This window comes from Streptomyces sp. NRRL F-4489, assembly GCF_001509485.1.
Classification (GTDB): Bacteria; Actinomycetota; Actinomycetes; order Streptomycetales; family Streptomycetaceae; genus Streptomyces.
Genome location: NZ_LLZI01000287.1, coordinates 1 through 57,671 on the forward strand (window position 1 = coordinate 1; position 57,671 = coordinate 57,671).

Below are 57,671 nucleotides of genomic sequence, written 5' to 3' on the forward strand. Positions count from 1 at the left end.
CGGCGGGGTTGGCGGGGGGTGTGGTGGTGAGGGTCTGGGTGGGGAAGCCGGTGGCGGGGGTGTAGCTGGTGGTCGTGGTGCGGCCGTCGGTGCGTTCGGTGCGGGTGGGGGCGCTGTCGCCGATGGCGGTGACGGTGGCCGTGAGGTCGGTGGCCTTCAGCGGCCGGCCGTAGCCGTCGTAGGCGGTGCCGGATTCGAGGTAGGTGGCGGTGGTGCCGTCGTGGCTCTTGAGCGTGGCGACGGCGGTGGGGTCGCCCTTGGCCGGCGCCGCGCCGTAGCCGCCGTTGTCGTAGGCGGTGCGGACGTCGGAGATGACGTCCTTGGCGCGGTCGGGGCTGGTGCCGCATTCGGCGGCGACGGTCTCGACGCGCGCGGGGAGGGTGAGGATGTTCTTGTCGGTGTTGGTGGCGTAGCTGGTGCGGGTGCACTGGTCGTCGTCGGTGGTGGCGTCGTCCCCGCGGTCGCTGACCTCGGTCACCCGGCCGGTGGCGGGGTCGTAGGTGGACGCGGTGGTGGTGGTGCGCCACTTGGCGCCGGCGCCGTCGTCGAGGGAGGTGAAGGTGCGGCTGCTCGCGGTGCCGGTGAAGTTGGCGGTGACGGTGCCCCAGTCGCGGACCTTCTTGGCCGTCTCGTGGTGCCAGGGGCGGCTGACGGTCTTGGCCAGCACCTTCCCGCCGGGCGCGGAGTAGGTGACGGTCTTGTACGGGAAGCCGGCCGCGGAGGCGTCGTCGGTCAGCGGCTCGCCCTCGCCCTCGGGCAGGGTGACGCTGACAGACTTCGTACCGCCGCTCGCGGCCTTGCGGTCGCCGTCCATACCGCGCAGGAAGTAGCTGTCCTCCTGCGTCTTCATGGTGTCGGCGGCGGTGCCCTGGCCGCCGGTCTGGACGCGGACCTGCCCGTAGCCGCGCCACTGCGACCAGGTCTTGAACTTCTCCTTGGTCAGGCCGTCGTCATCGTCGTAGTGCCAGGCGGCGTCACCGAGGTAGGTGTAGCGGGTGACCTGGTCCGGTGCGCCGCCGGTGCGGTCGGTGGTGGTGACGGAGGTGACCACGTACTTGTTGAACCACGACTGCTCCATGTCGTCGCTGGAGCTGCCGCCGATGAACTGCGGGAAGCAGCGGGTGGTGTTGGTCTCCGGCGTGGGGAGACCGGCGAACGAGCAGGCGGGCGCGGAGTAGTTGACGCTGGTCTGGCCGCCGTACTCGTCGGCGATGTCGGACAGGCGGTCCTTGACGTACGGGGCGTAGCCGTCGCCGGTCTTGTCCAGGCGGTTGGCGAGCTGGGTGTACGCGAAGGTGGTCTTCGGGAGGGTGATCGGGGTGGTGGCGGTGCGGCCGGTGTGCTGGATGGATTCCAGTTCCAGCTGGTAGTCGACGTCGGCCTTGCCCCAGCGGTGGGTCAGCGCCCAGGAGTCGACGGGGGTGAGCGCATCGCCCTTGAGGACCTCGGTCGACACGCCGGTCAGGCGCTTGCGGGTCCAGAAGGTGGGTGAGAAGCGGCCCTGGTCGCAGGCGGTGCCGGCCTTGCAGTTGAGGTCCCAGGGCGTGTCGTACCAGTAGAAGCTCTTGCTGTCGATGGTGTCTGCGGCGCAGGTCACGCCGGTTTCGGGCAGGCAGCGTTCGGCGCTGGTGAAGGAGACCTGGGCCAGCGGCTTGCCGGTGTAGAGGTCGCCGGCGGCGCGGCCGTATTCGATGCGCTTGAGGGCGCCGCCGCGGGTGTAGGGGGTGCCGCTGTCCTTGTCGAGGTCGCGGCCGTAGGTGTTGGTCTCCTTGTCGTAGTAGTAGGCGATGGCGTTGCCGTGCGGGTCGACGACGTAGTCGAGGTTCCAGCGCCATGCCTGCTGGCACCAGGAGTCCTTGAACGCGGACTTGTTGCACGGCTCACCGCTGTTGTTGCCGAAGACCGGGGCGGTCCAGGCGGAGTCGGTGGTCTCCTTGCCGGCGGCCCAGCCGGGCAACTTGTGGTAGCCGAAGTAGAAGCGCGTACCGGAGGGGTCGGTCAGCTCCCAGTACTCGTTGTCGTTGTCCCCGTTGTCGCGGTCGGCGGACGTCAGGCGCTTGATCCGGGTGCCGTCGTCGGTCTGGAGCTTCCACTGGTCCTTGCCGGCGGGAACGAGTTCGCCGGCGCTGCCGTTGAAGGAGAGGAAGGCGTTGTCGTACGCCCAGCACAGGTCGCCGGGCTTGTTGCCGTCGGCGTGCTTCTCGCCGTCCTCCGAGCAGGACTTGTAGCGGCGCTCGATGAAGCCCGGCCACAGGTCGAAGCCGTCGCCGGCCCAGGAACCCTGGTTGTTGGTGCCGCCGGTCCGCCCGTCGATGGCGCCCGACGAGTACGACAGGCCCACCTTCGGCTTCAGCCCGCCCGGGACGTCGGGGACCGGTATGTCGTAGGACCAGCTGAACGAGCCGGTGTTGAGGCTCGTACTCCAGGTGGCCGACGGGGACAGGCTGGTGGCCTTGTAGTCGCCCTTGACGCTCTTGTCGTCGGCGACCGCGGCGAGCACGGTGGGTGCCTGGGCGCTCAGCGCGACCGAACGGGCCGTGAGGGTCTGCTTCTCGGTGTCGTTCTCCGCGGCCAGCGGGGTGGCCTTGCGGCAGGCGTCCTTCTCGGGGGTGGTCGCCGCGCAGGCGGGCAGGGCCACCAGGCGCAGGCGCGAGGCGTAGGAGCCGCCGTGGGCGCCGGCGAAGGTGCGGTAATCGACCGTCACGTCGACCGGGCCCGGGCGCGCCCCCGCCGGCTGAGCGCCTTTCTCCGGCGCGAGCGTGAGCAGGAGTCCGTCAACCCCGGCCCGGACAGCCTGCTTCTGCTCCAGGACGCGGACGGTGACCGACCTGGGGACGGCGGACGGGGCGGCGCCCTCTGCCTTGGGGGTCTTCCGGGTACGCGCGGGCCGCCCGACCTTGACGGGAACGGCCCGCTCCCCCTCGGCCGTGGCCGCGATCCCAGGCGCCGCGGAAGCCGTACCGGAGCCGTCTCCGGTGAGGTCGAACGTCGCGGCGGCCGCTCCGGGCCAGGCGTGCGGCGGAGGAGTCCTGGGCGTGCGGGGCCCGTCGGGCAGTGTGCGCGGCTTGACGCGGATACCGCTGGTGCCGGCCACGGGCTTCCCGATGTCCGGGCCCTTCGGCGCGGCGGTAGCGGTCGCGGCCTGCGGCAGGGCCATGGCCGGAAGGAGCCCCGCGACCAGAGCCGCGGTGATCCCCACCGCGAGTCTCTGTCGGAGCCTTCCTCGTCCGGACAACCGGAGTCTGGCGTTCATTTCGTCCCACCCCTTGCTGTGCGACCGCAGGCGCCCACCAGGCGGCCGCGGTGCTCAACCGAGTTCGAAGTTCGGATCGTTGGGCGCCGTGGGGCTGAGTTCTGCCCCGCGGCGCTTCCGGTCAGGTCGCGTCCGGCACGTCGGGCACTGTGGTCGGCAGCTCGTTCCATTCACCGGCGAGGCGGGCGACCTGGTCGCCGCTGAGCGCGCCCTGGAAGGTCCAGACGTCGTCCAGGGCGCCGGCCCAGTACTGCTGGAAGAGGCCGTTGGCCTTCACGCGCCCCAAATGCAGGGCCTTCAGTGATTTGAAGGGCATGACGTTCTCGGCCCACGGCACCGCCTCCAGGCACTGGGGGTTGTCCGCCTGGCCGTCCCCGGTGCTGTCGAGACAGGTGGCTTCGCCGAGTTCCCCGTTGACGTAGAGACGCACTTGCCTGGCGAAGCCGTCGTATACGACGGCGATGTGGTTCCAGTCCGTAACGCCACTCATGGACTGGGCGTTTGCCGCTCCGTCTTCCGCCGTGTTGCCGCTGGTGTCCGATCGAGGCAGGGCCACCGCCCACGCCCCTTTACCGTTGGGGTACTTGGTGTTGGGTATGAAACCCATGCCGAAGCTGCTGGTGTTGGTCCCCTCGGCACTCACCGCGACCATCGGCCGCGTAGGCACCGCCGCCGCCTGCACCCACGCCGACACCGTGAAACTGGCGCTGGTGTCGATGGGGACGGCGCTGGACGCGTAGTCCTGCTGGGCGCCGGTGAGGACCAGGCCGCCCTCGCCCATGAAGCCCGCGCCCGGCAGCTGCTTGGCGCCGGTGCCCAGGGTCATCGCCGGGCCGCCGGTGACGGAGTTGGCGCCGGGGGCGTCGGCCTGGTCGAACTGCCAGCGGCTGGTGAGCACCGGGCGCTGGCGGATGATCTGCTGGATCTCGCCCTCGGCGACCGGCCGGTCGAAGAGCCGGACGTCGTCGATCTGCCCGGAGACGTAGTCCAGGTAGGACCCGCGGTACAGCGCGCGGCCGATCTGCAGCGGCCCCTGCGCCTCCCAGACCTCGGGCGCCGCGGCGGTGCCTTGCAGGACGCCGTTGACGTACAGGCTGACGGTGTGGTTGACGGTGTCGTGGACGGCGGCCAGATGGGTCCAGACACCGAGGTCGGCCTTCTGCTTGGAGACCACGCGCTGGATGCCGATTCCGCCTTCGGGGGCGTCCTGGGTCCCCAGGCGCACGCTCCAGACACCGGTCGCGTACTCGTAGGAGAGGTAGAAGGCGCTGAGGAAGCTGCCGGACTGGGCGACGACGGTCTGGTTGTGGGTGGAGTCGTTGACGCGGGCCCAGGCGGTGATCGCGTAGGAGCGGTCGGTGGGCAGGTGGGGGGCGTCGGCCGAGGCGTAGCCGTCCTTGCCGTCCAGGGTCAGGGCCCGGCCCGCGACGCCCGCCCGGCCCGGCTCGGCGCCGCCGTGCAGGACGGCGGGCAGGACGTCGCCGTGGCCGGTGATCTGCTTGGCGCCGGCCTCCTCGTCGAGCGGGAAGACCGCGCGGGCGGGCCGGCCCGGGCCGCGCAGGCGCTGCTTGCCGTACAGCTGGGTGACCTCGGCGGCGCTCAGCGGCCGGTCGAAGATCTGCAGCTCGTCCACGGTGCCGGGGAAGAAGGCGCCCGGGACGCCGTTGTACGAGCCCGCGCCCAGCTGGAGGCCGCGCCGGGCGTTCCAGGCCGTCGCGTACGGGGTCTCCCCCGCGAGTTTGCCGTTGACGTAGAGCCGCAGGACCTTCGCGGCGCCGTCGTACATGCCCACCAGGTGCGCCCACTGGTTGGCGCTGACGCCACCCGGTTGGGGCGCCATGGCGCGGGCGATGGAGGCGTCGGGGCTGTCGGCGGTGTACTGGTTGAACACCCACCGCTGGAGGTCCGCGGAGTAGTACAGCTCGAAGCCGGGGCGGCTGTTGCCCGGCTGGGTCGCGATGATCGCCGGATGGGTGGGGACCTCGCTGGGCCGGACCCAGGCGGAGACCGCGAAGCTGCGGGAGGTGTCCACGACGGGGATGTCGGTGACCGCGTAGCCGTCCGTGCCGTTGAACGACAGCGCCGAGCCCACGACCCCCTCGGTGCCCGGCGTGGCGCCGCCGTGCAGGGTGGCGGTGCGGGCCGGGGTGGTGCCCTTGGCCTCGGCGGCACCGGCCGGGTCGTCGAACTGCCAGGTGGCGCGGCCGGGTTGGCCGGCCTTGACCCGGAACTGGTAGGTGCGGACCTCGCTGCCGTTGCCCGCGGCGTCGAATGCCTGGGCGGTGACGAAGTTGACGCCCGGCTTCTCCGGCAGGACGTTCACGGACTTGGCGGCGCCGCCGCTGGTGGCCACCTCGTCGCGGGCGGTCGGGTCGTTGTTGATGCCGTAGCGGTAGCGGGTGACGTCCGTGGACGCGGACTTCAGGGCGAAGCTGCCGTACTGGCCCACGCCGTCGTACCAGGGGTCGTCGGGGTTCTCCGGGTCGGACGCGGGATAGGCGCCGGAGGAGATGGCGGGGGCGGCCGGGACGGAGGTGTCGTAGACGAAGTAGCAGCCTTGCGGATCCCCGGCGTACGACCACGGGGAGTACTGCGCGCCGTCGTAGACGCGCACGGCCCAGAAGACCGTCGTGTTCGCCGGGATACCGGTGGGGAGGGCGATGGAGAAGCCGGAGCCGGACTTCTTCGCCGTGGTCAGCGCGGGCGTCCACCGGGCGATCATGCCCTTGCCGTCGCCGGTGTCCCAGTTGGCCTGGAACTGCACCTGGACGTTGTCGCCGTCGGGGTCGGTGATGTTGTTGGCGTACAGCAGGCCGCGGGTGCGGATCCGCGCGGGCGAGGAGCCGGTGTGGCAGGTGCCGCCGTACTCCATCGTCAGCTGGGACGTCTTGACCTGCGGCGGCGGGCGGTTGTACGTCACCCGCAGGAACGCCTTGTCGGAGAAGCGCTTCCAGCCGTAGCGGTCGCTCTCGTCCCCGGCCCGCAGGCCGAAGGTGAGGCTCGGCCACTTGTTGTCCGCGGCCTCCTGGACGGCGGAGGTGATCTCGTACTCGGCGTCCTTGGCCGCGCAGCCCTCGTAGCCGTTGGCGAAACTGAGGGTGCGCAGGTGCTTCTGCCAGAAGCCGGCGGCGTTCTGCGAGTTCCAGGTGGTGGAGGCGTCGATGGGCTTGGTGCGCCACAGCTCGACCGGTCGGGCGCTGCAGGACGCGGACCAGGTGTTGCGGACGACGAACTCGGCCTTGAGGACCGACTTTCCGGCGAACGCGGAGGTCGGGATCTGGTAGAAGAGCCGCTTGGTGTCGTTGGGGTTGCAGTAGGACCAGTTGCAGTAGCCCAGTCCGGAGTCCGGGTCGCCGTTGAACTTCCACTGCGGGGACGAGGCCCAGTACTTCGACGCCATCGTCCAGGCGGTCGCGCGCGGCGTGGACCACTGGGGGTCGATGAAGACCGGGTAGACGGTGTCCTTGCCCTTGAGCACCTCGGCGTCCGGCTTGAGGACCACCTGGCCCTGGCCCGCCGGCACCTCCACCCCTACGGGCGCGAGCTTGCCGGACTCCCCCGCCGACGGCTCACCGGGGGCGGCGCCGTCACCCGGCGCGGAGTCGTCCGTCCCAGCGGCCTGCGCGGACGCCCGTGCCTGGGATGCCTGGGACGGCTGGGACGCCTTGGACGGCTGGGACTCCTTCACCGCGGGCGCGCCGGCCCCCGCCGGACTGGAATCCCACATCATCGGCGTGGGCGCCTCGAACACCGCGGCGTCCGCCCCGTGCTCGACGGCCTCCAGCCCGCCCGCCGAGGTCTTCCTGACGTCCATCCCCTCGCTCGCCAGCTTCAGCTTCAGCTGCGCCAGCTCCGAACTCGCCGCCGCCTGCGCCGACTTGACGACCAGCAGCTGGGTGAAGCCGTCCGCCTGGGCGCCCAGCCGCAGATCGACGTCCGGCAGCACATCGGGATAGGTCGCGACGGACCCGTCCATCACCGGCGCGGGCAGCTTCCCCGGCCACGACAGCGCCAGCTCACGTCCGGCCCGGCGCATCCGCACCAGAGGACCGTCCCCGCCACCCGAGAAGGCCAGCTGGACCGACGTGGCCTTCGGCGCCACCGTCCCGTCGTCCCGCTTGGCCAGATCCGTGTCGATGTCCTGCCAGCGGCCGCCGACCCGGGCTCGCACCGGGCGCAGGTACTGGCGTGCCTGGAGCTTCCCCTCGGCGGTGGCGACCACGTCCACCGACTCCCCGCGCAGGGACGCCACTTCGACGTCCTTGCCGGTCCGCTTGGCCAGCTCCAGCGCGGCGTCCTCGGTGGGCGCCTGCGAGGCGTCCGCGCCCGCGGTCTTCACAGCGGGCTTCGCCGCCCCTGGGCGAGCGCGGCGGAAGCCGCCGGACCGGTCAGCAGACCGGCCGTCAACCAGCCCGCCGCCCCGGCCGCCAACCACCGGTACGCGCGTCTTCGACCCGCCGAGACAGACGGCATGTTCTTCTTCCCCCGCCCACAAAGATGAAAGTTTTCTGAAGAAGTTGCGCGTCCGGGAACGTACGGCACCGCCGGCCCGTCTGAATAGCCCTGGCAAACGCCACTCACATCGCGAAACCGACGTTTCGGATCGTGGAGGCAGGGTGATCCGCATCACTGCCGCGAAGGTTGTACGCGTTCCAGCCGAACTCGCGCGGTGATCGCGCCATTGAGCCGCGCCCCCTTCGGTGTCTCACGGAGCGGGACAGCGGATCCCGGGCATTGACTGGTCACTGCAACGGCCATGAGAGTGCCGGTCGTGCACAGTGACGTGAGAGCAGGGAAGCCGGCGGGTGTGGCCGCCGAGGGGGCGGCGCGGGGGGAGAGTCTGCGGCGGGTGGCCGTGGCCTCGTTCATCGGGACCGCCATTGAGTTCTATGACTTCTATATCTATGGGACCGCGGCGGCGCTGGTGTTGAACCAGGCGTTCTTCCCGACCCTCGACCCGGTCAACGCCACCCTCGCGTCGTTCTCCACGTACGCGGTGGCGTTCGCGGCCCGGCCGCTCGGGTCGGTGGTGTTCGGGCACTTCGGCGACCGGGTCGGGCGCAAGTCGGTGCTGGTCGCGTCGCTGCTGATGATGGGGCTGTCGACGGCGTTCGTGGGGCTGCTGCCCGGGTACGGGACGCTGGGCGTGTGGGCGCCGCTGCTGCTGATCCTGCTGCGCTTCCTCCAGGGCATCGGGCTGGGCGGCGAGTGGGGCGGCGCGGCGCTGCTGGCCGTCGAGCACGCGCCGCGCGGCCGGCGGGGGATGTACGCGGCGTTCCCGCAACTGGGGCCGTCCGTGGGGTTCTTCGCGGCGACCGGGGTGTTCTGGCTGCTGTCCGACGTGATGAGCGACGCCGCGTTCCGCTCGTGGGGCTGGCGGGTGCCGTTCCTGCTGTCGTTCCTGCTGGTCGGGGTGGGGCTGTTCGTCCGGCTGAAGATCAGCGAGACGCCGGTCTTCGCGAAGGTGCTGGACGCCCAGGAGGCCAGCAAGGTCCCGGCGGTGGACGTCTTCCGGCGCCACCCGCGGGAACTGCTGCTGGGCGCCGGCGGCATGGTCATCGCGTACGGCCTCTTCTACACCGCGACCACGTACTGCCTGTCGTACGCCACCGGCACCCTGGGGGTGTCGCGGACGACGATGCTGGGGCTGTCGCTGGTGGCCTGCCTGTTCCTGGCGGCGGGCACCTGGCTGGCGGCGACCCGTTCGGACGGCCTGGGGCGGCGGAAGCTGGTGCTGGGCGGTGCCGGGCTCGCGGTGGTGTGGGGCCTGGCGCTCTTCCCGCTGCTGGACACCCGGCAGCCGGTGCTGATCGCACTCGGCGTGGGCGGCGCGCTGTTCTGCATGGGCCTGGTCTACGGGCCGATGGGCGCGTATCTGCCGGAGCTGTTCGGGACGACGGTGCGCTACTCGGGCGCCTCGCTCGCCTACAACCTCGGCGGGGTGCTGGGCGGGGCGGTGGCGCCGCTGGTCGCCACCCGGCTGCAGGCGGCGTTCGGTTCGGCGTCGGTGGGGTGGTACGTGAGCGCGATGGCGGTGGTGTCGCTGGTGTGCGTACTGGCGCTGCCGGAGACGCGGGAGCGGGAGTTGGCGGGGTGAGGGAGATGGCCCCCGTCCTGCGGTCGGCAGACCGGAGGGCGGGGCCCTCGTTCGCCCGGCCGACCGGGCGGCGGGCTGACGACCGCGCCGCCTACGGCCGGAGCCACCACCGTTCGCTCTCCCAGGAGAGGGCTTCCCAGAGGCGGTTGAGGGGGTGCTGGGGGCCGTAGGAGTCCCGTTCGCCGCGGCGGGTGAAGACGCCGACCAGGACCTCGGTGCGGGGGCCGACGTCCCCGGTGATCTCCAGGGTGCGCAGGCCGCCGGCCTCCGGGAGGCGGCCGTCCGCCGCCGCCTCGCCCAGGCCGCGGGTGACCAGCATCGCGCCGCTGACCACGCCCGAGCGGAGCAGTTCGAAGCCGTAGTGGGCGGCCTCTATCTCGGCGGCGACGGTCAGCTTCTGGCGGTAGTCGCTGCCGTACCAGGCGGTCAGGAAGCGGTCGATGAGGCTGCCGCCGGTGGAGACCACCAGCGGCAGCCGCGGCAGGTCCCGGGCGTGGAACGGGCCGCCGGGCAGCCGCTCCGGCGGCAGGTTGGTGAGCAGGGACAACCCGCTGCGCCGCCACTCCATGACCTCGTAGGGGGCGAGCAGGGCGGCCTCCTCGCCCTCGGTGACCACCACGCTGCCGCAGACCAGGTCGAGTTCTTTGGAGCGGAGCTTGGTGAACAGGTCGCGGGTGCGGACGTGGGTGACCTTCAGGTCGACGCCCTCGCGGTCGAAGTCCTCGCTGACGTACTCCACGGCGTCCAGGAGGAAGCCGAGGGTGTAGCGGGTGGTGCCGACGGAGAGGGTGCGGCCGAGGCGGCGGCGGGCGTCGTGGACGCCCTCGGACCAGTCGCCGAGGGTGCGGCGGGCCAGTTCGACGACGGCCTCGCCGGTGGCGGTGAACAGGGCGTCGCGGCCGCGGCCCTGCTTGAGGACCAACTCCTCGCCGCACAGCGCGGCGAAGGTGCGGTTCATGGTGTCGAGCTGCTTCTGGACGCTGGACTGCTCGCGGCCCAGGCGGCGGGCCGCGGCCAGCGCGGTGCCGGCCTCGTGGACCGTGATCAGCGTGCGCAGCTGGTCCATCGTGGTGTCGAGCAGCTCGGCCGGATACGGCTGCGGATTCTGCTTCGCCTGCGGACCTGACACGGCCATCTGCCCCTACTCGCTGACCCTTCCCCCGGTTTCAGGAGTGAGCAGCATAGCCCGTCCCCGTATTCCCGGCCGGAGTCCGATCGTTGGGGAAGTCGATACGGGGGCGGGCGGCGACGGGCCCCGGGGTGGTGATACCCCGGGGCCCGGTGCGGCCCGCGGCCGTCGGTGATGCGGGCCGCCGTCAGCAGCGGGCCGGTCCCCCGTCAGCGGCGATCCGGTCCCCCGCCGTCACCGGTGGCTCGGGAACTCCACCACCTGCTGGTACGTGGGCCGGTTCTGCCAGGTCATCGTGGTGTGCGTCAGGCCGCCCACCGCGCGGTGGACGATGGCGTCGGCGCACCACTGGTCGCCGGCCTTGCAGGTGTCGTCGCCCGGGTAGACCCGGTCCGGGGTCTGCGCGGCGGCCTGCTGGAGGGTGGCCAGCAGGGTGTCCCGGCAGGCGGAGAGGTCGCCGCCGCCGCAGTAGCGGACCGCGAGCGGGCCCTGGACGCGGTCGCCGAGGACGGCCCGCAGGTCCTTGTCGGCGTAGCTCCACCAGCCGTACTGGAAGGCCGAGCCGGCGTGCGCGCCGGTGGGGCCGTGGCCGGCCGACGGGGACTCGTCGGTGGTGAGGTTGGCGGTCAGCGCCTGGTAGAGGTCGGTGCCGAGGCCGGGCCGGAAGACCTGCTCAATCATTTTCGGCCACCAGGCGTCCATCAGCCGGACCGCGTCGGTGTGCGCGTAAGCGTGCGAGCCGGGCGTGGTCTCGCGGCGCTGGGCGCCGTCCCGGCGCCAGGCGTCGAGCTGCTGGACGGCGGTGCGCAGCGCGGGGTCGGTGACGGGTTTGCTGCCGATCACCCGCAGCAGGTCGGGCAGGACGTCCTCGCCGCGCAGGTCGGTGAGGGCGGCGTCGGCCATCGCGCGGGTCAGGGCGGCGCGGGTGACGCCGCCGTCCCGGACGAGGCGGCGGACCCGGTCGTCGAGGAGGTTGGCGCGGTGCACCGAGCCGTTGCCGAAGCCGGCCGAGTCGTAGTCCTTGGCCTGCTTGTTGTTCCAGGAGACGTAGTAGTCCTGGTCGATCGATTGCGGGTGCTGGGCGGGCGGGGTGTAGGCGGCGGTGTGAGTGGCGGGGTCGAAGTCCTTCCATTCGTAGGCCGGTTGGGCCTGCACGGGCAGGGCGGGGTCCACATCGGGGTTGCGGACGGGGTTGAGGCCGCTGTTGTAGTAGGCGATGTCGCGGGAGTCGGCGTAGAACCAGTTGAAGGCGTAGCCGATGTGCTGGGCGGCCTGCTGGAAGCTCTTGGCGTCGTGCACGGACGACGGGTCGTTGAGCATCTGGAAGCCGATGATGGAGTCGGCCTCGTGGCCGTAGGTGGTGCGCAGCGCGGTGTAGGCGACGGGCTTGCCGCCGGTGGTGGCGCGGTGGGTGACGATGCCGTACTTGGTGCGGAAGACCCGCATGCGGTACGAGCCGGCCGCGGTGGGGTCGGCGATGGTGGGCTTCCAGGAGTTGGTGCGCTCCAGCTTCTCCATGGGGAGGCACTGGCCGTGGTAGCGGTACGAGGTGGACTGCTCGGTGGGTTTCGAGCCGTCCGCGTTGCACAGGTCCACGGCGTAGGTGTCGGTGATGTCCTGGCCGGCGGAGGTGGCGCTCCAGGCGTAGTCCTGGCCGCGGCCGAGCTGGACGTACATCCCGACGCCGGCGAACGACGCGCCGCGGGCGCTGATGCCGGGCCCCTGGATCTCCTGGAGCATCAGCAGCTGGGGCGCGAAGTAGCCGGTCTGCGGGCCGAAGACGGCGACCGGGTGGCCGCTGGCGGTGTGCTTGCCGGAGACCAGCAGGGCGTTGGACATCCCGCGGTGCTGGGTGGGGTCGAAGCTCCCCTTGGGCAGCACGCCGTCCTTGAACATGCCCTCCAGCTCGCGGTACTTCTCCGGGGCCTTGACCGGGTCGCGGGGCGGGGTGGCGCTCTTGGAGGCGGCGGCGCCGGTGCGGTCGAAGACGAGTGGTTCGGGGGTGACGGACCCGGGGTCGGGGAGGGCGGTGCCCTTGGCCTTGGCCGGTTTGACGGCGTAGGGGAAACTCTGGCCGTCGTGCAGGGTCTTGACGGCCTCGGGGTCGTTGCGCTCCCGGAAGGACTCCCAGACCTTGGTGCCCTTCTCCAGGCCGTACTTCTGCTGGGCGGACAGCAGGGCGAGGGCGGAGGGGACCTCTCCGCCGCCGCCGTTGCCGAAGAGGCCGCCGACGACGGAGGCGAGGGCTATCAGGTCGGTGAGCTTGAACGGCTGGATCTCGCCGGCGTTGGTGATCGCGTTGACGTGGCCGGTGACGACGTACTCGCCGGGGAAGTAGCGGCCCTTCTTGGACTGCTCGCGGTAGGCGTTGATGCCGTCCACGTACGCCTGGGCGTCCGCCATGGCCTGTTCGCCGCGCGCGCCGTACTGGGTGCGGATGGCGTCGACCTGCGCCTGGAGGTCCGCCTCGGTGTACGGGGCGGAGGGCCAGAACTGCTGCTCCAGGCCCTGGTTGGCGGGGGCGCCGCCGGCGAACGAGGTCAGTTCGCCGCGCCCGATGTGGCGGAAGAGGTCCATCAGCCAGAGCCGGTCCTGGCCCGCGGCGTAGCCGGCGCCGTACTCGGTGCCGTAGCGGGTGGTGCCCTTGATGTGCGGGACGCCGGTCTTCTTGTCGCGGGTGATGGTGACGTCGGGGCGGGGGGTGCTGACCGAGCCGACCTGGTCCTTGGGGACGCCGAAGGAGGCGTCGTTGAAGAAGTCGGTGAGGGTGGCGTCGGTGAGCGAACGGTAGCCGCCGGCCAGCGCGTTGTAGGGGGCGATCTGGTCGGAGGTGTGCGGGGGGTGGGTGCCGAACAGCTTGTTGCCGAGGATCTGCATCAGGGTGGCGTTGCCGCTGGCGCCGGGCGGCAGGATGTCCCCGCACTGGCCCTGGCAGTAGTCGTCGCCGGCGGGCGGGGCGGCCGCGGCCGCGGTGGGGGGCGGTGCCAAGACCGCGGCACCCAGGGCGAACAGGGCCGCGGTGGCGGCGGCCCGGAGCCTTCCGGTGGTACGTCGTCGCATTCCTGCTCCTTCGGGGGACACCCTGTCCTTCACGTGCCCGGGCAGGGTCCGCCGGACGTTACCGTCGGTTACTCGCTACCGGAAGGTGAACAACAGTCACCTTTTCGAATTCCCCACAGCGGGCAGGCGGTACGGGCGGACACCCCGGCACATCGCCGCCCAAAACCGCAAAGGAATTCGATGGATCCGGGCGGCGGCCGGCTACGTCCATTCCCTGTCCAGTCGGGATCCTCCCCGGAGGTGGAGCACACCATGGCCGGTTTCAGAGCCCTCGCGGAACAGGTCCGCAACCCTCGTCTCGTCACCGCGCGGCGCCGCACCGCGCTGCGCAAATGCCTGGAGCGCTTCGCCCCTTACGGGCACCGCGCGACCTGGCACCACCTGTGCACCCGCGCCGGATTCGCCGTCCACGACCGCGAACCCGATCCGGCGCGGCTGGTGGCCGCCCTCGCCGAACTGGAGGAGGCACGCGCCCTCTGGCTCGCGTACGAGGAGGAGTTCGCGGCCCGGCGGCGCCGCGAGAAGCACGAGGGGATCCGCCAGCCCGGCGCCCTCGACGACTGGCACCGCCGCACCTGGGGCGGCTACGACATCGTGCCCTGCGTCTCCCCGCAGCGGCATCCGGCGGCCCGCCTCTGCGAGGTGCTGCGCCGCGTGATCGCGGCGATGGAGGCGGGCCGCCCGCGCCGCGACTGCCCGGTCTGCGGCTCCACCCGCTTCGTGTGGGTGCCGGGGCCGGAGGGCTGCCCGACCGCCGGACCGGCCTGCCGGGAGTGCGGGGTGGTGGCCCCGGTGGCGGTACTGGCCCCGGAGACGCTGCACGCGGCGGCGGCCGGGGCGTACGGGCGGGAGGCGTCGGCGGCGGCCTGAACCGCGCGCCGCCGGGCCGCCGGGCCGCCGGGCCGCTGGTCCGCTGGTCCCACGGGGGTGCCGGCGCCGCCGGGCGGCGGCGCGCCGCCCATGCCCTCCGGTCATCGGCCCGTCGCCGGATCCGTCCGCGAGCGGTGCGTTGTCAGACCCCCCTGTCATCATCGGAAGCATGTTGCGGATGCTTCAGGTCTGTCTCAACGGGCCGCGTACGGCGGCCGGTTCGGGGGCCGTGCCGATGACGCCGGCCGCGCTCGCCGAGGCCGCGCGCCGGGCGGTCGCGGCCGGTGCCCAGGACGTCCACCTCCACCCCAAGACCCCGTGCGGCCAGGACTCCCTCTCGCCGCGGGTGGTCGGTCCGGCCGTGGCGGCCGTCCGGGAGGCGGTGGACGTCCCGGTGGGGGTGACGACCGGCGCCTGGGCCGAGCCGGACGCCGCCCGCCGGGCGGAGCGGATAGCGTCCTGGACGGTCCTGCCCGACCACGCCTCGGTCAACTGGCACGAGCCGGGCGCCGATACGGTCGCCGCCGCGCTGCTGGCGCGCGGCGTCGGCGTCGAGGCCGGGATATGGGCCGGGACGGAGGCCGCCGCCCGGTTCGCCGCCTCGCCGCTCGCGCCGCGGGTGCTGCGGGTGCTGGCCGAGGTCATCGGCGACACCGACCCCGTCACGGCGCCCGCCACCGCCCGGGCGCTGCTGGCCGAGCTGGCGGCGATACCCCACGGCCGCCCGGTGCTGCTGCACGGCCACGACGGCGGCGCCTGGCCGGTGCTCCAGCTCGCCGGCGAGCTGGGGCTGGCCTCCCGGATAGGCATCGAGGACACCCTCGTCCTGCCCGACGGGACCCCGGCCGGCGGGAACGACGAACTCGTCGGCGAGGCGGTGTGGTTGACGGGCGGTCTCGCCGCCGGGTGAGCCGCCGCGCGGCCCGGGCGGCACTTCCCGGCCATTGTTGGCCGGACGTGCCGCCGCGCTCCCGGGGCCGTCGCAGTGGCCGGTTCGCCCCGGCCCGGGGCTGCTTGGGCCCGCCGTCCGGCCGGTCGCGGGCCGCCGCCGTACGGTCCGGGCCGCCGCCGCCCGGCCGCACGCGGCTGTCCCGTTCGCGTACGGCCCTTTACGCGGACGCCCGCGGACTGAAACAACTGTTCACGGGCTGATCACCGGCGGCCGCGCGCCCCGGCGCCGGCCCGTCCCGCCCGTACGGCAAACGGGGCCGTGCGGGCCCGAACGAGAGGGTGGACGTCCATGGCCGAACTGCACGACCTGACCGCGCTCGAACAGGCCGCGGAGATCCGGTCGGGGGAGCTGTCCCCGGTCGAGCTCACCGAGCACTACCTCGCGCGGATCGACCGGCTGGACGACTCCCTGGGCGCCTTCATCACCCGCACCCCCGAACTCGCCCGCAAGCAGGCCGCGGAGGCCGAGAGCGAGGCCGCCGCGGCCCGCCGCGAGGGCCGCGCGCTGCCGCCGCTGCACGGCGTCCCGGTGCCGGTGAAGGACCTCAACCACGTCGCCGGGGTGCGCTGCACGATGGGTTCGGCGGCACTCACCGACCACGTCCCGGACACCGACGACCATGTCGCCGCCGCGCTGCGCCGGGCCGGCACGATCATGCTGGGCAAGACCAACACCCCCGAATTCGGCCTCCCCTGCTACACCGAGAACAGGATCGCCCCGCCGTCCCGCACCCCCTGGGACCCGGCCCGCTCGGCGGGCGGCTCCAGCGGCGGGGCGGCCGCCGCGGTCGCCGGCGGTCTGGCCCCGGTCGCGCACGCCAGCGACGGCGGCGGCTCGATCCGCATCCCGGCGTCGGCGTGCGGCCTCTACGGCATCAAGCCCAGCCGCGGCCGGGTCAGCAGCGGCCCGCGGCTGCACGACGTGACGGGCCTGAGCACCTCGGGACCGCTGGCCCGCACGGTCGCCGACGCGGCCGCGCTGCTGGACGCCATGGCCGGTACGCAGCCCGGCGACCCGTACGCCGCGCCCGGTCTGCCGCCCGGCGAGACCTTCGCCGGACAGGTCCGCAAGGACCCCGGGCGGCTGCGGATCGCGGTGCTCACCCAGGCGCCGCTGCCGGACGCCGAGGTGCACCCCGACTGCCGTACCGCGGTCGCCGAGACCGCCGCGCTGCTCGGCACGCTCGGCCACGAGACCGAGGAGCTGGCCTTCCCGGCCGACGACCGGATCCTGCACGCCTTCACCCGGGTGTGGTCGGTGATGGCCGCCCGCCGCCCCGTCCCGGCGGACGGCGAGGAGCTGCTGATGCCGCTCACCCGCTATCTGCGCGCCCGCGGCCGGGAGGTGTCCGGCGAAGCCTTCGCCGAGGGGCTGTTCGCCTTCCGGGAGCTGGCGCAGGCCATCGCCGAGGGCCTGATGCCGCCCGGCACCGGCTACGACGTGATCCTCTCCCCCACCGTGGCCGCGCCGCCGCCGCTGGTCGGCGCGTTGCGCGACGACGCCGACCCGCGGGCGGAGTTCGCCGCGGTGGGCCGCTTCACGCCGTTCACCGCCTTCTACAACGCCACCGGCCAGCCCGCGGTCAGCGTCCCGCTGCACTGGAACGCCGAGGGCCTGCCGATCGGCGTCATGCTCGGCGGCCGCTACGGCGACGAGGCCACCCTGATCGCGCTCTCCGCCCAGCTGGAGGCGGCCCGCCCGTGGGCCCACCGCAAACCGCCGGTGTGGTGACCGGCCCGGACACCCCTAGCGCTCTTCCTTGACCCCGCACGCGGGCGCGGCCGGTGCGTCCGGGCCGGCCGGGTCGGCGGCCCGGCCCGCCGTGCCCCGGCCGCCCGCGCCCGTACGCGCTCCCACCCCCGGCTCCGGGTCCGTGGCGCGCCGGTCCACCCGGAGGCGGCGGGCGCCGGGGCCCTGGCCGCCGAGGTCGTCGTCGGGGTTGGAGAGCGCGCACCGCTCCAGCGAGAGGCAGCCGCAGCCGATGCAGTCGGTCAGCCGGTCCCGCAGCTCGACCAGCTGGCCGATCCGCTCGTCGAGTTCGGCGCGCCAGACCTCCGAGAGCCGGGCCCAGTCCTGGCGGTTGGGGGTGCGTTCGTCCGGCAGCTCGGCCAGCGCGTCGCGGATCACCGCGAGCGGGATGCCGACCCGCTGCGCGGCCCGTACGAAGGCGACCCGGCGCAGCGCGTCGCGGGTGTAGCGGCGCTGGTTGCCGGCCGTCCGGGTGCTGCTGATCAGGCCCTTGGACTCGTAGAAGTGCAGGGCGGAGACGGCCGCGCCGCTGCGGGCGGAGAGCTGGCCGACGGTGAGCTCGTGAACCTTGAACGGAATCTTGGGCACGCCGCCAACCCTAAAGGGCCTGCCGGCTGGCCCGGCCGGGCACCGGACACCGGCCGGGCACCAGACGCCGGGGCGTTGACAGGGGGCGTCCGCCCTCGCATGCTGAGCAAGCGCTTGGTCAACACGCTTGAGGAGGCGGACGGAGATGGCGGAGCCCCGGGTGTTCGGGTCGGTCGAGGAGCTGCGGGCGGCGGTCGGCGAGGAGCTGGGCCCCAGCGACTGGCTGGAGATCGACCAGCGGCGGATCGACCTGTTCGCGGAGGCCACCGGTGACCACCAGTGGATCCACGTGGACCCGGAGAAGGCGGCGGCCGGGCCGTTCGGCACCACCATCGCGCACGGCTATCTGACGCTGTCGCTGCTGCCGGCCCTGGTGCCGCGGCTGATGCGGGTGGAGAACGTCGCCATGGGCATCAACTACGGCACCAACAAGGTGCGTTTCCCGGCCCCCGTCCCGGTCGGCTCGCGGCTGCGGGCCCGCGCCCGGATCGCGGAGGTGGCCGAGGTCACCGGCGGGGTGCAGCTCACCACGGTGGTCACGGTCGAGCGGGAGGGCGGCGAGAAGCCGGTGTGCGTGGCGGAGTCGGTCAGCCGCTTCCACTGGTAGGCCGCGGGGCCCTAGGGGCGGGCGCCCACCATGCGCAGGACGAGGTCGGCGTAGAGGGTGCCGACCTCGTCGGGGGTGCGCGGGCCCTCGGCGGAGAACCACCGGGCCACGTCCACGCACAGCGAGAGCACGGCCAGCGTCGTACCCGGCACGTCGTCCACGGAGAACTCGCCGCTGTCCGTGCCGTCCTGGATGATCTGGCGCAGCAGCCGGTCGGTGCGGCGGCGCAGGCCGGCGATCTCGGCGTAGTGCTCGGCGCCGAGCGCCTGGAGCTCGTACTGGATGACCCGGGCGGTGGTGTGGTGCTCGGCGTGCCAGCGGGCGAAGGTCCGCACCGCGTCGCGGAGCCGGTCGGTGGGGCTGCCCGCGGCGCCGGCGGCGGCCGCCATGATGCGCAGCGCCTTCTCGTGGCCGATGCCGCTGATGCGGTAGAGCAGCTCTTCCTTGGTCTTGTAGTGGATGTAGAGGGCGGCCGGGCTCATCCCGGCGCGGCCGGCGATATCGCGGGTGGTGGTGGCGTGGTAGCCGCGCTCGGCGAACGCGCCGACGGCGGCGCTGACCAGCCGCCGCGCGGCGTCCGGGGTGACCCCGGCCCATTCGTCGCGCTCCTCCGCCGCCCGCTCGGCCGCACCCATCGCCGCTCCCGCTCTCGCTCCGCCAGGGGCCTTCCGCTGCCGGATCGAACACCATACCGTGCCGCTGAGCAAGCGCTTAGGTGATGTCCGGGAGGCGGACGGGCGGGGGCCGGGGCCCGGGCGGCGGGGGCCCGCCCGGCGGGTCAGAAGGCCGAGACCCCGGTCAGCGCGCGTCCGATGAGCAGCTTCTGGATCTGGCTGGTGCCCTCGTAGAGGGTCATCACCCGGGCGTCCCGGACCAGTTTGCCGACCGGGTACTCGTCGATGTAGCCGTAGCCGCCGAAGACCTGGAGGGCGTTGTTCGCGGCCCGCACCGCGGCCTCGGAGGCGAACAGCTTCGCCTTGGACGCCTCGGTGGCGAACGGCTTCCCGCGGTCGATCAGATCGGCCACCCGCCAGGTGAGCAGCCGGGCCGCGTCCACGTCCACCGCGATATCGCACAGGAGTTCCTGGACGAGCTGGCGCCCGGCGATCGGGGCGCCGAACTGCTCGCGCTGCCCGGCGTAGCCGAGGGCGGCGTCCAGGGCCGCCTGGGCGATGCCGACGCAGCCGGCCGCGACCGACATCCGGCCCTTGGCCAGCGCGGACATGGCGACCGAGAAGCCCTTGCCCTCGGGGCCCAGCAGGGCCGCGGCCGGCACCCGGACGCCCTCCAGGACCAGTTCGGCGGTGGCCTGGCCGCGCAGGCCGAGCTTGCCGTGGACCGGGCGGCGGGTCAGGCCCGGGGCGTCGGCGGGTACCAGGAAGGCGCTGATGCCCTGGTGGCCGGGGGCGCCGCCGGTGCGGGCGAAGAGCAGCACGACATCGGCCCAGGTGCCGTTGGTGATGAACATCTTGCTGCCGTCGATGACCCAGTCCCCGCCGTCGCGGACCGCGCGGGTGGTCAGGGACGCGGCGTCGGAGCCGGTGCCGGGCTCGGTCAGGCCGAAGCAGCCGAGCGCGGCGCCGGAGGCCAGCCGGGGCAGCCAGGTCCGCTTCTGCTCCTCGTCGCCCCAGGCGGCGATGGTCTTGGCGACCAGGCCGAGGGAGACCGAGACGATCCCGCGCACCGCGGAGTCGCCGCGGCCCAGTTCCTCGGTGACCAGGGCGTACGAGAGGTGGTCGCCGCCCGCGCCGCCGTACTCCTCGGGGAGGGTCAGGCCCAGGAAGCCGAGGTCGCCGAGCGCCCGGACGATGCCGGGATCGACCTGCTCGGCGCGGTCCCAGGCGGCGGCGTGCGGGGCGATCTCGCGGTCGGTGAAGTCCGCGGCGAGCCGGCGTACGGCGGTCTGCTCGGGTGTGAGCTCCAGATGCATCTCGGGCCCCTCGTCGGCGGGAACGGCTGCGGGAAGCCGTTAATTAGCGGCGCTAGTTTTCGGTGGGCAGCCCCTACTATGTGCGGCATGGCCCGACCCCGCAAGCCCCTGCTGAGCCGTGAGCGGATCGTCTCCACCGCGCTGGCGCTGATCGACGCGGAGGGGCTGGCGGCGCTCTCCACCCGGCGGCTGGCGGCCGAACTCGGCGTCAGCGGCCCCTCCCTCTACAACCACTTCCGGACCAAGGACGAGATCCTCGACGCGGTCGCCGACACGGTGATAGCGCAGGTGGACGTCTCGGTGCTGGCGGCCGGCAAGGACTGGCGGGCCGGACTGCTGGCCTGGGCCCGCTCCTACCGCGCGGCGCTCGCCGCCCATCCGCACATCGTGCCGTTCCTCGCCCAGGGCCCCGGGCGCCGGCCGGCCGGGCTGAAAATGGCCGATACGGCGTTCGGCGGGATGGTGGGGGCGGGCTGGCCGCCCGCGCTGGCGACCAAGGTGTGCGCGATGGTGCGGTACTTCGTCGCGGGCTCCGCGCTGGGCTCGTTCGCCCGCGGTTTCGTGGACGACCCCAGCGCCTACGATCCGGCGGCCTACCCGCACCTGGGCCAGGCGCACCGGCTGGCCGAGCACCAGCGGCGGGTCGACGAGGGCGCGTTCGAGGACGGACTGCTGGCTCTGGTCGACGGATTGACGCTGCATCACCCGGAACTGGCCCCTCCCGGGAGCGATTTCAGGCCACAGATGTAAAGTGCATCAGTCCCTGGCGGCCAGGGGCCCCTTGCGTCCTGCGGGAGGCGGTATGCACCAGCCGAGCACGGTCCAGGATGGGCCGGCTGCGAAGCGTTTCGATCTGTCGGCCACGGCCACCGGGCGGTTCGCCCTGGCGGTACTGCGCGGCCAGGCGCAGGTCGACTTCCTGCCCAGTGCGCTGGCCGGCCTGGTCTTCACCGCCGCGCTCTGCGCGGCCGGCTGGCAGTACGGCCTCTACGGCCTGATAGGCACGGCCGCCGGCACCGGGACCGCGCGCCTGCTGGGCGTGGACCGCGACCGGGTCACGGCCGGACTCGAGGGCTTCAACGCCTGCCTGGTGGGCGTCGCGTGCGCGGTCTTCCTCGACGCCGGCCACCTCTCCACCCTGCTGATCGCGGTGGCCGCGTCGGCTGCGGTCACGGTCGTGACGGCCGCCACCGCGCGGGTGCTGGGCACCTGGGGCCTGCCCACCTTCACCCTGCCGTTCTGCCTGACGGCCAGCGCGCTGACCGTCGCCGCGCCCAGCTTCCGGCACGTCTGGCACCTGGAGGGCGGCCTGGCGGCGCTGCCGCGGACGCCGTCCGGGCCCACCGCGCTCTCCTTCACCGACCTGTGGCACGCCTTCTTCACCAACGTCGGCGAGATCTTCCTGATGCCGCAGTGGTACGTCGGCCTGATCTTCCTGGTCGGGATCTTCGTCGCCGACCGCCGGCTGGGCGCGCTGGCCTGCGCCGGCAGCGCGGTGGCGATCCTGACGTCCTGGCTGCTGGGCGCCCCCGCCGACCAGGTGCGGCAGGGGCTGATGGGCTACGACGCGGTGCTGGTGGCGATGGCGCTGGGCGGGGTCTTCCTGGTCACCGACGCCTGGAGCGTGGGGTACGCGCTGGCCGGCGCGGTCACCTCCACCGTGCTGAGCCCGGCGCTGGGCGCGCTCTTCGCACCGTCCGGCGGGCATGCCTTCACCTGGCCGTTCGTGCTGGTGTCGCTGGTGTTCCTGGTGGCCGCGCCGGCCTTCCCGCGGCTGCGGCGGGCGGGCTGACGGCAGCGGGGCGGGGGCCGTACTCACCAGCGCCGGCGGCGCCCGGTGCGCGTCAGAAGACCACCAGGGCCCGGCCCCCGCGCCCCGCGAGCATCGCCTCGAACGCCGCCGGGATCCCCTCCAGCCCGATCCGGTCGGTGACCAGCGCGGAGAGGTCCAGCGCGCCGGAGCGGACGTGCCCGGCGATCACCGGCAGGTCGCGGGCCGGGTCGCTGTTGCCGTAGACGCAGCCGGAGAGCGTCCGGCCGAAGTAGAACAACTCCAGTGCGGAGAAGGCCACCTGCTCGTCCTTGCCGCCGATGCCGACCACCGTCGTCCGGCCGCCGCGCCGGGTGGCGGACCAGGCCGCGCGGATGGTCTCCGCCCGGCCCACGCACTCCACCGCGACATCCGCGCCGACGCCCCCGGTGAGCGCCCGGATCCGCTTGGCGCCGTCCTTCTCGAAGAACGCCGGGCCGTCCGCGACCAGGAAGTCGGTGGCGCCGGCCGCCCGGGCCAGCTCCTCCTTCGCCGGGGAGACGTCCACCGCCACGATCGGGCCGGCCCCGGCGATCCGGGCCGCCTGGAGGGTCGCCAGGCCCACCCCGCCGACCCCGAACACCACCACCGACTCCCCCGCCCGCACCCGGGCGCTGTGGTGCACCGCGCCCCAGCCGGTGAGCACCGCGCAGCCGAGCAGCGCCGCGTCGGCCAGCGGTACGCCCTCGGGCAGCGGCAGCGCGGCGCGCGCCGGCACCACGGTCTCCTCGGCGAACGCGGCGGTGCCCAGGCCCGGGTAGAGCGCGCCGCCGCCCGCGCCCAGGGTGGCGTACGGGGCGGCCGCGGCCTGCCCGGCGGCGGCGCACAGCCAGGGTTCGGCCAGGCCGCAGAAGTGGCAATCGCCGCAGGACGGCGCCCAGTTGAGGACCACCGGGTCGCCGGGCGCCACACCGGTCACGTCCGGGCCGATCGCGGTGACGGTGCCGGCGCCCTCGTGCCCGAGCACCGCGGGGGCGGGCTGGCGCAGCGTCCCGTTGGAGAGCGAGAGGTCGGAGTGGCAGACCCCGGCGGCGGCGAGCCGGATCCGGACCTGGCCGGGGCCGGGCTCGGGCAGCTCGATGTCGGTGATCTCCAGCGGGGCGTTGACGGCGGGCAGAACGGCGGCGCGGACCACGGGGGCTCCTCGGGACGGGGGCGGGGACAAAGACGCGATGGGGGCGGGAACGGGCTTCAGAACTGCAGGGATTTGGTCTGGAGGTACTCCGCCAGCCCGTGCGCCCCCAGTTCCCGCCCGACGCCCGACTGCTTCCACCCGCCGAACGGCGCCAGCGGGTTGAAGCGGCCGCCGTTGATGTCCACCTGCCCGGTGTCCAGGCGGCGGGCGAACGCGGCGGCGGTGGCGTCGTCGGCGGCCCAGACGGCGCCGGCCAGGCCGTAGGGGGTGCCGTTGGCGATGCGTACGGCGTCGTCCTCGTCCTCGTAGCGCAGCATCGCCAGGACCGGGCCGAAGATCTCCTCCTGGGCGATGGCCATCTTGGGGGTGACGTCGGCGAAGACGGTGGGGCGGACGTGGAAGCCGGGGCCGGCGGGGAGGTCCGGGCCGCCCGCGACGAGCCGGGCGCCCTCGGCGATCCCGCGCTCGATGTACCCGATCACCCGCTCCCGCTGGCGGGCGCTGACCAGCGGCCCGAGCCGCTCGCCGGGGACGTACTTGGCGGTCGCGGCGGCGGCCAGTTCCACCGCCTCCTCGTACTGGTCGCGGTGCACCAGCATCCGCGTCCAGGCGCTGCAGGTCTGGCCGGAATTGGCCATGACGTTGGCGACGCCGACCGCGACCGCCTTGCCGAGGTCGGCGCCGGGCAGGATGACGTTGGCGGACTTGCCGCCCAGTTCGAGGGCGACGCGTTTGACCGCGCCGCCGGCCAGCGCGCCGATCGTCCGGCCCACCGCGGTGGAGCCGGTGAACGAGACCAGGTCCACGCCGTCGTGCACGGCCAGCGCCCGGCCGGCGACCGGGCCGAGGCCGGTGACGAGGTTGAAGACCCCGGCCGGTATGCCGGCCGCGGCCACGCACTCGGCGAACAGCTGGGCCACCAGCGGGGTGTCCTCGGCGGGCTTGAGGACGACCGTGCAGCCGGCCGCGAGGGCCGGGGCGACCTTGGCGACGATCTGGTGCAGCGGGTAGTTCCAGGGGGTGATCGCGCCGACCACGCCGACCGGTTCGTGCAGCACGGTGGAGTTGCCGACGCGCTCCTCGAAGGCGTACTCGGCGGCCAGTTCCGCGTACGAGCCGCAGACCGCGACCGGGACGGCGGCGTGCACGGCGCGGCTGAAGGCGAGCGGGGCGCCGAGTTCGGCGGTGATGGTGGCGGCGATCTCCTCGGCGCGGGCGGCGAGCTGGTCGCGCAGGGCGGCCAGGCGCTCGGCGCGGGCGGCGGGCGGGGTGACGGCCCAGCCGGGCAGGGCGTCCCGGGCGGCCCGCACCGCGGCGTCCACGTCCTCGGCGGAGCCGGCCGGGACGGTGCCGATGACCTGCTCGCGGGCCGGGTCGACGACCGCGATGGTGCCGCCGCCCAGGGCGGCCCGCCAGCCGCCGCCGATGAACATCGCGTGGTGCTGCGTCACGTCGTGCGGGGTCACGTCGTGCTCCTCCCGGGCCGGGGCTGCGGACAGTGGTCTTGCACCCTAGGGCGCGCACCGGGGCGTTTCCCAGGGCCGCACCCTCCAAACCGGCGCCGGGAGTTTCGTGCCGGGGCGCACCGTCCGGTCAGGGCACCGGCGGCTCCCCGGCCGGGCGCTGGGCGGCCTCCGGTCCGTCCAGGTAGCGGGCCAGGTAGGCCCGGAGCAGTTCCTTGGTCTCGGTGACGATCGCCGGGTCGCCGGCCGGGTCGGTGCGGAAGGCGAGCTGGAGCAGCGCGTCGGCGCTCTCCACGCCGACCAGGAAGGCGGTGCGCAGCCGCGCGTCGGCGGGGTCCAGGCCGAGCCGGTCGGCGAGCAGCCGCAGCAGCCGGTCGGCGACCTGGTAGTTGGCCTGCCGGGTCTCGCGCGGGGCGGGCACGGTGAACTCCACCAGCCCGAAGCCGGGCACGCTGCGCTTCATGGCGAGGTACTCGTCGATCACCACGTCCATCGCGCCGCGCCAGCCCGCCGGGCGGCCGGGGCCGGTGAGCCGGGCGGTGATCCGGTCGGCGTAGGCGTCGAGGTTGCGGCGGGCGAGCGCCTCGGCCAGGGCGCGTTTGTTGGGGAAGAAGCGGTAGACGGAGCCGATCGGGACGCCGGCGCGGAGCGCCACGGCGCGGGTGCTCAGGTCCTCGTAGCCGGTCTCGTCGAGGAGTTCGGCGCAGGCGTCGAGGATCCGGGCCAGCCGCTGGGCGCTGCGGCGCTGGACGGGGGCGCGGCGCAGCAGGGCCGGGGCGGGCGGGACGGCGGGGGTGCCGGGGGCGGGCGGCTGGGCCGGTGGGGGCGTCGAAGGCTGCACAGGGCCATCTTGCCCGGCGCGGGGCGCGGCGATGGCCGGGCGGGACGATCCGGCCATCGCCGCCCGGATCCGACGCGTTTCGGCCGCGCCGGCCCCGGGTGGCGCCCCGGTCATTGACGGCCTCCCACCGGAATCCTAATGTCCTCCATAGGATTCAGCAGATCCTGGGTCCTGTGGTGCCTTGGATTCCGTGGACGTCTTGTTCCGTTGAGCGGCGGGAGCGTGTGATGACAGGTACGGCCGGCGAGCAGGCGAGGAAGGCGGCCGAAGGGCTCGCGTACTCCTCCGGCTTCGGCAACGAGCACAGCTCGGAGGCGGTCCCCGGCGCGCTGCCGGTGGGCCGCAACTCCCCCCAGCGCGCGCCGTACGGGCTGTACGCGGAGCAGCTGAGCGGTTCGGCGTTCACCGAGCCGCGCCACCAGAACCGCCGGTCGTGGCTGTACCGCATCCGGCCGTCCGCCGCGCACCCGCCGTTCGCCCGGGCCAATCGCGGTGAGATCCGCTCGGCGCCGTTCACCGAGTGCCTGCCCGACCCCAACCGCATGCGCTGGGACCCGCTGCCCGAGCCGGCCGACCCGACGGACTTCGTCGACGGCCTGTGGACGCTGGGCGGCAACGGCGACGCCACCCAGCGCACGGGCATGGCGGTGCACCTCTACCACGCCAACGCCTCCATGGAGCGGCGGGTGTTCGGTGACGCGGACGGCGAGCTGCTGATCGTGCCGGAGCGCGGCGGGCTGCTGCTGCGCACCGAGTTCGGGCTGCTGCGGGCCGAGCCGGGGCATATCGCGCTGATCCCGCGCGGGGTGCGCTTCCGCGTCGAGCTGCTGGACGCCACCGCGCGCGGCTATGTCTGCGAGAACTACGGCCGCCCCTTCGAGCTGCCCGCCCTCGGCCCGATCGGCGCCAACGGCCTGGCCAACCCCCGGGACTTCCTCGCCCCGGTGGCCGCCTACGAGGACGTCGAGGAGCCGGTGGAGGTGGTCAGCAAGTTCTGCGGCCACCTGTGGACCGCGACCTACGACCACTCCCCGCTGGACGTCGTCGCCTGGCACGGCACCAACGTCCCGTACGTCTACGACCTGCGGCGCTTCAACGTCATCGGCTCGATCAGCTACGACCACCCGGACCCGTCGCTGTTCACCGTGCTGACCTCGCCGTCGGACACCCCGGGGCTGGCCGGCACCGACTTCGTGGTGTTCGCGCCGCGCTGGCTGGTGGGCGAGGACACCTTCCGGCCGCCGTACTTCCACCGCAATGTGATGACCGAGTACATGGGCCTGATCGAGGGCGCCTACGACGCCAAGGCTGGCGGCGAGGGCGGTTTCGTGCCGGGCGGCGGCTCGCTGCACAACATGATGTCGGCGCACGGCCCGGACCGGGAGACCTTCGACCGGGCCAGCGCCGCCGAGCTGGTCCCGCAGAAGATCGACGACGGGCTGGCGTTCATGTTCGAGACGCGCTGGCCCATCACCCTGACCGAGCAGGCGCGGGACGCCGCCCACCGGCAGCGCGGCTACGACGACGTATGGCAGGGTCTCCAGCGCCACTTCCGCCCGTAGGAGGCGGCGTCCGGGACCAGTCCAGCAGACCGGGGAAACGCCCTTGACCACCTTCGCTCCCGACTCGATCGCCCTGAACCGCAAGCTGCCGCTGTGGTACCAGGTCTCGCAGTCCCTGCGCGCGTCCATACTCGGCCGCGCGCCGGACGCGCCGCTGCGGCTGCCGACCGAGGACGCGCTGGCCGCGCACTACGGCGTCAGCGTGCTGACGATGCGTCAGGCGCTGAAGGAGCTGGAGGAGGAGGGCCTGATCAGCCGGCACCGGCGGCGCGGCACGTTCATCGAGCCGCACGCCCGGCGCGGCGCCCCGGTGCGGCTGCTGGGGTCGGTGGACGCGATCGTGGCCCAGCAGTCCGGGATGCGCACCGCGCTGCTGGAGCACGGCCCGGTGCCGGTCCCCGCGGACCTGTCCGGTTACTTCCCCGACCTGCCGGAAGTGGCCGGTTTCCGGCGGCTGCGCAGCGACGAGGCCACCGGCGAGCCCACCAACCACGCCCGCAACTACGTCCGCCCGGACGCCGCCGCCCGGATCGACCCGGCGGATCTGGAGCGGTGGCCGATGACGAAGGTGCTGCGGGACGCGGTGGGCGTCCGGATCGGCCGGATCACCGACACCGTCGAGGCGCGGCTGGCCGATCCGGAGACCGCCCGGCTGCTGCGGGTGCCGCTGCTCAGCCCGATCCTGCACTACACCGGCGTCACCTACGACGCGGACGGGCAGGTGCTCGACGTGGCGCTGATCCACTACCGCGGCGACCGGTTCTCGTTCACGGTGACGCTGGACGCGCACTGAGCCGCCCGGCCGCGGCGGCCCGGTACGCGCGTGGTCAGATCCGTTCCAGGCTGCGGCCCGTGGTGCGCGGGCCGAGCAGCCCCACGTCCAGGCAGAGCAGCACCATCAGCGCCGCCGAGCCGGTGAACACCGCGGCCGGGCCGAGCGCGTGCAGCGCGGACAGCGCGACGAACGGCAGCACCACCGAGGTGAGCCGGGACAGCGAGTAGGCGATGCCGATCGCGCTGGTGCGCAGGCCGGTGGGGAACAGCTCGGTCTGGTAGACGTGGAAGGCGTTGGAGAAGACGTTGCTGCACACCGTCAGCAGGAAGCCGAAGGCGACGATCGCCCAGGTGGCGGTGGCGAAGCCGAAGGCCAGCCCGCAGCCGGCGATGCCGAGCGCGGACGCGATGATCAGGGTGCGGCGCTCGATCCGGTCGATGAGCGGGACGGAGAGCGCGGAGCCGAGCGGATAGCCGCAGTAGCTCAGCGCCGCGTAGAGCAGCGAGTCGGTGACGGTGTGGCCCTTGGCGGCGAGCACCACCGGCGCCAGCGAGCCGAAGCCGTAGTAGCCGGTGGTCTGGAGGATCTGGAAGACCCACCACATCAGCGTCCGGCGCCGGTACTCGCCGCGGAACATCTCGCCCAGCGGCACCCGCCGCTCCGGGACGTCGCCGGTGTCCGGGACGGACGGCAGGCTGGTGCCGGTCTCGGCCGCCACCCGGTGCTCGATGCCGGAGACGATCCGGTCGGCCTCCGCGGTGCGGCCGCGCACCGCCAGCCAGCGCGGGGACTCCGGCAGCCGGCGGCGCATCAGCTGGATGAACGCGGCGCCGAGCGCGCCCGCGACCAGCAGCCAGCGCCAGCCGTCCACGCCGAGGAACCGCTCCCCGGCCACCAGGCGGGCGCCGAGCAGCGCCGCCGCCGGGACGCCCAGGAAGCCCAGGGTGTAGGCCCCGGCGAGGTAGCGGCCGCGCACCGCCCGCGGCAGGAATTCCGCCAAATAGGTATCCACCAGGACGAGTTCGGCCCCCAGCCCGAGGCCGGCCAGGAAGCGCAGCGCCACCAGCCAGGCCAGGTCCGGCGCGGCCGCGGCGGCCAGCGAGAACAGCGCGTAGCCGCCGAGGTTGACCAGGAACATCCGGCGCCGCCCGAACCGGTCGGCGAGCACCGACAGCACAGTGGCGCCGGCGAACATGCCCAGGAACCCGGCGGCGATCACCCACGCCTTGGCGGTGTGGTCCAGGCCCCACCGCTCGGCCAGGACGGCGGCGAGCACCCCGCCGAGGAAGATCTCGTAGAGGTCGAAGAAGGCGCCGATGCCGACGACGACGGTGATCCGGCGGTGCCAGCGGGACGGCGGCAGCCGGTCCAGCCGGGCGGCGACCCGGGCGGCGGTGGGCGCGTCCCGGAGCGAGCCGGGCGGGGTCGGGGTGTCCGTCATGGGCGGTCCTCCCTCGGCAGGCGTACGGCGAGGACCGTACTCGCCAAGATCACCGCGCGGAAGACGGCGTTCACCGGCCGGCCGGACCGGGCGCGGGCCCGGTGAACGGGGGCCGGACGCGGTGAAGGAGGGCCGGGCCCGCCGCTACCATGCCTGGGCAACCAACGGTCCGGGAGGGGCTGCGCGTGACGGCGAAGCAGGGCGCGCCAGGGTGCGGTGCGCCACGGCTGTCCGATCTGATGCCGTGGTCGGTGCCGCCGCTGCGGCTCGGCCGGTCCTGGGTGATGGCCCCGGACCCGGGCACGCTGCGGGCCCGCTGGCGGGCCCTGGCCGCCGCCGGCGACCCGGCCGACCGCGCCCGGCTGTTCCGCCCCACCCGGGCCCGCACCCTGGATTCCGCGGTCGGCCAGCTGCCCGGGCAGCGGACCGCCACCGCCCGGCTGTCCCGGGAGGCCGGGCCGTGCCCGGAGCCGGTGCGGGTGCTGCACGGCCCGTTCGACCGGCAGTGGCTGCTGCCCGACCACCGGCTGATCGACGCGGCCCGCCCGGAGCTGTGGCGGGTGGCGGACGGACACCAGCTGTTCCTGGTCGAGTTGGGGCAGGTCCCGCAGGTGCCGGGGCCGGCCGTGGTCTGCTCGGCGCTGCTGCCGGACGGCCACTCCCCCGCCGGGCGCCCCGGCCGGATCCGCCCGCTCTACCGGCGGCCCGGCGCCGCCGAACCCAACCTCGCGCCCGGCCTGCTCGCCCACCTCACCGGCCGGCTGGGCCGCCCGGTGGCCCCGGCCGCCCTGCTCGCCTGGATCGCGGCCACCGCCACCCCCTCCCCCGACGGCACCGCCGTCCCGCTCACCGCCGACCCGGCCCTGTGGGAGCGCGGGGTGGCGCTCGGCGCCCGGCTGCTGTGGCTGACCACCTGGGGCGCGTACGAGGGCGCGGAAGGGCCGGGCGGGCGGCCGCGGCTGCCCGGTGGCCGGCGGCCCTACGTACGGGCCGCGCTGCCCGCCCGCGGCCTGCCCCAGACCCTGGAGTACGACCCGGACAGCGAGGCGCTGCTGCTCGGCGGCGGCCGGATCGCGCCGGTGCCGGCCGGTGCCTGGGAGTTCCACGCCGGGGGCGGGCGGGTGCTGGCGGAGTGGTTCGCGCGCCGCGCCGGGGCCGCGGCGGACGGGGACGGGCCGGACGGACTGGCGGCGCTGCGGCCGGACGGCTGGCCGCAGGAGTGGACCTCGGAGCTGCTGGAGCTGGTCACCGTCCTGGCGCTGCTGGCCGAAGTGGAGCCGGAACGGGCGGAGTTGGGCCGCGCGGTGGCGGACGGCCAGCGGATCGGGGCCGCGGAGCTGCGGGCGGCCGGGGTGCTGCCCGTACCGGCCGCGGCGGCCCGTCCGGCGTCCGTGCTGGACCACCAGGAGGAGGGCCCGGAGGGGCAGTTCGCATTGTGGTGAGTGCGCGCCGCGGTGAGGCGGCGGCCTCGCGGCAGCATGGAACCACCCGCCACTCACGGGGGTGGCGGGTGGTGGAGAAGAAGACGCCGGGCGGCTGCGCCGGGCCGGGACGGTGGTCGCCGGAGCCTGTCCGTACTACCGCTGTTCCGGCGGCTAGCCGTGGCCGCCGAAGAGCGACCGGCGCAGCCTGCTCAGCGGCGCGAACAGCGACACCCGGTGGCCGCGGCTCTTCCTCATGCGCGTGTGGTCACGCGCGGTGAGCTCCTGCATCAGCGACGTGGCGCCCTCCGCCTCGCGCTGCGGGATGGCGGGACCGCCGAGCACCGCGAGGTGGCGGTCCAGCCTGGCGCTGGTCGCGCCGCTCCCGCAGGTGATGGCAGGGACCCGCGCCCTGCCGCGCACTGTTATCTGTTCCATGACTCTCCCCACCCGTACGAGGGCACCCGGCCAACGGGCAGGGTAACCCTATCTCTCTCGGCGGACACGCGTGCAGACCGGTCAACGGATTCACCTGCCCTGCTGTGACGTTGACGCACACCATACGGAATGTCACCTACAGCGCGCCCGCCAGGGCGAGTTGGCGGCCCGCGGCGGACGGTCCGGGCGGACCGGGCGGGGAGGCGGAGCGGCCCCCTCCGCGCCCGGTGCGCGGAAGATCACGTAGTGGAGCCGAAGACCGGGAGGTAGCCGGACGCCTGCCCGTCGGCGGTGGGGTGGTACGACTCGTCGACCGGGTAGGTCACGCTGTGCAACCACGGGCTGCCGGAGCACAGCTCGTGGCCGGTGAAGGTGGTGTTGACATCGGCGAAGCGGAAGCCGTGGTCGGCGGCGCGCTTGGCGATGACGCCGTTGATGTCGTCGGCGGCGGCGTTTATGGCCGCCCGGGACTTCTCGCTCAGACCGGCCGAGCAGACGCCGTTGAGCTTGTAGAAGTGCGGATAGCCCAGGGCGACGACCCGGGCGGACGGCGCCTTGTTGGCGATGGCCGTGTACACGGAGTCGAGTTTGCCGGGGAGCGTGTTGTCGATATAGGTGCGGGCCTGGGCGATCCGGGCCAGACAGGCGCTCTCGCCCTGGAGGGCGCAGGTGGTCATGGTGTCGGCGAAGCCGGCGTCGTTGCCGCCGATGGTGATGCTGACCAGGCTCGTGGCGGAGTTCAGCGGGCCGAGCTGGCCGCTGAGCACATCACCCGTACGGGCGCCCGAGCAGGCGGTGAAGGAGAAGGTGGCGGGGTGGTGGGCGGCGGCCCAGAGGGCCGGATACGCCTTGGTGCTGCGCTTGCAGGTGCCGCTGCCGCTGTCGTAGCCGCCGGCGCCGACGCCGGCGGAGTAGGAGTCGCCGAGGGCCACATAGCCGCCGGCGGCGGGGAGTTGGGCGGACGCGGCGGCGCTCGCGCCGGTGAGCGCGAGCGCCGCGGTGACGGAGCAGGCGGATGTCAACGCCGCAAAACGGGACAGTCTCATGGAACCTCCCATAGCAGGATCTCTGCGTGATCCGTCGTACCAAGACATCGGCGTGGCCGGAAGTGTCCATGCCAAAAGTCGTACAGGATTCACGGAGAATCTGCCGGTGTGCCAGGTTCTTCACTGCGGCGCCATTGCCTGGCCATGACGCGGATATGACATCCCGTTGGAACTCTTGATACCTGCGTGCGACTCCTCGAACCTTTGACGACCGGTCACGGAACGTCGGGTGGCCGGACGTTCGCGTACCACCCATACGCCCATCCCGCGCGCGCACCACGGCGCGCCACCGATGAGGAGGAATCCCTCGCGATGGCAGTGATGCGTTCCACCACCCCCGACGCCGCCCGGCGGCGTACCACCACCCTGCGGGCCGCCGCGGCGGTCACCGCGGCCGCGGCCGCCGCCGCCCTCGGCGCCCTGGCGCTGCCCGCCCAGGCGGCACCCGCCCAGGGCACCGTGATCGGCGCCGGCGCCGCCGACGCGGTATCCGGCAGCTACCTCGTCACCCTCAAACCGGCGGCCGGCCTCAAGGCCGCGTCGGCGACCGGCCGCGGGCTGATCGCGGCCTACGGAGGCACCGTCAAGCGCACCTACACCGCCGCGCTCAACGGCTACGCCGTCACGCTGTCCGAGGCGCAGGCCAGACGCCTGGCCGCCGACCCGGCCGTCGACCGCGTCTTCCAGGACCGCACGGTGCACGCCCTGGACACCCAGACCAACCCGCCGTCCTGGGGCCTGGACCGGATCGACCAGGCGAAGCTGCCGCTGGACAAGGCGTACACCTATCCCGCCGCGGCCGGCTCCGGCGCGACGGTGTACGTCATCGACACCGGCGTCCGGATCTCCCACCAGGACTTCGGCGGCCGGGCGGCGAACGGCTACGACGCGATCGACAACGACAACGTCGCCCAGGACGGCCACGGCCACGGCACGCACGTCGCGGCCAATATCGCCGGCAGCTCGTACGGCGTCGCCAAGAAGGCGAAGATCGTCGCCGTGCGGGTGCTGAACAACTCCGGTTCCGGCACCACCGCCCAGGTGGTCGCGGGCATCGACTGGGTCACCAAGAACCACAAGGGCCCCTCGGTGGCCAACGTCTCGCTGGGCGGCGGCCCGGACGCGGCGCTGGACACCGCCGTGCAGAACTCCATCAAGAGCGGCGTGACCTACGCCATCGCGGCGGGCAATTCGGGGGACAACGCGCAGAACTACTCCCCCGCGCGGGTCCCCGAGGCGATCACCGTCGGCGCGACGACCTCGTCCGACGCCCGCGCCTCGTACTCCAACTACGGCTCCCGGGTGGACCTCTTCGCGCCCGGCAGCTCCATCACCAGCGCCTGGAACACCAGCGACACCGCCACCAACACCATCTCCGGGACCTCGATGGCCACCCCGCACGTCGCGGGCGCCGCCGCGGTCTACCTCGCCGGGCACCCCACGGCCACCCCGGCCCAGGTCGCCGCGGCCCTGGTCAACGGCGCCACCTCCGGGGTCGTGACCAGCCCCGGCAGCGGCTCGCCCAACAAGCTGCTGAAGATCGTCCCGTAAGGGACTCCGCGTAGCGGACTCCCCCTAGGGGACACCGCGCACCGGCGGGGGTCGGGCCCGGCCCCCGCCGGTGCTCGGGCCCCGCCGGCGTGCGGCCCCCGGCCGTCACCGCTCGGCGTTCCGCCCGTGGGACAGGCCGGGCACCAGGAAGGCGGTGGCCGCCACCGTCACCGCCGCCAGCAGCACCACCAGCGGCGTACGGGTGCCCAGCCCGATCAGCCAGGCGCCCAGCAGCCCGCCGCCAAGCATCGCGCCGACCGAGCCGATCCGGCGCGGCAGCAGCCCGGCGCCGTACCCCAGCCGCCGGTCGCCGCCCAGCGGGGTGGCGCTCATCAGCGCGGTCATCGCCCGGGTCTCCACCGTCGTGGTCAGGTCGGGGGCGGCCACCCGCAGCGCGGTGACGTTGCGGACGCCCATCGCCACCGCCATCAGCGCGATCACCGCGAACCGCCGGCCCTCCGGCAGGTCCGGGGCCGGTCCGCCGCTCCAGCCCGCCGCGGCCGCGCCCGCCAGCAGCGCCGCCTCGGCCAGCAGCGCGACCGGGAACCACGCCCGCCGCCCGCGCGCCAGGGCCGACTCCATCCGCGCCCCGAGCGCCGCCCCGGCCAGGAACGCGCCCAGCGACACCGCCGGCGCGGCCACCGGCAGCCCGCCCGGCAGGGACGTGCCCGCCGGCGAGTGGGGTTCGAGGGCGGGCGCGAGGCCGAAGCCGAGGAAGAGGAGGTTCCCGGTCTGGGTGGCGGTGAAGACATGACCGAGGGTCAGGAAGCTGGCGGCGTCCAGCACGCCGGTGACCACGGTCAGGCACACCATGATCGCCGTCAGGGCGGCTCCGCTCGGCGGCTCCACGGATCGGCTCCTTCCACCGGGCACCCGGATCGGCGCTCTGCCAGTCTCCGGACGTCCCGCGCCGCGCCGGGCCATTGCGCCGTCTGTGGGCGGCCCGGCCTGACGCCCCGTCAGCCACGACCGGTCGTCCGCCCCGCCCTCACCCTCTCAGCCCGCATATCACCAGCAGCAGCGCCAGCGCCGCCACCCCGATCACCACCGCCACCCCGAAGGCCGTCCCCCGGTGCCCCCGCAGCCACCCGCCGTCCGGGCGCTCCGGCCCGTCCGGCCGTCCCTGCCGTTCGCCACCACCACGTCGCACGGCGGACCACCCTAGGGCGGGCCCGGAGGGCGCGCACAGGGCGCGTTCCGGCGCGCGGAACGGCCGCGGACAACCGGCCCCCGGGGCAGGCCGTCCGGCGCGGCGGACGTAATTCCGTGTACGCGGCCGGGCGGTGTGCCCGATCATGGCGCCATGTGTGCCGACCAGGTCCCGTCCAGCCGCCCCGGGGAATCCCTTCCACTGCGGCTGACCATGGACGACAGCGACTCCCCCGCCGATGTCGTCGACGCCCTCTTCCTGGGCCGGTTCGCCACCGGCGAGCAGCCGTACGCCCGCGGCCGCACGCTGGACCGGGTCAAGTCCGGGCGCTCGCTGCTGCCGTCCGGGGCGACGGTCCTGCGCTCGGCCCGGGACGACGACCGCAGCGCCGTGCTCGCCGAGGGCGACGGCTTCACCCTGCTGGTCTCGCGCTGGAACGGCGGCGCCGACGTGACGGTCACCGCGGTCACCGAGGAGCTGGCCGAGACGGTGCTCGGGCAGGCCGCGGACGGCGCCGAGGACGAGCCGGCCCCGCGGCCGGAGAACGTCCCGATGGGCTTCTGGTACTTCTCCCCGCGCCGCGGACCGCACCGCACCTCCCGGCAGATCACCGCCAAGTCCTGGGAGGAGGTGCGGGGCAACTACACCGCGCCGGTGGCCGGGGCGCTGGACCGGCTGATGAAGGTCTCGCCGGCCGAGATCGCCGGCCGGCTGCTGCTTCTGCACGGCCCGCCCGGTACGGGCAAGACCTCCGCGCTGCGCACCCTGGCCCGGTCCTGGCGCGAGTGGTGCCAGGTGGACTGCGTACTGGACCCCGAGCGGCTCTTCAACGACGTGGGCTATCTGATGGACATCGCCATCGGCGAGGACGACGGCGCGGGCCGGGGCCGCTGGCGGCTGCTGCTCCTGGAGGACTGCGACGAGCTGATCCGCGGCGAGGCCCGGCACACCGCGGGCCAGGCGCTGTCCCGTCTGCTCAACCTCACCGACGGCCTGCTGGGCCAGGGCCGCAACGTCCTGGTCGGCGTCACCACCAACGAGGACCTGGAGCGGATGCACCCGGCGGTGGTCCGCCCCGGCCGCTGCCTGGCCCGGATCGAGGTCGGCCCGCTGACCCGCCCGGAGGCGGTCGCCTGGCTCGGCACCGAGGACGGTGTGGGCCGCGACGGCGCCACCCTGGCCGAGCTGTACGCGCTGCGCCGCGGCACCCGCCCGGCGTCGGTGCCGGCCCAGGAGCCGGGCGCGGCGGCGGCCGGGATGTATCTGTAGGGCCGGTACGGGAGCCGTACGTCAGCCGGCCAGGTCCCGCAGCCGTACGGACAGGCAGGTGACGCAGCCCTCCATCTTCTCGAACTCGCCGATGTCGACGGGGACCGGGCGGTAGCCGAGGCGGGCGAAGAGGTGGGCGGTGCGGGGCGCGGCGGCGGACATCAGCAGGGCGCCGTCGCCGAGCAGGACGACATGGGCGCCGGCCTCCTCCAGGACGGGCCGGAACTGCGGGAAGACCGACAGATCGTCCACCGTCTGCGGGTGGCCGATGACGGTGCCGTCGGGCAGGGCGGTGACCGCGGACTTCAGGTGCAGCACCCGGCTGACCGGTACGGGGACCACCCGGGCGCCCAACGGCTCGAAGGCGGCGCGGAGTTGGCGGACCCCTTCGGCGTTGGTGCGGCCGCCGCGGCCGACGTAGACGGTGTCGCCGATCTTGAGGACGTCGCCGCCGTCGAGCGTGCCGGGGGCGCGGATGGCGTTGACGGAGCAGCCGAGCGCCTCGGCGGCCTCCCGGGCGGCGGGCAGTTCGGCGCGGCGGACCTCGGCGCCGGAGCGGGCCAGCAGGGCGACGTTGCGGAAGACGACCATGGTGTCCTCGACGAAGACCGCGTCGGGGCAGTCGTCGGCGGGGGCCACCTCGGTGGTCCGCCAGCCGTGCGCGCGCAGCGCCGCGACGTACCCCTCCCACTGGCGCAGCGCCAGGGCGGGGTCCACCGGGCGCCGTTCGATATGGGTGACCAGGCCCTCGGCGAGGCGGGGGCCGGGGCGGCGGACCAGGGCGTGCCGGCTGGGCATGGGCTCCTCCGGGGCGGGTGCGGGCGGTGCCGGGTCGGGTGTCAGGCGCCGGGTCCGTAGGCGGCGCGCAGGGCGTCGGTGGCGGCGGCGAGCGCGGCGGCGTGGTCCAGGCCGAGGCGGTGGGCGCGCCGGGCGTAGGCCGCGGCGGCCGCGGCGGCCTCCTTGTCGGCGGCGTCGCCGGCCGCGGCGACGAAGCTGCCGTTGCGGCCGCGGGTCTCGATGACGCCGTCGGTCTCCAGGGCGCGGTACGCCTTGGCGACGGTGTTGGCGGCCAGGCCCAGCTCGCCGGCGAGGCCGCGGACGGTGGGGAGCTTGTGGCCCACCGGCAGCGCGCCGGTCCGGGCCTGGTCGGCGATCTGGGTGCGGACCTGCTCGAACGGGGCCTCGGCCGCCGCCGGGTCGATGGTGATCGAAAGGGTCTGGGGGGAGGACACGGTGGTGCTCCTGGGGCCGGTGCGGTGCGCGGTTTGTCGCATCCATTGTGCGCCAGGAGCGGCCACCGTGCGCGGAGGGCGCCGCGCCCGGGCGCCGCCCCGCCGCTACAGCTCCAGGGTGGTGCCGGTGGTGCGCAGCCAGGCGTCCAGGCCGAGGGCGAGTTCGGCGCCGGGCCGGATGTCGTGCCGGGCGCCCGGCGCGGTGGCCTCCGCCAGCGCCCCGGTGTCCAGCAGCGGGCGGACCGGCGCGGCGCGGTCGGCGGCCAGTTCCCGCAGTTCGGCGCGGAGCGCTTCGGCGTAGCCGGGGTCCTGGGTGCTGGGGTAGGGGCTCTTGACGCGGTCGGCGACGGCGTCCGGCAGCACGTCGCGGACCGCGGCGCGCAGCAGGGACTTCTCCCGGCCGTCGAAGGTCTTCATCGCCCAGGGGGTGTTGAAGACGTACTCGACCAGGCGGTGGTCGCAGAACGGGACCCGGACCTCCAGGCCGACGGCCATGCTGGCGCGGTCCTTGCGGTCCAGCAGGATCTGCACGAAGCGGGTCAGGTGCAGATAGCTGACCTCGCGCATCCGGCGCTGGTGGCCGGTGTCGCCGTCCAGGTACGGGACTTCGGCCAGCGCCTCGCGGTAGCGGCGCCGCTCGTAGCCGGGCAGGTCGAGCTTCTTGAGCAGCGCGCGGTCGAGCAGGGCCTCGCGGACCGCGTCGCCGCCGGAGAAGCGGTTGGAGACGCCGGCGGCGATCCAGGGGAAGGTGTCCGCGTTCACCGCCTGGGGGTCGTGGAACCACCGGTAGCCGCCGAAGATCTCGTCCGCGGACTCGCCGGACAGGGCGACCGTGGACTGCTCCCGGACGGCCTTGAACAGCAGGTAGAGGGAGGTGTCGCCGTCGCCGAAGCCGTTGGGCAGGTCGCGGGCGGTGAGCACCGCGGCGCGGTGCGCGCGGTCCATCAGGGCGGCGGTGTCCAGCACGATGTCGCGGTGGTCGGCGCTGACGTGCTCGGCGAGCGCGTGCGCGTACGGGCCGTCGGGGGTGCCGCGCAGGTCGTCGGGGGTGAAGTTCTCGGTGTAGCCGGTGAAGTCGACGGCGAACGAGCGGACCGGGCCGCGGCCCTCTGCGGCCAGCGCCTTCGCGGCGAGCGCGGTGATGGCCGAGGAGTCCAGGCCGCCGGAGAGCAGGGTGCACAGCGGGACGTCGGCGATCAGCTGGCGGGCGACGATGTCGTCGAGGAGGTCGCGGACGCGGGCGACGGTGGTGTCCAGGTCGTCGGTGTGCTCGCGGGCCTCAAGCGCCCAGTAGCACCGGGTGTGGACGCCGTCGCGGTCGACGCGGACGAGGTGGCCGGGGCGGACCTCGTACAGGCCCTGGTAGACGGCGTGGCCGGGCGTCTTGGTGAAGGTGATCAGCTCGGCCAGGCCCTCGGCGTCGACGGCCGGGCGGACGTCCGGGTGGGCGTGCACCGCCTTGGGTTCGGAGCCGAAGAGGACGCCGTCGCGGGTGGGGCGGTAGAAGAGCGGTTTGATGCCCATCCGGTCGCGGACCAGCAGCAGCTGCTCGGTGCGCGGGTCCCAGAGCGCGAAGGCGTACATGCCGTTGAGCCGTTCGGCGAACGCCTCGCCCCACTGGAGGTAGGCGTGCAGCACCACTTCGGTGTCGCTGCTGGTGCGGAAGGTGTGGCCGAGGCCCTCCAACTCGGCGCGCAGCTCGCGGTAGTTGTAGACCTCGCCGCTGTAGGTGGTGACGACCAGGGTGCGGCCGTCCCGTTCCACGCTCATCGGCTGCTTGCCGCCCTCGAGGTCGATGACGGCGAGCCGGCGGTGGCCGAGCGCGGCGTGCGGGGCGAGCCAGACGCCGCCGGCGTCCGGGCCGCGGCAGGCCATCGTCCCGGTCATCGCCTCGAGCACGGGGCGCTGGGTGGTGAGGTCGTTGTCGTAGGAGATCCATCCGGTGATTCCGCACATGGCGCGGCTCCTCCTTCGGGTACGGCGGGCCGGCCGCGATCCCGGCGGCGGTCCGCGCGGCACACCGTACGCCCGGAATAATTGCAGCGGCCACCTATGCACGGGAGGCACCGTCCGGAATGAGCCACGGCCGGACCGCCCAGCGGAACGGCCGCGCCGGTGGCCGGAAAAACGGGGCGGCGCGGCGGCCCGGCGCGGCGTAGCGTCGGGGGCCATGACGCTCACCGTGCGGGACTTCCGTCCGTCCGACGCCAAGGCCGTCGCCGAACTCCGGCGGGCCGCGCTGCCGTTCCTGATCGCCACGCCGGAGGGCGTCGCCTGGCAGGTTGCCGGGGCGCCCCCGGCCCGCCGGCTGCGGTCCCTGGTGGCGGTCCGGGACGGCCAGGTGATCGGCCAGATCAACGCCGGTCTGCTGCACGACAGCAGCACCCCGGGCCAGGCCCTGGCCACCCCCGTCGTCCACCCCGCGCACCGCCGCCTGGGCGCGGGCGGCGCGCTGCTGGCCGCCGGCGAGGAGCATCTGGCCGCGGCCGGCGCCACCCGCCTGCACGGCTGGACGGTGGACGAGCCGGGCTCGCGGGCGTTCGCCGCCCGGCACGGCTACCGCCCCACCCGGCCGGCCCGCTTCCTCCGCCTCGACCTGGCGCGCACCGCGCTGCCACCGCTGCCGGACCCGCTGCCGCCCGGCGTCCGGCTGCGCACCGGCGCGGACTTCGGCGCCGATCCGCGCCCGCTGTACGAGGCCGACGCGGAGGCCGCCGCCGACGAACCGGCCGAGGTCGCCGCCGACGCCGTGGCCTACGCGGACTGGCTCCGCACCACGTGGGAGAACCCCGATATCGACCTGGGCCTGACCACCGTCGTCACCGTGGACGGCGCGGTCGCCGCGTACACCCTCGCCGCCACCGACGGCCGGGGCCGCTATGTGACCGCGATGACCGGCTGCCGGCGGGCGTTCCGCGGCCGGGGCCTGGCCCGGCTCGCCAAGACCGACGCACTGCGCCGCGCCCGGGACGCCGGCTGCACCGAGGCGTTCACCGGCAATGACGACACCAACGCCCCGATGCTGGCCATCAACCGCGGTTTCGGCTACCGCCCGTGCGCCGGCGAGCTGCGGCACGTACGGGACCTGGGGTAGCGGGCGCCGGGCCGGCGGGGACGCGCCCGGCCGCGGTCCCCGGAGTACCGTGGAAGGCGTCGGCGGCCCGCGGTGGCGGGCCGGTGGCAGGCCCGCCGCCCCGTGCGCGGCCGGCCGCGGACCGGTGATCCATGAACACCTCCCCCAGCAGCCGCCTCCCCGCGGACGGCACCTTCGACCTCACCCGGACCGCCGTCGTGCCGGCCGACCGGGCGGGCGTGATCCGCGGCTGGACGGCCGGCGCCGAGCGGCTGCTTGGCCTGCCGCCGTCCCGGGCGGTGGGCCGGCCGCTGGCCGAGGTCCTGCCGCCGGACGGGCCCGCCGCCGACGCCTGGCCGGCGCGGCTGGCGGCGCCGGACGGCTGGGGCGGTGCGGTGGCGGCCCGCCACCGCGACGGGCACCGCCTCGACCTGGAGGTGCGGGTGCTGCCCGTGCTGGCCGGCCCGGACGGCTCCGACCGGCTGGTGCTGGCCGCCGAGCTGACCCGTACGCCCTGGTCCGGGGCCGGCCGCTCGCTGCTCACCGGCATCCTGGGCATGTCGCCGATCGGTGTGGCGATGCTCGACCGCGAGCTGCGCTACGTCTGGCTGAACGACGCGCTGGAGCGGATGGGCGGCACCCCGCGCGCGGCCCGGCTCGGCAAGCGGATCGGCGAGGTGCTGCCGGGTCTCGCGGTGGAGTCCGTCGAGGCGGAGATGCGGCGGGTGCTGCGGACCGGCGTACCGTCGGTGGGGTACGAGTACCTGGGGCGCCCGGGGTCCGATCCGCGGCAGGAGCACGCCTACTCGACGTCCTTCTTCCGGCTGGAGGACGGGGCCGGCGGCGTACTCGGCGTGTGCTACATGGTGCTGGACGTCACCGAGAGCTACCGCGCCCGGCAGCGGATGGCGCTGCTCAACCGCGCCGGGGAGCGGATCGGCGGCTCCCTGGACGTCTGGCGGACGGCCCAGGAGCTGGCGGAGGTGGCCGTACCGGACCTGGCCGACTTCGTCACCGTCGATCTGCTCGACGCCATGGTCTCCGGCGCGGAACCGGCGGCCGGGCCGGTCCGCCCGGCCGAACTCCTCACCCTCCGCCGGGCCGGGCAGCACTCCGACCGCCCGGGCTGCCCCGAGGCGGTGAGCGCGGTCGGCGACCGGACCGCCTACCCGCCGTCGTCCCCGGTGGTGCTGAGCCTGACCGAGGGCGAGTCGGTGCTGATGCCGGAGCTGGACCTGGACCACGCGGACTGGGCGGCCGACGACCCGGTCCGCGCCCGGCAGTTGCGCGACCTGGGCTTCCACTCGGTGATGGTGGTGCCGCTGCGGGCCCGGGGCAGCTTCCTGGGCGCGGCCGCGTTCGCCCGGCGGCGGCCGGCCGGCCCGTTCCAGCCCGACGACCTGGTGCTGGCCGAGGAGTTCGTCACCCGCGCGGCGATCTCCATCGACAACGCCCGCCGCTACACCCGCGAGCACACCGCGGCGCTCACCCTCCAGCGCAGTCTGCTGCCGCGCGAACTGCCCGAGCAGAGCGCGGTGGAGGCGGCGTACCGCTATCTGCCGGCCGACACGCTGACCGGGGTGGGCGGCGACTGGTTCGACGTCATCCCGCTGTCCGGGGCGCGGGTGGCGCTGGTGGTCGGCGACGTGGTCGGGCACGGGGTGCACGCGGCGGCCACGATGGGCCGGCTGCGCGCCGCGGTGCAGGCGCTGGCCGGCCTGGACCTCGCCCCGGACGAGGTGCTGGCGCATCTGGACGACATGGTCGACCGGGTCGCGCACGACGCGACCGGCGAGGACGGGGTGATCGGGGCGACCTGCCTGTACGCGGTCTACGACCCGGTCGCCTGCTGCTGCACCCTGGCCCGGGCCGGGCACCCGGCGCCGCTGCTGGTCGGCCCGGCGGGCGGCGCCCATCTGCTGGAGCTGCCGACCGGACCGCCCCTGGGGCTGGGTGGTATGCCGTTCGAATCCGCCGACGTCCCGCTGCCGGAGGGCAGCCTCCTCGCCCTCTACACCAACGGGCTGCTGCTGGGGAAGGCCCTCGACCCGGACGGCGGCCTGACCCGGCTGCGGACCGCGCTGTCCGATCCGCAGGCGCCGCTGGAGCAGCTCTGCGAGACGGTGGTGGCCAGCCTGCCCGGCGCCCGGCCGGTGGACGACGTGGCGCTGCTGCTGGCCCGGACCCGCGCGCTGCCGCAGGACCGGCTGGCCACCTGGGAGGTGCCCGCGGACCCCTCGGCGGTCGCCGCGGCCCGCCGCTCCGCCGCCGGCCAACTGGCCCGCTGGGGCCTGCCGGACCTGGAATTCTCCACCGAACTCATCATCAGCGAACTGGTCACCAACGCCCTGCGGCACGCCTCCGGCCCGATCGGCCTGCGGATGATCCGCGCCGAGGCCCTGATCTGCGAGGTCTCCGACGGCAGCAGCACGGCCCCGCACCTCCGCCACGCCCGCACCACCGACGAGGGCGGCCGCGGCCTCTTCCTGATCGCCCGCTACGCGCTGCGCTGGGGCGCCCGCTACACCGCCCACGGCAAAATCATCTGGGCCGAACTCCCCCTGGACACCGCCCCGGACGCCCCGCCCCCGGACGCCTTCGCCGCCCTGGCCGGGGATCTCGGCGACCTGGAGGATCTGAACGGCCTGCCGACGAACCGCTGAACCGCACCGCTGAACCGCTGAGAGCTGCTCACCGCAGAAGTGGCTCAAGCATCGCGTCCGACAGCACGTCGCAGGGCAGTCGCGCGGCACGATGGGTCCGGAGCGCCACGACGCATCGGAGGCCATATGTTCGAGCCCGGAGGGCATTACTCTCTCGACCCCTTTCCCGACCCGGAACTGACGCAAGCCGATATCGAAGCCGGCCGGGAAATGTTCGTTCCCCATCTGATCGCCCTTCTCACCATGGGAGTTGGGTTCGCCTCGACGCGTATCACGGGGTACGACGACCTTTTCCCGTTCCTCATGGTGGCGGGATACATCCTCGCCTTCAGCTTTCTCCCGAAAGACAGCCTGCCCTTGGGATGGCTGGGCTTCTTCGGCATCTCCCTCCTGGCCATCGCTGCCGCCACCACCTTCGTCGTGCACGGGCGGCCCTATGCGGCCCTGATCCTCCTCGCCATCGTCCTGAGCATCCGATTCCTCAGCCGGCCGGCCGTCAGAGGCACCGACGAATTCGCCGACCTCCCCCTGCTGATCCGCTACGAAGTCGCCGCGCACTGGGTCGTTCCGTGGATCCTGTGCGCCGAAGTCCTCATCCCCGTCTGGCATATCGACAGCGGAAGCCTTCCGGTCGCCGGCAAATCCGCCCTGAGCGCGACGCTCGGTCTGGCGGCCATCGCGGCGGGACTCAAAACGGCAGCACGCACACGGAAGGCGTGCACCGCACTCGTCGATCTGATCGACGAATTCCACCACGACCTCAATACCCTGGAATCGGCCAGAGCCCGCCTTGCCGAAAACCGCGCCGCCGCTGACGAACCGGAGAGCGGAAAGGAAGTCCAGGAGCAGATCCTCGCCACCACTGAGCGGATTGAGAAGCTCGACCTCGCCCTGAGGTGCCCCCTCAGCACCCCCTACAAGCACGTCGGCGCGAGCCTGCTCCCCAAGAAGGCCCGGGAAGCACTGCTCACGGAGCTGCGCCACGCGGTCACGGCTCGGCCGGAGGGCAAGGGCTCGGACGAACAGCCCGCTCCCCTCCAAGCGGGCCTGCACAAGCTGCGGGCCGTTCGGGACGCATGCGTCCGCTGGTACGACTTCGCCGGCTGAGCCCCCGGGCACCCAACGGCCCGTTCCTTTGGCGGCACTTAGCGCTTCCTTAAGCGGACCATAAAGATCCGCCGGAACGGCCTCCGCCGGGCGAATCCGCTGTTCAGGGCCGCTAGCGTCAGCTGCGTACGGCGGGTGTGCGGGCCCGCCGGTGCCGTTCACCGGGGGGCGGCACCGGCACCGGACGCCACCCGACCCCCCACCGCCGCCCCCCGTCCGTACGCCCCACGTACCCGACGAAGGAGTCCCCACGATGACCGCTCGCCGCACGGCCGCCGGAATCGCGCTGGCCGGCCTCGCGCCGCTCGCGCTGACCGTGCTCACCGCGGCCCCGGCCGCCGCCCACGGGTCGATGTCGGACCCGGTCAGCCGGGTCGCGGCCTGCTACGCGGAGGGCCCCGAGCACCCCGTCTCGGCGGCGTGCAAGGCCGCCGTCCAGGCCGGCGGCACCCAGGCGCTCTACGACTGGAACGGCGTCCGGGACGGCAACGCGGGCGGCAAGTCGAAGGAACGCATCCCGGACGGCAAGCTGTGCAGCGCCGGCAACGAGGAGTACAAGGGCCTGGACCTGCCGCGCGCCGACTGGCCGTCCACCCCGATGACGGCCGGCAAGCACACCTTCCGCTACCGGGCGACCGCCCCGCACAAGGGGACGTTCGAGCTGTACCTCACCAAGGACGGCTACGACCCCGCCAAGCCGCTGAAGTGGTCCGACCTGGAGGACCGGCCGTTCGCGTCGGTCACCAACCCGGCGCTGGTCAACGGCTCGTACGTCTTCGACGGCACGGTGCCCGCCCGGTCCGGCCGGCACCTCGTCTACAGCGTCTGGCAGCGCTCGGACAGCCCGGAGGCGTTCTACACCTGCTCGGACGTGGTGTTCGGGAAGGGTGGGAAGAGCAGCGGCGGGAGCGGCGGCGCGCCCGCGCCGTCCGCGTCGGCGCCCACGGAGCGTCAGATCGCCGCCGGGGCGGACAAGTCGTCCATGGACATGAGCCACCACGACCACGCGGACGGCGCGGCCGGCAACCACGGCGGGGCCGCCCCGGCCGGCTCCGGAAACGCCGACGCCCCGGCCGGTACGCACCCCGACGGGGCGGCGGCCCCGGCCCCGGCCGCCCCCGCCGGCGGCAAGCACCTGGCCGAGACCGGTACGGACCGCACCACCGCCCCGCTGGCCATCGGCGGCGCGGCCGTACTCGCCGCGGGCGCCGGGGTGCTGTTCGCCACCGCCCGCCGCCGGGCCGCCCGCCACCACGGCTGAGCCGCCGGGCCGCCCCGGGCCCCCATGAGCCGCCGCCGCCCGCCGGACCGTCAGGACCGGCCGGGCGGCAGTGGCTCGATCACGTCGTTGGCGACGTGCTGGTAGATCACCGAGCTGCGGCAGTCCACCACCTCCCGGCGCTTGAAGATCCGGTCCATCAGCAGGGCGTGCAGCCGGTCCACGTCCGGGACGGCGACATGCACCAGGAAGTCGTCGCCGCCCGCGACGACATAGACGCTCAGGACCTCCGGCAGCGAGGTCAGGAACGCCTTGAACCGCTCGATCACCTCGCGGTTCATCGGCCGGATACGGACCGTCAGCAGCGCCTGCACCGGGCGGTTGAGGGCGCGCAGGTCCACCGTGGCGCGGTAGCCGGTGATCACGCCGCGGGCGCGCAGCGCGCGGACCCGCTCCAGGCAGGTGGAGGGGGCGATGTTCAGTTTGCCGGCCAGTTCGCGGTTGGTCTGCCGTGCGTCGCGCTGCAGTTCCCGGACAATCGCCGAATCAATGTCGTCCATGACCCCATGGTGCCGGGCTCCACCGAATTTCGTTCGGCGACAGCGCACTGTGATCAAAGTTCCGGTTAGCGTCATGGGCTGTGTCCGTACAAGAAACATCTCTCGCAGCACCTGTACGTCCGGATGTACGGCGGCTGGGCATCGGCAGCGGTACCGCGCTGTGCGCCGGCGCCGTCCTCGGCCCCGGGGTGCTGACGCTGCCGTCGCTGGCCGCCGCCGCGGCCGGTCCGGCCTCCCTGGTGGCCTGGGTCCTGCTGCTGGCGCTGTGCGTCCCGGTGGCCGCGTCGTTCGCGGCGCTGGGCGCGCGGTATCCGGACGGCGGGGGCGTCGCCACGTATGTGCACCGGGCGATCGGGCCGCGCGCCGCGGCGGTGGTCGGATGGTGGTTCTACGGGGCGGTGCCGCTGGGCGTGGTCTCGGCGGCCTGGATCGGCGGCAATTACGTGGCCGACGCGGCCGGCTGGGGCGACGGCGGGGCGGCCGCGGTCGGCGCGGTGGTGCTCGCCGGATCGCTGGCCTCCAACGCGGTCGGGCTGCGGATGTCGGGCCAGGTGCAATTGCTGCTCGGCGGGCTGCTGGCGGCGGTGCTGCTGTGCGCGGTGCTGGCCGCCGCGCCGCGGGTGTCGGCGGCGAACTTCACGCCGTTCCTGCCCGGCGGCTGGGCGTCGGTGGGGTCGGCGGCGTCGGTGCTCTTCTTCGCGTTCGCCGGGTGGGAGGCGGCCAGCCACCTGTCCGGGGAGTTCGCCGATCCGGCGCGGGACCTGCCGCGGGTGACCCGCCGCACCCTCGCCGTGATCACCGTGCTGTACCTGGGGCTGGCGGTGGCCACCATCGGGGCGCTGGGCCCGGCCGCCGCGCGCACCGACACCCCGCTGACCGCGCTGCTCGCGCAGAGCGCGGGCACCGCCGCCCGCCCGGTGGCGGCCGCGGCGGCGCTGTTCCTGACCTTCGGGGCCGTCAACTCCTATCTGGCCGGGGCGTCCCGGCTGGGCGCGGCGCTCGGCCGGGACGGGGCGGCGCCGCGCTGGCTGGCCAAGGGCGGCGCGCCGGGCGAGGTGCCGCGGCGGTCGCTGGCGGTGCTGGGCGCGGCGGCGGTGGTGCTGGCGGTGCCGGCCGCGGCCGGCGCGGCCGATCTGGACCTGCTGATGCGGGCCACCGCCACCTGCCTGGCCGCGGTGACCCTGGCCGGGCTGGCCGCCGCGCTGGTGCTGCTGCCCCGCCGCACTCCCCTGTGGTGCGGCGCGCTGGCCAGTTCGCTGCTGACGGCCGGGGTGCTGGCGTTCTCCGGGTGGCTGCTGCTGATCCCGGTGGCGCTGGCCGCCGCGTCCACCGCGTTCCTGACCCTGCGCCGGACGGGCCGGGGCACCCGCTGAATCGCGTACGGGCGCACCCGGCCCGGGGCCCGGCCCGCGCGCCGACCGCGGGCCGGGCCGCGGCTCAACTCGCCGCGGAGGCGCAGGTGGTGGGGGTGGCGTGGGCCGGGTCGAGGGCGTTGGCCGTCTCGTGGAAGGCGATCCGGTCGGTGAGCCCGATGGCCAGGTGCTCGGAGAGGTCGGCCGGGCACAGGTCCTGGAGGACGACGTTGCGGACGCCGGGCCCGTTGAGGAAGCCCGAGGTGTACGGGGTGACGACCTCGTCGTAGCGGGTGGCGATGACGGTGTAGCGGACGCCGGGGACGGTGTCGCCGCCGGCGTTGAGGCGGCTCAGCAGCGCGGACCCGGCGGCCTGGTCGGTGAGCCCCGGCGTGAAGTGGTCGAGGTACTTCTTCGCGCCCGGGAAGAGATCCAGCAACCGGGTCAGCCCACTGAGCGTCGTCCCGTGATTGTCCGGCGCCAGCCCTACAAGACTGTGCACCTTGCCCGCCCCACCATGGAACTTCAGATACACCCGCGGCATCATCCCGCCCTGCGAGTGCCCGACGAGGTCGACCTGGGCGGCGCCGGTCGCGGCCCGCACCCGGTCGACATAGCCGGCGAGTTGGCGCGCGGAGTCGTCGACGGCCCCGAGGCCGTGGAAGACCGGGACGCCGGGCACCTGCCCGTAGTCCAGGGAGAAGACGCAGTACCCGCGGTTGACCAGATAGGGCGCCAGGCCGAGCCAGTTGTCGACGGCGTTGCCGAAGGTGCCGTGGACGAGGACGACCGGCCGCGGGTGGGCGGCGGAGGGCTTGCAGGCGTAGTCGTTCCAGCCGCGGCTGACGGTGGGGGACGCCGCCGCGGGGGTTGCCGTGGTGAGACCCAGCGCCAGGACGACCGCCGGGAGGACGGCGCGCAGTCTCGGCCGACGCAGCTTCATACGATGCTCCTTGCGGGGGTGAGGGGACTCCGAGGTGCTCGGTGAGCCGTTCACCTGCGATCCGGATCGCAAGGGCCAACGTGGTGACTGCCAGGTAAGTTACGGCCGGGTAAGCGGGGTGTACCAGTGGCGTGACGGTGAAGGAAACCCCACCGGATCCCCGCGGCACGAACGCGTCCGCAACGGGGGTTGCGTGCGGCGGGGACGGTGGGGGCGGGCACCGCACCCGGCGCAACGCTCCCCTCCCGCACCGGTCGCCTCAGCTGAAGGCGAGTACCCGGAACGCAGTGCGGATATCGGTCAAGGGTCGCCGATCGCGTGTGTAGTAGAGCTTGTTGGTCAGCAGCACCGCCCAGCGTCTTTGCCCGGGTGACACCCACAGAGCGGTGCCGGTGAAGCCGTAGTGGGACCAGATGTCCTCGCCAGGCTCCGTTCCGGCAGCCGGGTGCCAGAAGAAGCCGCGTCCGGGCTGCAAGGGCCCCGTTTGGATCCGCAGGGACTCCGAGGTCCATGCGGGACCGAATCCTGCCTGCCCAGGGGCGGTGGTGGTGTCCAGTGTGTAGCGCAGGAAGGCCACGAGATCGTCCAGGACGGTGAAGGTGCCGGCGATGCCGCAGACGCCGCCGAGGAGTCTGGCGGAGAAGTCGTGGACGATGCCTTTGAGGTGGGTCCCGGTGTCCTCGTCCAGTTCGGTCGGTGCGCAGCGGGCGGCGGCCTGGGCGGGGAGTGGCCCGTAGCGGGTGGAGTCCATGCCCAGGGGCTGCCAGGTCCGTTCCATAGCGAGTTGGTCGAGGGGGAGGCCGGAGAGGTATTCGGCGAGGTAGCCGAGGATGAGGGCAGCGCGGTCGGTGTACTCGACGGCTTCACCCGGTGGGCGGTGCAGGGCCTCGTGCAGGACGCCGTCGCGGACGTCCTGCGGGTCGGTGCCGTACAGACGCTTCAGCTGGGCCCGCAGTGGCAGGCCGGCCGTGTGGGTCAGCAGGTGGCGAGCCGTCACCATTCCGAGCGGGTGTCCCTCGGCCTCGGGCCAGAAGCCGCCGAGAGGCGAGTCCAGGTCGAGTTTTCCGTCCTCCCACAGGGCGCCGATGGAGGACCAGACGGCAAGGATCTTGGTGAGGCTGGCAGCGTCGAAGACCGTGTCCAGCCGCATCGGCATGTCAGGTTCGCTCGGATCGAGGACTCCGGTGGCGCCACGGGTCCAGACGGTACCGGTGTCACCGACGGCCCACACGGCGCCCGGATAGGCCCTGTCACGGGCCCCTCCGGCCAGGAGCTCTTCGATCTTTTCGGTGGCGGGGAGGTGTGTCATGTCTTCCTGTTCACAGTCGGTGCGTTGGCCGGACGCGTAATGTCTGCGAGCCAGGCCCAGAGGACGCGGCAGATCAGTGTCCGGCCCCGGCGCGCTGGATGGGGAGATTCCTGGTGTCCCGGGCGCGTCATGCGGAGTGCTTGCCTACGCGCACTGCGGATGCGAGCCGGCGGCCGAGCGAGGACAAGGCTTGGGCCGTCGCGGAGAGCGGGTAGCGGGTGGCGTTCGCGCGCCCGGCCTGCTGCAGAGTGGCCATCAGGCCAGGGGTGGTCCGAAGCCGACCGAGGTCGCGGGCGAGCGCAGCGGAGTTGGTGAAGTCGGTGGCCAGTCCTGAGGCACCCAACGTCTCCCTGAGGCCAGGGACCGGCTGGTAGACAACGGGAAGGCCGGAGGCTTGCGCTTCGAGGGCGACCAGGCCCATGGCTTCCAAGGTGGTCGACGGCATGACGAGGACGTCATGTTCGGTGAAGGCTTTCCACAGCTGCGGGCGGCGGAGCCAGCCGAGGTAGCGGGCCCGCACGCCCATCCGCTGGAGCAACGGGGCCATTGCGTGGAACTGGGACCGCGGCGCCGCGATGCTCAGTTCTGCCCTTGAGACGCGCGCCAGGCTTTTGATCAGGGTCTCGACGCCCTTCTCGGTGGTGAGCCGCCCCGCGTAGAGCAGTCGAAGGTGGTTGGTGGTGATACGGGGCCGCCTGGGAGGCGGATCGGTGAGCAGGTGGTCGGGGATTCCCCACGGGACGCGGATGATCTTGCGTTCGTCGATCAGTGGAGCGAGCTTACGGAGGTGGGCAGCCATGGCAGTGGTGGGTACCACGATGGCGTTGGCGGTCCTGGCGGTTTCGCGCAGCACGTGGAGCTGATCGGGGTGGGACTCGGCGAAGAGCAGGTCCGTGCCGTGGACCAGGGCGATCCGGGGGTGGGCCGGGAGTGCCCGGACCAGGGCCGGGGTGGCCCCGAAGGTGAGGTGCTGAAGGTGCAGGACGCCGATCCGGGAGGGGTCGACCGCGGTCGTGAGGGCTCTGCGCAGGGCGGCGACGTACTGACCGAAGGCGGGGCCGGCCAGGCACTTCCCGGGGACGTGGAGGAGGTCGAGTCCGGGCGGGACGCTCGGGACACCGTGGCTGGTGGGGGCGAGCATGAAGGCGTGGGCGGGAATGAGGGGGTTGTCGCCGGTGTAGAGGTCGAGGAACAGCTCGACGCTGCCGCCGGGGCTGCCTGCGGGCAGGTCCAGGAAGGTGGCGGCCAGCGGGCCGGGCACGGGGCGGACGACAGGGCTCACAGGCCGGCTCCTTCGATCTCTTCGTAGAGGCGCGAGATGTCGATGCCGTTGGTGGTTGCGTACTTGGCACGCTGGTGCCGGTAGTTGGCCGGCGTTCCCGACGCGGTGAGGAAGACGAGCTTGCCGAACGTCATGCCGGGATAGACGCGCACCGGCTTGGCAGCCCGGATCTCCAGCGTCCAGCGAATGGCGTGGCCTTGGTGGCCGAGCGGAGCGGAGACGTGGACCCAGATGCCCAGGGAGCCGATGGTCCGGTCGCCGTTGAGCAGTTGGGCGTAGGTGTCCGAGCCGGTCCGTTCGTGGGTGATGCCGAGGTAGAGGAGGCCGGGTTCCAGCAGGGCGCCGGTGTCGGGGATGTCCGTCTCGGAGAAGGTGGTGGGGGTGGCCGCGTCGAGGTGGCCGTCGCAGAAGCGGAGCGTGTTGCCCAGGCGCCAGTCGTAGGCGTTCGGGGAGAGGCGGGCCGGGTCGTACGGGTCGATGGTGATTTCGCCGGCCTGAATCGCGGCGGCAATGGCGGGGCCGGTGAGGATCACGAGGCGACCGCCTGGATGCGGGTCACGTCCTGCCAGTAACAGGAGGGTTGCGGGCCGGTCGCGGCCTGGTACTTGCCGCAGTACGGGGCGATGGGGCCGGTGGAGACGAAGAACATGATCTGCCCGATCTTCATCCCCGCGTAGACGCGCAGGGGGCGGATCGGGGAGAGCATCAGTGTCCATTGGCCGTGGAAGCCGATGTCGCCGATCGGTGCGGTGATCTCGACGAAAAGGCCGAGCCGGCCGACGGACGAACGCCCGAACAGCAGCGGGACGAACGAGTCGGAACCGACGCGTTCAAGGGTGTGACCGAGGTAGAGCTCGCCGGGCTGGAGAACGCAACCACCAGGGCCGATCTCGACCTCCTGGGTGGGGTTGGGCCGGTGGGGGTCGATGACGGGGCTGGTGTAGGTGAGCAGGGTGGGGCCGAGGCGGACGTTGTAGCTGTTGGGGTTCACCTGCTCGGGCTCGAACGGGGCAATGGCCAGTCGCCCGTCGTGTGCGGCGGCGGTGATCTCGGGTCCGGTCAGGATCATCGGGCACCTGCTTGCTGCTCGTCGGGCAGTGGAGTGGTGAGGGTGCTGCGGACGGCCTGTCCGAGGGGCAAGCCGGCTTGGTGAGTACGGCCGCCCAGGTAGGTGTCGGCGAGGTAGTGGGTGGTCAGTACGGAGCGGATTCCGGGCGGGAGCGGGTCGGGGGCAATGGCGAGGGGACCGACCCGGTCGGTGAGGTGATCCCGCAACGCATAGAGGTCGGCTGCACCTACGTTGGGAAGGAAGGCGTGGACGAGCTGGTTGTCGAAGGGCTCGATGGCCAGGAGGTCCCCGAGGGTGAGCTGGTCGCCTAGACGGGTGACTCGCAGGGCCGTCTCGTTCAGGATGACGCCGTCGGCGCCGAGTCCGGTGTGCAGCCGGTCGGCGGTCTCCTGGAGAAGGTGGTGCCGGTTGAACTGGCCGCGGTACCGAACCCGCACGGGCCCAAGAGGGGTGGCCAGCATGCCCCTGAAGTGAGCGATCTTCTCGTTGGTGCCGGCGAGTTCGTCCGGGACGGTGCCGCTGTCCGCGTCGGGGAACGTGGCCGTGTGGGCCATCCACGTGGCACCCTCCGCTGGTTCTGCGACGGCGTACCCGGTGCCGAGTTCCCCGCCCTTCACGACGAGGGTGCTGCCGATGCGTACCGGTCCGTTGGAGGCGCTGTGGCAGTGGCCGGAGAAGATCACGTCCGCGAACGGACAAGCGGCGGCCAGCTCCACGTCAGCTGCGAAGCCGGAGTGGGAAAGCACCACCCAGGCGTCGGCGTTGTGACGGTGTTGCAGCATCATCATGCGCAGGGCCTGACCAGGTTCGGTTACCCGGTGGTCGGAGCGCTGGTCAGCGTGGATCGTGGCGAACGCGGCCGGGCTGATCACTGCCGTGATGGCGACCCGGAGATCACCGATGGTCGTGATCCGGAGGCGGTCGAAGAGCGGTTCGCCCTGGGCGTCGGTCGCATTGGCGCACACGGTCATCGCGTGCAGCTGGGGTTCGAAGTAGTGCGGCCAGCCGTGGTTCCCCGGAGCGAGCAGGTCGTACAGGCTCGCGAGGACCTCACGCTCGATCTCGCCCTTGCCGAAACGGTAGTAGCCGGTTCCCTCGAAGAAGTCTCCGCAGTCCACGATCAAGCCGTCCGCCCTGGCGGCGTGGAGGTGCGTGAGGAAGGGAGCGGCCTGGTCGAAGGCGGAGTGGACGTCGGTGGTGGCCGTGATCTTCCGGAGTTGCCGGCTCATGGGATGACCTCGCAGATGTCGGCGCCGAGGACGCGCAGCTTGCCGGGTAGGTCGGCGTGGCCGCGGCGAAGCTGTTCAAGGCCGCCGAGGGTGGTGACGCCGCGCGCGGTGAGCCCGGCGATGAGGAGGGCCGATCCGGTGCGGATGTCCGTGGCCTCCACTCCCGCACCGGTGAGCCGCTGCGGGCCGGTGAAGCGGCAACGGGTGGGCGACAGCTCATGGATGTCGGCGCCGAGTCGGGCGAGTTGGGGCACCAGGTTGCCGTGGCGACCGGAATTGATGGCGTCGGAGAACAGGTGGACGCCGGGGCGGGTCAGCGCCACCGCCATCAGCGGGGGTTCAAAGTCGGCGTCCAGCCCACCGGGGGCGAGCGAAGCGACGGCCCGCAGGGAGTGACTGCTGAGCTTCCCGTCCTGGGGACTGTCGACGATGAGGGTGCTGCCGTCGATGCCTGCGGAGACGCCGAGCCATCGCAGGGCGGTGATCAGCGGGGCGACGGCCTCCTCGCACACACCGGCGATATGGGCGTTGCCACCGGTGGCGGCGACGGCACAGGCCAGGGTCCCTGCCTCGATCTTGTCTCCGGGCACCGTCCACCTGACGGCTTTGTCCGGGGTCGACGACGGCGGAGCCGTCACCAAGCGGCTCTCGCTCACCCGGCAAGCCCAACCGGCCGCCCGCAGTGCATCCACGACACTCAGTACTTCCGGCGAGAGGTTGGGCTGCCCGAGTCTGAGCGGCCGGCCCGCCACAACGGCCCGCAGGAGGGCGGCTATCGTCGCCCCACGGGACCGGAACGGCAAGGCAAGGGACGCCGTTCCAGTCGGCTGTGCCCCGGCCTCCACCTGGTAGCCGTAGTCGTCGACGGTGATGCGATCGCCGAAGCCCTCGTACACCGCGAAGTGCTGTTCCATCCCCCGGTCGCCGATCCGGCAGCCGCCCGGCCATGGCAGCCTCGCCCGCCCGTGAACCCGGAGCAGCGCCGGGACGAGGTAGTACGAAGCCCGAATACGCGCAGCGACCTCCGGGGCCGGAGCCGCCGGGGTCCTCTTCCCCGGCATCATCACCACGCTGCGGGGGTCGGCAGCCACCCGGGCCGTACTCCAGCCGCACTGCTGGAGCAGGACGAGCATCGTCTCGGCGTCCGCGTTCGCCGGCACGTTGGCCAGGTGGACCATGCGTCGCAGGGCAGCGGCCGCGGCCAGCAACGGCAACGCCGCGTTCTTCGAGCCATCGACGGCCACGGAGCCGGCGAGTGGCCCGCTGGGACGGACCGCGACGACTTCTGCGGCAGGTGAGGGAATCCGTACTCCTGACAACGGTCAACTCCTCGCACAGCGTTTACGGAAGGGCCGGCAGCGACGCACCGACCTTGAATTGGGCCCAGCACCGCTTACCGGGTGTCGCCGGTTCGATCCCGTGCCGATCTGCAAGCGCGGCGACCAGGAACAACCCACGGCCGTTCTCCGCCGCCACGCCCGCAAGGCCCACGGCCGGCACCACCGGGCTGGTGTCCATGACCTCGACGAGCAGCCTGTCGTCGCTCAGGCAAGCTCCGGCCACGATCGGTCCGCCGCCCGCGTGCTGCACCGCGTTCGCGAGCAGCTCCGCGACGACCAGCTCCGCGGTGTCCAATACCTCCTGGTCGAGGACGTCAGCCCACGCCCGCATCCCGTCCATCAGCCGCCGACGGGCGGTACTGGCCCCAACAGGCGTACTGACGACGGGGAAACGGATGCGGTACGCGTCCATGCGCTGCCTCCTGGATCGGTGCGGCCGCCCCAGAGAACCGCTCGGCGCAGGGTCCGATCCAGGGGCCGAGCAGGCACCGCATCGGCCATGCACGAGCTGCATAACGGCGCACAGCAGGCCGCTACGCTCGTTCCGGAAGGCAGAATCGGCGACGGCAGAAAGGGCCGTGGCAGATGGCCGAAGCACAGAACGAGGCACGATGGACCGGCGAGGTGATCCGGCAGGCGCGTGTGTTGCAGCGCCGCTCGCAGTCGGACGTCGCAGCCGAACTGGGCTACCACCAGAGCAAGGTGAGCCGCTTGGAGAACGGACGGGGCACGGAGGACGTACGAGTCCTGCGCGAGATCAGCCGCGTGCTGGACATCCCACCGCACCACCTCGGCCTCGCAGCGCTCGCGACACCAGCCATCCCGACCCCGAAGCAGAGGACATGCACCGCCGCACCTTGCTCGCCGCCGGCCTCGCAGCGCTCGCGACACCGGCCACTACCACCGTCACCACGGCTCACCACGACCTGGTCCGTGCCCTCCTACCGGGGGGCACAGCTGCGGCCACGGGCCCTGCGCCGGACTCCGGGCAGCTGAGGAACCGGTTGGCCGACGCCCGCCGCCTCTTCTCCTCCTGCGACTACACCCGGCTCGAACGCATACTCCCCGGCCTGATCGGTCAGCTGCGCGGCGCCATCGGTAGCTCCCCCGGCTCCACCGACCTGTCCGGCCTGCTGGCCACGGCCTACCAGACCTCGGCGAGCCTCCTGCTCAAGCAGAGCGATCCGGGCAACGCCTGGCTGGCGGTCGGGCGGGCGATGGCTGAGGCCGAGCGCTCCGGCGATCCCGTGGTCCTGGCCTCAAGCGTGCGTGTGCATGCCCACGTCCTGGCCCGTGAGAAGCACGCCACCCAAGCCATCACGCTTGTCCGCCACACCGCCGATCAGCTCGCCGGCGCGTACGACCAGCGGTCCCCCAAGTACCTCGCCGCCCTCGGCCTGCTTCTCCTTCGCGGAGCCACTGCCGCGAGCACCAGCGGCGACCGCTCAGCAGCCCAGGACTTCCTCTCCGAAGCCGAAGACGTCGCCCGCCACGTCACACTCGACCGGCCCGACGCCTGGGCCAACTTCAGTCCCACCAACGTTGCCCTCCACACCCTGAGTGCGGCCGTGGCCTTCGGAGACTCCGGCATCGCCCTGAAGACCGCACGCCCTCTCATGCGCCGCCACATCCCCGTCCCCGAACGCCGGGCCGCCCTGTGGATCGAAGCGGCCCGGGCCTACAGCCAACAAGGCCGGCTCCGCGACGGCTACCAGGCCCTGCGCATCGCCGAGAGCTGTGCGGCGCAGGACATCCGACGCCCCGCGGTCCGCGAGCTGGTCGCCGATATGGCCGCCCGCGACCGCCGTCGTACCCTGCCGGAACTGCACCGCTTCAGCCGACAGCTGGGAGTCCCCGCGTGAGCGATCAGCACCCCGTCCCGCACACCGGGAAGAAGCCCTTCCTCTACGTCGTCGTGTGCGCGGCGGGCGTCGCCGGCGATGTCGGCACGCTGATCACGGCCGCCCAGGAGGCCAATTGGGACGTCGGCGTCATCGCCACCCCGCAGGGCCTCGGCTTCCTCGAAACCACCGCCGTCGAGACGCAGACCGGCTACCCGATCCGCTCGGCCTGGCGCACCCCCGGGCAGCCCCGCCCGCTGCCGCCCGCCGATGCCATCGCCGTGGCCCCGGCCACCTTCAACACGATCAACAAGTGGGCCGCCGGAATCTCCGACACCCTGGCCGTCGGCATCCTGTGCGAGGCATACGGCTTCGGTATCCCCACCGCCGTCCTGCCGTACCTGAACTCCGCCCAGGCCGCCCATCCCGCGTACCGCCAAAGCCTGGAGCGGCTGCGGGAGATGGGTGTCCTGATCGGCTCGTACGAACCGCACCAGCCGAAAGCGGGCGGCGGAGCGGACCGGTTCCGCTGGGAAGAGGCCCTGGAGCTGCTGGGCCCGAAGGTGCTCGACCGGGGGTAGCCGACCGGGGACAGGTGAGGCCCTGGCCTTCGGGACCCCCTACGGCCGGGGGTGCCCCGGTAGGTCCGGCCCTGGCACCGCGACCGGCCCCAGGGCCGCTGCCGGGCGGGCCGCTCCCGGCCCGAAGCGGGCGCGGGCGCGGTCGGTGGCGGCTTCGACGCGGTGGGCGCGGTCGTCGGCGGGGTCGAAGGAGAGCTGGCGGGCGGCGTGTTCGGCGGGGCAGAGGTCCTCGGCGCGCAGGGCCAGGGCGCGGACCCGGGCCCGCTGGAGGGCGAGGGCGGTGTGCAGGGCGTAGGCGGCCTCGGTGAGGGCGGGGCCGTGCGCGGTGGGGGCGGCCAGGCGGCGGGTGCGGGTGGTGGTGGAGCGGTCGGCGTAGCGGACGGTGAGGGTGAGGGCGCGGGCCGCCTGGCCGCTCGTGCGCAGGCGGGCGCCGAGTTCGTCGGCGAGGGAGAGCAGGGCGCGGCGGCGGCGGTCGGGGTCCAGTTCGTCGTGGGCGAAGCGGTGTTCGGCGGCGATCGAGCGGGCGGCGGCGTTGGGGGTGACGGGGGTGGGGTCGATACCGCGGGCGCGGTCGGAGACCGCCCGGCCGGCCTTCGCGCCGAGGATCCGCTGGAGGGTGGCGGGCGGTGCGGCGGCGATCCGGCCGACGCTGTCGAGCCCGTACGCGGAGAGCGTGCGGGCGGTCGCGGGCCCGACGCCGTGCAGTGCGGCGGCCGGGCGGCGGTCGAGGAAGG

At 73.6% G+C, this 57,671-nt stretch carries 45 protein-coding genes and 2 pseudogenes (1 of these 47 running past the window's edge); 19 read left to right on the forward strand and 28 right to left on the reverse strand.

Annotated elements, in window-relative coordinates; all coding sequences use genetic code 11:
* Positions 1-3,157 (reverse strand): annotated as a pseudogene (locus tag ADL22_RS31860) (sugar-binding protein); the annotation flags it as partial.
* Positions 3,158-3,374: 217 nt separating this feature from the next.
* Complete coding sequence (locus ADL22_RS31865; RefSeq protein ID WP_066987817.1) at positions 3,375-7,592, reverse strand: LamG-like jellyroll fold domain-containing protein; 4,218 nt, start codon at positions 7,590-7,592, stop codon at positions 3,375-3,377.
* A 432-nt stretch (positions 7,593-8,024) separates the two neighbouring features.
* Between ADL22_RS31865 and ADL22_RS31870 the strand changes: the two genes are divergently transcribed.
* Complete coding sequence (locus ADL22_RS31870) at positions 8,025-9,350, forward strand: MFS transporter (RefSeq protein WP_420711618.1); 1,326 nt, start codon at positions 8,025-8,027, stop codon at positions 9,348-9,350.
* Between the two features lie 91 nt (positions 9,351-9,441).
* Here the strand turns inward: ADL22_RS31870 and ADL22_RS31875 are convergent, their stop codons facing one another.
* Both ADL22_RS31875 and ADL22_RS31880 read right to left on the reverse strand, forming a co-directional pair.
* The gene (locus tag ADL22_RS31875; protein ID WP_066987821.1) at positions 9,442-10,485 is read right to left on the reverse strand and encodes a LysR family transcriptional regulator; all 1,044 of its coding nucleotides are present in this window, start codon (positions 10,483-10,485) and stop codon (positions 9,442-9,444) included.
* 228 nt (positions 10,486-10,713) lie between these two features.
* A complete protein-coding gene (locus tag ADL22_RS31880) occupies positions 10,714-13,539 on the reverse strand; it encodes a penicillin acylase family protein (protein ID WP_066987823.1) in 2,826 nt (941 codons plus the stop codon).
* 252 nt (positions 13,540-13,791) lie between these two features.
* Between ADL22_RS31880 and ADL22_RS31885 the strand changes: the two genes are divergently transcribed.
* The 3 genes from ADL22_RS31885 (at position 13,792) to ADL22_RS31895 (ending at position 17,092) form a co-directional block, all read left to right on the forward strand.
* A complete protein-coding gene (locus ADL22_RS31885) occupies positions 13,792-14,409 on the forward strand; it encodes a hypothetical protein (RefSeq protein WP_066987964.1) in 618 nt (205 codons plus the stop codon).
* A gap of 178 nt (positions 14,410-14,587) precedes the next feature.
* On the forward strand, positions 14,588-15,319 hold the full coding sequence (locus ADL22_RS31890) for a 3-keto-5-aminohexanoate cleavage protein (RefSeq protein ID WP_066987825.1): 732 nt from the start codon (positions 14,588-14,590) through the stop codon (positions 15,317-15,319).
* Between the two features lie 330 nt (positions 15,320-15,649).
* Complete coding sequence (locus ADL22_RS31895; RefSeq protein ID WP_066987827.1) at positions 15,650-17,092, forward strand: amidase; 1,443 nt, start codon at positions 15,650-15,652, stop codon at positions 17,090-17,092.
* Between the two features lie 15 nt (positions 17,093-17,107).
* Here ADL22_RS31895 and soxR read toward each other — a convergent pair whose 3' ends face one another.
* Positions 17,108-17,698 carry a redox-sensitive transcriptional activator SoxR gene (soxR, locus tag ADL22_RS31900; protein ID WP_079064589.1) on the reverse strand — a complete coding sequence of 197 codons (591 nt, stop codon included), beginning with the start codon at positions 17,696-17,698 and terminating at the stop codon, positions 17,108-17,110.
* Positions 17,699-17,843: 145 nt separating this feature from the next.
* Between soxR and ADL22_RS31905 the strand changes: the two genes are divergently transcribed.
* Positions 17,844-18,305, forward strand: coding sequence for a MaoC family dehydratase (locus tag ADL22_RS31905; RefSeq protein ID WP_066987830.1), 462 nt, complete (start codon positions 17,844-17,846; stop codon positions 18,303-18,305).
* A gap of 11 nt (positions 18,306-18,316) precedes the next feature.
* Here ADL22_RS31905 and ADL22_RS31910 read toward each other — a convergent pair whose 3' ends face one another.
* Both ADL22_RS31910 and ADL22_RS31915 read right to left on the reverse strand, forming a co-directional pair.
* Positions 18,317-18,940: a TetR/AcrR family transcriptional regulator gene (locus ADL22_RS31910; RefSeq protein ID WP_066987832.1), complete on the reverse strand. Its 624-nt coding sequence runs from the start codon at positions 18,938-18,940 to the stop codon at positions 18,317-18,319.
* Positions 18,941-19,083: 143 nt separating this feature from the next.
* The gene (locus ADL22_RS31915; RefSeq protein WP_066987834.1) at positions 19,084-20,235 is read right to left on the reverse strand and encodes an acyl-CoA dehydrogenase family protein; all 1,152 of its coding nucleotides are present in this window, start codon (positions 20,233-20,235) and stop codon (positions 19,084-19,086) included.
* Between the two features lie 78 nt (positions 20,236-20,313).
* Between ADL22_RS31915 and ADL22_RS31920 the strand changes: the two genes are divergently transcribed.
* Positions 20,314-20,985 (forward strand): TetR/AcrR family transcriptional regulator, encoded by a 672-nt coding sequence (locus tag ADL22_RS31920; RefSeq protein WP_199836420.1) that lies wholly within the window; start codon positions 20,314-20,316, stop codon positions 20,983-20,985.
* 52 nt (positions 20,986-21,037) lie between these two features.
* A complete protein-coding gene (locus tag ADL22_RS31925; RefSeq protein ID WP_079064590.1) occupies positions 21,038-22,027 on the forward strand; it encodes an urea transporter in 990 nt (329 codons plus the stop codon).
* A 52-nt stretch (positions 22,028-22,079) separates the two neighbouring features.
* On the opposite strand, the gene ADL22_RS31930 is transcribed toward ADL22_RS31925, so the two are convergent.
* From ADL22_RS31930 to ADL22_RS31940, 3 genes are all read right to left on the reverse strand, one after another.
* Complete coding sequence (locus ADL22_RS31930; RefSeq protein WP_066987838.1) at positions 22,080-23,180, reverse strand: zinc-binding dehydrogenase; 1,101 nt, start codon at positions 23,178-23,180, stop codon at positions 22,080-22,082.
* Between the two features lie 56 nt (positions 23,181-23,236).
* Entirely contained in the window at positions 23,237-24,613 is a 1,377-nt protein-coding gene (locus tag ADL22_RS31935; protein WP_066987968.1) for an aldehyde dehydrogenase family protein, read from the reverse strand.
* A gap of 160 nt (positions 24,614-24,773) precedes the next feature.
* On the reverse strand, positions 24,774-25,484 hold the full coding sequence (locus ADL22_RS31940) for a TetR/AcrR family transcriptional regulator (RefSeq protein ID WP_420711619.1): 711 nt from the start codon (positions 25,482-25,484) through the stop codon (positions 24,774-24,776).
* Between the two features lie 227 nt (positions 25,485-25,711).
* Between ADL22_RS31940 and hmgA the strand changes: the two genes are divergently transcribed.
* On the forward strand, positions 25,712-27,046 hold the full coding sequence (gene hmgA, locus ADL22_RS31945) for a homogentisate 1,2-dioxygenase (RefSeq protein ID WP_066987840.1): 1,335 nt from the start codon (positions 25,712-25,714) through the stop codon (positions 27,044-27,046).
* 43 nt (positions 27,047-27,089) lie between these two features.
* Positions 27,090-27,839 (forward strand): GntR family transcriptional regulator, encoded by a 750-nt coding sequence (locus ADL22_RS31950; protein ID WP_066987842.1) that lies wholly within the window; start codon positions 27,090-27,092, stop codon positions 27,837-27,839.
* Positions 27,840-27,873: 34 nt separating this feature from the next.
* Here ADL22_RS31950 and ADL22_RS31955 read toward each other — a convergent pair whose 3' ends face one another.
* Entirely contained in the window at positions 27,874-29,262 is a 1,389-nt protein-coding gene (locus tag ADL22_RS31955) for an MFS transporter (protein ID WP_066987844.1), read from the reverse strand.
* 185 nt (positions 29,263-29,447) lie between these two features.
* On the opposite strand from ADL22_RS31955, the gene ADL22_RS31960 reads away from it, so the two are divergent.
* Complete coding sequence (locus ADL22_RS31960; RefSeq protein ID WP_066987845.1) at positions 29,448-30,704, forward strand: type ISP restriction/modification enzyme; 1,257 nt, start codon at positions 29,448-29,450, stop codon at positions 30,702-30,704.
* 153 nt (positions 30,705-30,857) lie between these two features.
* Here the strand turns inward: ADL22_RS31960 and ADL22_RS31965 are convergent, their stop codons facing one another.
* Positions 30,858-31,121, reverse strand: coding sequence for a hypothetical protein (locus tag ADL22_RS31965; RefSeq protein ID WP_066987847.1), 264 nt, complete (start codon positions 31,119-31,121; stop codon positions 30,858-30,860).
* A gap of 239 nt (positions 31,122-31,360) precedes the next feature.
* On the reverse strand, positions 31,361-32,167 hold the full coding sequence (locus tag ADL22_RS31970; protein WP_066987849.1) for an SGNH/GDSL hydrolase family protein: 807 nt from the start codon (positions 32,165-32,167) through the stop codon (positions 31,361-31,363).
* Positions 32,168-32,479: 312 nt separating this feature from the next.
* Between ADL22_RS31970 and ADL22_RS31975 the strand changes: the two genes are divergently transcribed.
* Complete coding sequence (locus ADL22_RS31975) at positions 32,480-33,718, forward strand: S8 family peptidase (protein WP_079064592.1); 1,239 nt, start codon at positions 32,480-32,482, stop codon at positions 33,716-33,718.
* A gap of 105 nt (positions 33,719-33,823) precedes the next feature.
* Here ADL22_RS31975 and ADL22_RS31980 read toward each other — a convergent pair whose 3' ends face one another.
* Together ADL22_RS31980 and ADL22_RS35590 are read right to left on the reverse strand one after the other, a co-directional pair.
* On the reverse strand, positions 33,824-34,567 hold the full coding sequence (locus ADL22_RS31980) for a YoaK family protein (RefSeq protein ID WP_066987853.1): 744 nt from the start codon (positions 34,565-34,567) through the stop codon (positions 33,824-33,826).
* Positions 34,568-34,706: 139 nt separating this feature from the next.
* Positions 34,707-34,868, reverse strand: a complete 162-nt coding sequence (locus tag ADL22_RS35590; RefSeq protein ID WP_159048755.1) for a hypothetical protein — start codon at positions 34,866-34,868, stop codon at positions 34,707-34,709.
* Between the two features lie 153 nt (positions 34,869-35,021).
* On the opposite strand from ADL22_RS35590, the gene ADL22_RS31985 reads away from it, so the two are divergent.
* On the forward strand, positions 35,022-36,137 hold the full coding sequence (locus ADL22_RS31985) for a DUF5925 domain-containing protein (protein WP_066987855.1): 1,116 nt from the start codon (positions 35,022-35,024) through the stop codon (positions 36,135-36,137).
* Positions 36,138-36,158: 21 nt separating this feature from the next.
* On the opposite strand, the gene ddaH is transcribed toward ADL22_RS31985, so the two are convergent.
* From ddaH to asnB, 3 genes are all read right to left on the reverse strand, one after another.
* Complete coding sequence (gene ddaH, locus ADL22_RS31990; RefSeq protein ID WP_066987857.1) at positions 36,159-36,935, reverse strand: dimethylargininase; 777 nt, start codon at positions 36,933-36,935, stop codon at positions 36,159-36,161.
* A gap of 41 nt (positions 36,936-36,976) precedes the next feature.
* Positions 36,977-37,369 (reverse strand): GntR family transcriptional regulator, encoded by a 393-nt coding sequence (locus ADL22_RS31995; protein WP_234430938.1) that lies wholly within the window; start codon positions 37,367-37,369, stop codon positions 36,977-36,979.
* Positions 37,370-37,474: 105 nt separating this feature from the next.
* A complete protein-coding gene (gene asnB / locus ADL22_RS32000) occupies positions 37,475-39,325 on the reverse strand; it encodes an asparagine synthase (glutamine-hydrolyzing) (protein WP_066987861.1) in 1,851 nt (616 codons plus the stop codon).
* A gap of 214 nt (positions 39,326-39,539) precedes the next feature.
* On the opposite strand from asnB, the gene ADL22_RS32005 reads away from it, so the two are divergent.
* The 4 genes from ADL22_RS32005 (at position 39,540) to ADL22_RS32020 (ending at position 45,473) form a co-directional block, all read left to right on the forward strand.
* Positions 39,540-40,463, forward strand: coding sequence for a GNAT family N-acetyltransferase (locus ADL22_RS32005; RefSeq protein WP_066987863.1), 924 nt, complete (start codon positions 39,540-39,542; stop codon positions 40,461-40,463).
* Positions 40,464-40,594: 131 nt separating this feature from the next.
* Positions 40,595-43,105 (forward strand): SpoIIE family protein phosphatase, encoded by a 2,511-nt coding sequence (locus tag ADL22_RS32010; RefSeq protein ID WP_066987865.1) that lies wholly within the window; start codon positions 40,595-40,597, stop codon positions 43,103-43,105.
* A gap of 126 nt (positions 43,106-43,231) precedes the next feature.
* Entirely contained in the window at positions 43,232-44,212 is a 981-nt protein-coding gene (locus ADL22_RS32015) for a hypothetical protein (RefSeq protein WP_066987867.1), read from the forward strand.
* A gap of 253 nt (positions 44,213-44,465) precedes the next feature.
* The gene (locus tag ADL22_RS32020; RefSeq protein ID WP_066987876.1) at positions 44,466-45,473 is read left to right on the forward strand and encodes a lytic polysaccharide monooxygenase auxiliary activity family 9 protein; all 1,008 of its coding nucleotides are present in this window, start codon (positions 44,466-44,468) and stop codon (positions 45,471-45,473) included.
* A 50-nt stretch (positions 45,474-45,523) separates the two neighbouring features.
* Here the strand turns inward: ADL22_RS32020 and ADL22_RS32025 are convergent, their stop codons facing one another.
* Positions 45,524-45,991: an Lrp/AsnC family transcriptional regulator gene (locus ADL22_RS32025; protein ID WP_066987877.1), complete on the reverse strand. Its 468-nt coding sequence runs from the start codon at positions 45,989-45,991 to the stop codon at positions 45,524-45,526.
* Positions 45,992-46,071: 80 nt separating this feature from the next.
* Between ADL22_RS32025 and ADL22_RS32030 the strand changes: the two genes are divergently transcribed.
* Complete coding sequence (locus ADL22_RS32030; RefSeq protein WP_066987879.1) at positions 46,072-47,364, forward strand: APC family permease; 1,293 nt, start codon at positions 46,072-46,074, stop codon at positions 47,362-47,364.
* Positions 47,365-47,428: 64 nt separating this feature from the next.
* Here the strand turns inward: ADL22_RS32030 and ADL22_RS32035 are convergent, their stop codons facing one another.
* The 8 genes from ADL22_RS32035 to ADL22_RS32070 all read right to left on the reverse strand — a co-directional run bounded on the left by ADL22_RS32035 (position 47,429) and on the right by ADL22_RS32070 (position 54,927).
* Positions 47,429-48,286 carry an esterase/lipase family protein gene (locus ADL22_RS32035; RefSeq protein ID WP_066987881.1) on the reverse strand — a complete coding sequence of 286 codons (858 nt, stop codon included), beginning with the start codon at positions 48,284-48,286 and terminating at the stop codon, positions 47,429-47,431.
* 259 nt (positions 48,287-48,545) lie between these two features.
* Positions 48,546-49,595: a serine hydrolase domain-containing protein gene (locus ADL22_RS32040; RefSeq protein WP_066987883.1), complete on the reverse strand. Its 1,050-nt coding sequence runs from the start codon at positions 49,593-49,595 to the stop codon at positions 48,546-48,548.
* Between the two features lie 127 nt (positions 49,596-49,722).
* Entirely contained in the window at positions 49,723-50,877 is a 1,155-nt protein-coding gene (locus tag ADL22_RS32045; RefSeq protein WP_066987885.1) for a glycosyltransferase family 4 protein, read from the reverse strand.
* The gene (locus tag ADL22_RS32050) at positions 50,874-51,410 is read right to left on the reverse strand and encodes a dCTP deaminase (protein ID WP_066987887.1); all 537 of its coding nucleotides are present in this window, start codon (positions 51,408-51,410) and stop codon (positions 50,874-50,876) included. Before ADL22_RS32050 ends, ADL22_RS32045 begins: the two co-directional genes overlap by 4 nt.
* Positions 51,407-51,946, reverse strand: coding sequence for a dCTP deaminase (dcd, locus tag ADL22_RS32055; RefSeq protein ID WP_066987888.1), 540 nt, complete (start codon positions 51,944-51,946; stop codon positions 51,407-51,409). The genes ADL22_RS32050 and dcd overlap by 4 nt, the downstream gene beginning before the upstream one ends.
* Positions 51,943-53,175 (reverse strand): metallophosphoesterase, encoded by a 1,233-nt coding sequence (locus tag ADL22_RS32060; protein WP_066987889.1) that lies wholly within the window; start codon positions 53,173-53,175, stop codon positions 51,943-51,945. Before ADL22_RS32060 ends, dcd begins: the two co-directional genes overlap by 4 nt.
* Positions 53,172-54,419 carry a UDP-N-acetylglucosamine 1-carboxyvinyltransferase gene (locus ADL22_RS32065; RefSeq protein WP_066987890.1) on the reverse strand — a complete coding sequence of 416 codons (1,248 nt, stop codon included), beginning with the start codon at positions 54,417-54,419 and terminating at the stop codon, positions 53,172-53,174. Before ADL22_RS32065 ends, ADL22_RS32060 begins: the two co-directional genes overlap by 4 nt.
* Positions 54,420-54,516: 97 nt before the next feature.
* On the reverse strand, positions 54,517-54,927 hold the full coding sequence (locus ADL22_RS32070) for an ATP-binding protein (protein WP_066987892.1): 411 nt from the start codon (positions 54,925-54,927) through the stop codon (positions 54,517-54,519).
* A 173-nt stretch (positions 54,928-55,100) separates the two neighbouring features.
* Between ADL22_RS32070 and ADL22_RS32075 the strand changes: the two are divergent.
* Together ADL22_RS32075 and ADL22_RS32080 are read left to right on the forward strand one after the other, a co-directional pair.
* Positions 55,101-56,377, forward strand: a pseudogene (locus tag ADL22_RS32075) (helix-turn-helix domain-containing protein).
* A complete protein-coding gene (locus ADL22_RS32080) occupies positions 56,374-56,937 on the forward strand; it encodes a flavoprotein (protein ID WP_066987894.1) in 564 nt (187 codons plus the stop codon). The pseudogene ADL22_RS32075 and the gene ADL22_RS32080 overlap by 4 nt, the downstream one beginning before the upstream one ends.
* Before the next feature lie 39 nt (positions 56,938-56,976).
* Here ADL22_RS32080 and ADL22_RS32085 read toward each other — a convergent pair whose 3' ends face one another.
* Positions 56,977-57,671 carry the 3' portion of a DNA polymerase Y family protein gene (locus ADL22_RS32085; RefSeq protein ID WP_079064594.1) on the reverse strand. 394 nt of this gene lie beyond the right edge of the window, so the window shows 695 of its 1,089 coding nt (coding positions 395-1,089); the start codon falls outside the window, past its right edge; the stop codon is at positions 56,977-56,979.

Bases quoted from the DNA above. Each gene is read 5' to 3' on its own strand.
- ADL22_RS31875 (WP_066987821.1), bottom strand. From the start codon at position 10,485: ATGGCCGTGTCAGGTCCGCAGGCGAAGCAGAATCCGCAGCCGTATCCG.
- ADL22_RS31880 (WP_066987823.1), bottom strand. From the start codon at position 13,539: ATGCGACGACGTACCACCGGAAGGCTCCGGGCCGCCGCCACCGCGGCC.
- ADL22_RS31885 (WP_066987964.1), top strand. From the start codon at position 13,792: ATGGCCGGTTTCAGAGCCCTCGCGGAACAGGTCCGCAACCCTCGTCTC.
- ADL22_RS31890 (WP_066987825.1), top strand. From the start codon at position 14,588: ATGCTTCAGGTCTGTCTCAACGGGCCGCGTACGGCGGCCGGTTCGGGG.
- ADL22_RS31895 (WP_066987827.1), top strand. From the start codon at position 15,650: ATGGCCGAACTGCACGACCTGACCGCGCTCGAACAGGCCGCGGAGATC.
- ADL22_RS31905 (WP_066987830.1), top strand. From the start codon at position 17,844: ATGGCGGAGCCCCGGGTGTTCGGGTCGGTCGAGGAGCTGCGGGCGGCG.
- ADL22_RS31910 (WP_066987832.1), bottom strand. From the start codon at position 18,940: ATGGGTGCGGCCGAGCGGGCGGCGGAGGAGCGCGACGAATGGGCCGGG.
- ADL22_RS31915 (WP_066987834.1), bottom strand. From the start codon at position 20,235: ATGCATCTGGAGCTCACACCCGAGCAGACCGCCGTACGCCGGCTCGCC.
- ADL22_RS31920 (WP_199836420.1), top strand. From the start codon at position 20,314: ATGTGCGGCATGGCCCGACCCCGCAAGCCCCTGCTGAGCCGTGAGCGG.
- ADL22_RS31925 (WP_079064590.1), top strand. From the start codon at position 21,038: ATGCACCAGCCGAGCACGGTCCAGGATGGGCCGGCTGCGAAGCGTTTC.
- ADL22_RS31935 (WP_066987968.1), bottom strand. From the start codon at position 24,613: ATGTTCATCGGCGGCGGCTGGCGGGCCGCCCTGGGCGGCGGCACCATC.
- hmgA (WP_066987840.1), top strand. From the start codon at position 25,712: ATGACAGGTACGGCCGGCGAGCAGGCGAGGAAGGCGGCCGAAGGGCTC.
- ADL22_RS31955 (WP_066987844.1), bottom strand. From the start codon at position 29,262: ATGACGGACACCCCGACCCCGCCCGGCTCGCTCCGGGACGCGCCCACC.
- ADL22_RS31965 (WP_066987847.1), bottom strand. From the start codon at position 31,121: ATGGAACAGATAACAGTGCGCGGCAGGGCGCGGGTCCCTGCCATCACC.
- ADL22_RS31970 (WP_066987849.1), bottom strand. From the start codon at position 32,167: ATGAGACTGTCCCGTTTTGCGGCGTTGACATCCGCCTGCTCCGTCACC.
- ADL22_RS31975 (WP_079064592.1), top strand. From the start codon at position 32,480: ATGGCAGTGATGCGTTCCACCACCCCCGACGCCGCCCGGCGGCGTACC.
- ADL22_RS31985 (WP_066987855.1), top strand. From the start codon at position 35,022: ATGTGTGCCGACCAGGTCCCGTCCAGCCGCCCCGGGGAATCCCTTCCA.
- ddaH (WP_066987857.1), bottom strand. From the start codon at position 36,935: ATGCCCAGCCGGCACGCCCTGGTCCGCCGCCCCGGCCCCCGCCTCGCC.
- asnB (WP_066987861.1), bottom strand. From the start codon at position 39,325: ATGTGCGGAATCACCGGATGGATCTCCTACGACAACGACCTCACCACC.
- ADL22_RS32005 (WP_066987863.1), top strand. From the start codon at position 39,540: ATGACGCTCACCGTGCGGGACTTCCGTCCGTCCGACGCCAAGGCCGTC.
- ADL22_RS32010 (WP_066987865.1), top strand. From the start codon at position 40,595: ATGAACACCTCCCCCAGCAGCCGCCTCCCCGCGGACGGCACCTTCGAC.
- ADL22_RS32015 (WP_066987867.1), top strand. From the start codon at position 43,232: ATGTTCGAGCCCGGAGGGCATTACTCTCTCGACCCCTTTCCCGACCCG.
- ADL22_RS32020 (WP_066987876.1), top strand. From the start codon at position 44,466: ATGACCGCTCGCCGCACGGCCGCCGGAATCGCGCTGGCCGGCCTCGCG.
- ADL22_RS32025 (WP_066987877.1), bottom strand. From the start codon at position 45,991: ATGGACGACATTGATTCGGCGATTGTCCGGGAACTGCAGCGCGACGCA.
- ADL22_RS32035 (WP_066987881.1), bottom strand. From the start codon at position 48,286: ATGAAGCTGCGTCGGCCGAGACTGCGCGCCGTCCTCCCGGCGGTCGTC.
- ADL22_RS32040 (WP_066987883.1), bottom strand. From the start codon at position 49,595: ATGACACACCTCCCCGCCACCGAAAAGATCGAAGAGCTCCTGGCCGGA.
- dcd (WP_066987888.1), bottom strand. From the start codon at position 51,946: ATGATCCTGACCGGACCCGAGATCACCGCCGCCGCACACGACGGGCGA.
- ADL22_RS32060 (WP_066987889.1), bottom strand. From the start codon at position 53,175: ATGAGCCGGCAACTCCGGAAGATCACGGCCACCACCGACGTCCACTCC.
- ADL22_RS32070 (WP_066987892.1), bottom strand. From the start codon at position 54,927: ATGGACGCGTACCGCATCCGTTTCCCCGTCGTCAGTACGCCTGTTGGG.